We start from the raw sequence: 55,406 nt of genomic DNA, 5'->3' as shown, positions 1-55,406 counted from the left end.
ATCGAAACAAGGTGGAGCCCAGCGCAGTGGCCATTGCGGCAGGCTCCTGGATGGATCACGGAGTGTCCGCCCCTAGGTTCCTTGGGGGCGGCCGCTCACCATCCGAAAATCCGCAAGATCCACCTCCTCCGGCACTGCACCATCCGAAGACGGAGTCGGTCCCAGCGGGTGGGCTTGCGGTGACGTCCCATGGGCGCCCCCTTCCACGACGCCGCCCAGTGGCCCGGTAGGCGGCACGTCGGAATTCGGGCCGGGCCCCGAGGGCCGGGGTCCGGACCGTGTCCTTGGAAGGGGGCACCCAGAAGAACCGGGGCGCCGATCACGGACACCAGCGCCTCGAAACCGCCCCCCGCGGGGCCGAACGGCCCGAAGGCAACCGTGCGCCCCCGACGGCAACACGCGCCCCGTCAGAGCCAGTTGGACATGCGAAAGGGCCCGGCCACCCCCCAGGGTGACCAGGCCCTTCTCGGCGTCGAGACCGGCTACCGCCGGTGCTGGGAGTCCGCCACCGTCACCTCGACGCGCTGGAACTCCTTGAGCTCGCTGTAGCCGGTCGTGGACATGGCGCGGCGCAGCGCGCCGAAGAGGTTCATCGAACCGTCCGGGGTGTGCGACGGGCCGGTGAGGATCTCCTCCAGGGTGCCGACCGTGCCGAGGGCGACCTTCTTGCCGCGCGGCAGCTCCTCGTTCACGGCCTCCATGCCCCAGTGGTTGCCCTTGCCCGGGCCGTCGGTCGCACGGGCCAGCGGGGAGCCCATCATGACCGCGTCGGCGCCGCAGGCGATCGCCTTGGGCAGGTCGCCGGACCAGCCGACACCGCCGTCGGCGATCACGTGCACGTACCGGCCGCCCGACTCGTCCATGTAGTCGCGGCGGGCGGCGGCCACGTCGGCGACCGCCGTCGCCATGGGGACCTGGATGCCGAGCACATTGCGCGTGGTGTGCGCCGCGCCGCCGCCGAAGCCGACCAGCACACCGGCCGCGCCGGTGCGCATCAGGTGCAGGGCCGCCGTGTACGTGGCGCAGCCGCCGACGATCACCGGGACGTCCAGCTCGTAGATGAACTGCTTCAGGTTCAGCGGCTCGTGCGCGCCGGAGACGTGCTCCGCGGAGACCGTCGTACCGCGGATGACGAAGATGTCCACGCCCGCGTCCACGACGGCCTTGGAGAACTGGGCGGTGCGCTGCGGGGAGAGCGCGGCGGCGGTGACGACGCCGGAGTCGCGCACCTCCTTGATGCGCTGCCCGATCAGCTCCTCCTTGATGGGGGCCGCGTAGATCTCCTGCAGACGGCGGGTCGCGGTCTCCGAATCCAGCTCGGCGATCTCGTCGAGCAGCGGCTGCGGGTCCTCGTAGCGCGTCCACAGGCCTTCGAGGTTCAGCACGCCGAGGCCGCCGAGCTCGCCGATGCGGATCGCGGTGGCCGGGGAGACGACCGAGTCCATGGGGGCGGCCAGGAAGGGGAGCTCGAAGCGGTAGGCGTCGATCTGCCAGGCGATCGAGACCTCCTTCGGGTCCCGCGTACGGCGGCTGGGGACGACGGCGATGTCGTCGAAGGCGTACGCCCGGCGGCCGCGCTTGCCGCGCCCGATCTCGATCTCAGTCACGTCTGTGGCCTTTCCCTGATGCGTTGCAGCGTCTTCCAGTATCGCCGACGGGCACGGCGAGGGCGGCCCCGGATGCTCCGGAGCCGCCCTCGGAAGGCCGGGCCGCTACTTGTTGCGGCTGTAGTTCGGTGCCTCGACCGTCATCTGGATGTCGTGCGGGTGGCTCTCCTTGAGACCCGCGGAGGTGATCCTGACGAAGCGGCCCTTGGTCTCCATCTCCTCGATGGAGGCGGCGCCCACGTAGCCCATGGTCTGGCGCAGGCCGCCGACGAGCTGGTGCAGGACGTTGGCCAGGGGACCGCGGTAGGGCACCTGGCCCTCGATGCCCTCGGGCACCAGCTTGTCGTCGGAGCCGACCTCGGCCTGGAAGTAGCGGTCCTTGGAGTACGACCTGGCCTGGCCGCGGGACTGCATCGCCCCGAGCGAGCCCATGCCGCGGTATGACTTGAACTGCTTGCCGTTGATGAACTGCAGCTCGCCCGGGGACTCCTCACAGCCGGCGAGGAGGCTGCCCAGCATCACGGTGTCGGCGCCGGCGGCCAGGGCCTTGCCGATGTCGCCGGAGTACTGCAGACCGCCGTCGCCGATCAGCGGGATGCCCGCCGGACGGGCGGCGAGGGACGCCTCGTAGATGGCGGTGACCTGCGGGACGCCGATGCCGGCGACCACGCGGGTGGTGCAGATCGAGCCGGGGCCCACGCCGACCTTGATGCCGTCGACGCCGGCGTCGATCAGCGCCTGGGCGCCGTCACGCGTGGCGACGTTGCCGCCGATCACGTCGACGCCCACGCTCGACTTGATCTTCGCCATCCAGCTGAGCGCGTTGCTGTTGTGGCCGTGCGAGGTGTCGACGACCAGGAAGTCCACGCCCGCGCCGGCGAGCGCCTGGGCGCGCTCCAGGGCCTCAGGACTGGCACCTACGGCCGCGCCGACGAGCAGCCGGCCCTCGGCGTCCTTCGCCGCGTTGGGGTACTGCTCGGCCTTGACGAAGTCCTTGACCGTGATCAGGCCCTTGAGGACACCCGCGTCGTCGACCAGCGGCAGCTTCTCGATCTTGTGGCGGCGCAGCAGCTCCATGGCGTCGGCACCGGAGATGCCGACCTTGCCGGTGACCAGCGGCATCGGCGTCATGACCTCGCGCACCTGACGCGTGCGGTCGGTCTCGAAGGCCATGTCGCGGTTGGTGACGATGCCGAGCAGCTTCTTGTTGCCGTCGGTCACGGGGACGCCGCTGATGCGGAACTTGGCGCACAGGGCGTCGGCCTCGCCCAGCGTGGCGTCCGGGTGCACCGTGATCGGGTCGGTGACCATGCCGGACTCGGAGCGCTTGACGAGGTCGACCTGGTTGACCTGGTCCTCGATGGAGAGGTTGCGGTGCAGCACGCCGACGCCGCCCTGGCGGGCCATCGCGATCGCCATGCGGGACTCGGTCACCTTGTCCATCGCCGCGGAGAGCAGCGGGATGTTCACCCGGACGTTGCGGGAGATACGGGACGAGGTGTCGACCGCGTTGGGGAGCACCTCGGATGCACCCGGCAGCAGCAGCACGTCGTCGTAGGTCAGCCCGAGTGTCGCGAATTTACCGGGCACTCCGTCGACGTTGGCAGTCATGACACCTTCCCCAAATGGCCTTGATCGGTGCGGATGTCCATGCTAACGGCCAGCGCGGCTGTCTCATTCCACGGTTCCGCCCGGCTGCGGGCTTCGTATATTCGTACGGAAGCGGCGCACCGCCTGTTCAACAGAGGGGTGGTTGAAGCAGGGCTACTGCTCGGCCAGTGCCCGCAGCCGGCTCAGCGCCCTGTGCTGGGCCACCCGGACCGCGCCGGGTGACATTCCCAACATCTGGCCGGTCTCCTCGGCCGTCAGCCCTACCGCGATCCGCAGCAGCAGCAGCTCCCGCTGGTTCTCGGGCAGGTTGGCCAGGAGTTTCTTGGCCCATTCCGCGTCACTGCTGAGCAGGGCGCGCTCCTCCGGGCCGAGGGAGTCGTCGGGGCGCTCGGGCATCTCGTCCGAGGGGACGGCCGTCGAGCCCGGGTGACGCATCGCCGCGCGCTGGAGGTCGGCGACCTTGTGGGCGGCGATGGCGAAGACGAACGCCTCGAAGGGGCGCCCGGTGTCCCGGTAGCGGGGCAGTGCGAGGAGCACGGCCACGCAGACCTCCTGGGCGAGGTCCTCCACGAAGTGCCGGGCGTCGCCCGGGAGACGGGACAGACGGGTGCGGCAGTAGCGCAGGGCCAGCGGGTGGACATGGGCGAGCAGGTCGTGCGTCGCCTGCTCGTCCCCGTCGACGGCGCGGTGGACGAGCGCACCGATCGCGCCCTGGGCATGGGCCGCCTCGTCGTCGCGCATCGGTCCATGGTGCCTTGCGGCCGCCCGGTCCGTGGCACCGCGCCCGTTGTTGTGCACCGAAGCGTTATGAGCAGGTGCGCCGGCACTCATCCCCTGCGCCCTCCCCTTCCGCTCGACCGACTCGTCCCCGAGGAACTCCACACCCTCAAGGATGCGGCATCCGCGGCGAAACGAGCATCGGGCCTCCGGCGGACCCCCGGTCCACCCGCGCCCACCTGGCGTTCTGTGCCCTCACCCCGACCGCTGGGGCCTGCCGTTCGGATCATCCCGGGGACGTGGGCCCTCGCCTGCGCCCTCCCGCGCTCTCGACCTCGCTCGGGCAGGGTCGGAACCCTGCCGACGCTGCCGTCGGCCGCCGGCTCCGGTCCGTGCGTGTGCGGCTCACGCGGGGGCATCCGTGGGCCCCCGCCCCCCGGTCCCGGCCGGAGGCCGCGCGGCGTCGAAGCCGGTCCGATCCAAAGGACAGGCCCTAGCGCACCAGACCCCACCGGAAGCCGAGCGCCACCGCGTGGGCCCGGTCCGAGGCGCCGAGCTTCTTGAACAGGCGTCGGGCGTGGGTCTTGACGGTGTCCTCGGAGAGGAACAGCTCGCGGCCGATCTCCGCGTTGGAGCGGCCGTGGCTCATGCCTTCGAGGACCTGGATCTCACGCGCCGTGAGCGTGGGGGCGGCGCCCATCTCGGCCGAGCGCAGCCGGCGCGGGGCGAGCCGCCAGGTCGGGTCGGCCAGGGCCTGGGTCACCGTCGCGCGCAGTTCCGCGCGGGAGGCGTCCTTGTGCAGATAGCCGCGGGCACCGGCGGCGACCGCGAGGGCCACACCGTCCAGGTCCTCGGCGACGGTGAGCATGATGATGCGCGCACCGGGGTCGGCGGACAGCAGCCGACGGACCGTCTCGACGCCGCCCAGTCCGGGCATGCGCACGTCCATCAGAATCAGGTCCGAGCGGTCGGCCCCCCAGCGGCGGAGGACTTCCTCGCCGTTGGCCGCCGTCGTCACGCGCTCGACGCCGGGCACGGTCGCGACCGCACGACGGAGCGCCTCTCGGGCAAGCGGGGAGTCGTCGCAGACGAGGACGGATGTCATGACCGCCCTCCGCAGCTGATGCACGTCACCTTGAGCCTCCAGGCTGGTACGAAATCGTCACCTGTGCGGTCGACCGTCTCGGACGCCCGCCCGAGCGCTTGTTCCTTCAACCGCCTCGCACTCTCAACGACGGTCACTCGAAAGAGTTACGGGGGTGGCTGCCATCTTCGGCACTCTACGTGAGGGGCCGGACACGGTGCCGATATGCGCGACGGACCCTCGAACTTTCCTCACAACCCATGCCCCATTTAGACCTATTTCTTCCGCTTTGCCAGTGTCTGGAGCTAGATTCGCAATGAGTCATATTTTCATCTCCTTAGATCGTAGTTGTACGGTCGTAGACACCGGATCCGCCCAGAACGGCTACAAGGGGTCACGTAATGGCAGATTTCTCCCGCCTTCCCGGACCGAACGCGGACCTGTGGGACTGGCAGCTGCTGGCTGCCTGTCGCGGGGTGGACAGCTCGCTCTTCTTCCATCCGGAGGGCGAGCGCGGTGCGGCGAGGAGCGCTCGTGAGAACTCGGCCAAAGAGGTCTGCATGAGGTGCCCGGTACGTGCCGAGTGCGCCGCCCACGCCCTGGCGGTGCGCGAGCCGTACGGCGTGTGGGGCGGGCTGACCGAGGACGAGCGCGAAGAGCTCATGGGGCGGGCGCGCAACCGGCTGGTGTCGGCGTCGGCATCGGGCGGGCATTCCGCCTCGAACGACTGAAGGAACGTTTCTGCGAACAGGCACGCGCACACGTGCCGTTGGTTTTTGACGCCCGTGGGCGGGCGTCAGCGACGGGCGGCCCGGGCCAGCTGGTCGAGTGTCGCGGCCACCGCCGGGACCTGCGCGAGGTCGGGCAGCGTGAGCGCGACGATCTCCCGCCGCACCGCCGGTTCGAGCCGCACGGTGCGCACCCCCCGGGGCCGTACCGACTCGACGGCCAGCTGGGGCAGCACGGCCACGCCCAGGCCGGCGCCGACGAGGCCGACGACGGCCGGGTAGTCGTCGGTCGCGAAGTCGATGCGCGGGGTGAAGCCGGCCGCCGCGCACACCTCGATCAGTTGTCCGCGGCAGCGGGGGCAGCCCGCGATCCACGGCTCCCCGGTGAGCTCGCCGATGGCGACGGACTCCGCGCCGGCCAGCCGGTGCCGCTCCGGCACCAGCGCGACGAGCCGGTCCGACAGCAGCGGCCGTACGACGAGGTCGTCCCACTCCTCCGCGCCCGCCGCCCCCTGGTAGCGGAAGGCGAGTGCCACGTCACAGTCGCCCTCGCGCAGCAGGCTGACGGAGGCGGGCGGTTCGGCCTCCTCCAGGGAGACGCGGGTGCCGGGGTGCGCCTCGCGCAGCGCGGCGAGGGCCGTGGGGACCAGGGTGGAGCTGCCGCTGGGGAAGGAGACGAGCCGGACCCGGCCCGCTCGCAGCCCGGCGATGGCGGCCACCTCCTCCTCCGCGGCCGTGAGCCCGGCGAGGATCCCGGAGGCGTGCCGCACCAGGGCCTCGCCGGCCTGGGTCAAGCGCATCTCCCGACCGGTACGGATCAGCAGCGGCGTGCCGACGGAGGTCTCCAGGGCCTTCATCTGCTGGCTGACGGCGGGCTGGGTACAGCCCAGCTCGCGGCCCGCGGCGGAGAAGGAGCCGGTGGTCGCGACGGCGCGCAGGACACGGAGATGACGAGCTTCGATCACCCTTCGAGGATAAGCGACCCTTTGGTTGCGATGCGAATAATGCGTCGACGCTTTGGGGCACGGTCGCCTACCGTGCGGTGCATGAGGCTTCTGTCTGTGAATCTGGGCCGTGCCGAGGCCGCTCCCTACGCGGACGCCCCGGGGGGCGTGACCGGGATCGACAAGCGGCCGGTGGACGGGCCGGTGCGGGTGTCGGCGCCCGGCCCCAAGGGCATCGGCGGCAGCGGGCTGGCCGGCGACGCGGTGTGCAAGCTGGAGCACCACGGCGGCGACGACCAGGCGGTGTACGCCATGGCCCGCGAGGACCTGGACGCATGGGAGCGCGAGCTGGGCCGGACGCTGGCCGACGGCGCGTTCGGCGAGAACCTCACCACCCAGGGCCTGGACGTGTCCGGGGCCCTGATCGGGGAGCGCTGGCGCGTGGGGCCCGACGTGGTGCTGGAGATCACCTCCGGGCGGATTCCGTGCCGCACGTTCCAGGGCCATATGGGCGAGAAGGGCTGGGTGAAGCGGTTCACGCGGCGGGGGGCTCCGGGAGCGTATCTGCGGGTGATCGTGCCCGGGGAGATCCGGGCGGGCGATGCCGTCGAGATCGTGCACCGGCCCGACCACGAGGTGACCGTGGCCCTGCAGTTCCGGGCGGTGACGACCGAGCGGACGCTGCTGCCGCGCCTGTCGGCGGCGGGTGAGGCGCTGCACCCCGAGCTGCTGAGGATCGTGCGGGAGTACGAGGAGAAGTACGGGGCCTGACAACCGCTCACCACGCCCGTCTCCACCGACCCTTCACCACGGACGGTCCTACTTGGAAGCGGATGCACACGATCCAGGTCACTAACCTTCTGGCATGACAACGGCTCTGATTACGGGATCGACGGCAGGCATCGGGGCCGCGTTCGCGCGGCGACTGGCGGCGGACGGGCACAACCTGGTGCTGGTGGCCCGCGACACCAAGCGGCTCCGGGAACAGGCGACCGAGCTGCACGACCGGCACGGCATCGAGGCGGAGGTACTGACGGCCGACCTGGCCGAGGACGAGGGCATCGAGGCGGTGGCCGCACGCCTGGGCGACCGCAAGAGCCCCGTCGACCTGCTGGTCAACAACGCCGGGTTCGGCAACAAGGGCCGCTATCTCGACGTCTCGATGGCCGACGAGCTGCGGATGCTGAAGGTGCACTGCGAGGCGGTGCTGCGGCTGACGTCGGCGGCGACCGAGGCCATGCGCGAGCGCGGCCGCGGCGGCGTCGTCAACGTCGCGTCGGTGGCCGCGTTCGTCCCCCGGGGCACCTACGGCGCGTCCAAGGCCTGGGTCGTGCAGTTCACCCAGGGCGCCGCGCGCGACCTGGCGGGCAGCGGCGTACGGCTGATGGCGCTGTGCCCGGGGTTCGTGCGCACCGAGTTCCACGACCGGGCCGGGATGGGCACGGACAACATCCCGGGCTGGATGTGGCTCGACGCGGACAAGCTGGTGGCGGCTGCGCTGCAGGATCTGGCGCGCGGCAAGACGCTGTCCGTTCCGGACCCGCGCTACAAGGCGCTGATGGGGGCGGTGAAGCTGGTGCCGCGGGGAATGCTCGGGGCGGTGTCGTCCAGGACGGGCCGGAAGTACGGGCCGCAGTAGGGGCGTGCGGCCGGTCGGCCGCGTGCGGCCCCGGCCGGCTCCTCTTCCCCCTCTGTGCCGGGAGGCATCCGCTCCTTCCCCTTGGGACAATGAGGTTGTTCCAGCCGGACCCAGGGGGGCCGGAGGCGAGGCCATGACCTTCGTACAGCTCATTGAATGCAGGACCAGTCAGCTCGACGAGATGAACCGGCTGATGGACCGGTGGGTCGAGCAGACCAAGGGGAAGCGGACGGCGTCGCACAGTGTGGTGGCGAAGGACCGGGCCGACGCCTCGCACATCGTGGAGATCGTGGAGTTCCCGTCCTACGAGGAGGCGATGCGCAACTCCGGGCTGCCGGAGACCGACCGGATCTTCCAGGACATGGTGGCGCTCTGCGAGGAGACGCCGACCTTCACGGACCTGGACGTGGTGCGGGACGAGCAGCTGTACGCGGCCACCGCGCGCAGGTTCTTCGAGCTCGCGCCGGGCCAGGGGGACGCGCCGCCGTTCAACGACGTGTTCGTCGAGGACTACCACGACCACGATCCCGCCAATGTGCAGGACACCATCGGGCTGGACGCGGTGCGGCGCGAGGTGGAGGTGTGGCGGGGCGGGTTCGACTTCTCGTTCACCATCGAGGACCAGATGGCGCAGGGCGACCGGGTGTGCACCCGGTGGACCTTCCGGGGCCGTCACACGGGTGACTTCCTCGGGATCCCGCCGACCGGGCAGGACGTCACCATGACCGGCACGACCATCCACCGCTGCACAGCCGACGGGAAGATCGCCGAGGGCTGGTGGCAGTACGACCGGCTGGGTCTGATGCAGCAGCTCGGGGCGCTGGAGCCTACGGAGCTCTGACGCCGTGAGCCTCGTCCTTGGGGCGTGAGTGAGGGGCGGTGGGAGCGCAGACGGCTTCCACCGCCCCTCGTTCGTCTCAGACGCCTGCGGCACCCCGGCCCGGAGGCGGGCGGAGTGTGGCCGCCGGACCGACCCTAGTCGCCTCCGCCGCCGCCTCCCCCGTCCCCACCGCCGCCGTCACCGCCGCCTCCGCCCCCGTCGCCGCCGTCCCCGCCGTCACTGCCCCAGCCGTCGCCGCCGCCGGGTTCGTTGTCGTCACGGTCCCTGCCGAGGTTGCTGAACCAGGGACGCTCCCAGATGTCGTCGCCGGTGTCCCGGCGGGAGTTCACGGCGCGGAACCTGGCCAGGCCCGTGGTGTCGCCGAGGCCGAAGGACACCGCGACCGTGTGGGCCACCACGGCGTCCAGGGGGTCGGGGCTCTCGTGGCGCACGTCGGCCAGCGGCAGCAGCACCGAGCCGGGCGGGGGGCCGGGCCACCGTGCGGGGCGGGTCAGCAGGGCGACGTGCCGGTCGTCGCGCAGCAGCCACGAGCTCTCGTCGTTCTCGCGGCGCAGTGTCCACCGCCGGTCGGGCAGGCGGATCTCGACGCTGCTCTTGGACTTGCGCATCCTCTTGCGGAGTTCGAGCCGTGCGGTGATGTCCCCCACGGTCATGACCAGGCCGCCCGCCCGGTCGGCGGTGTCGGGGCGGTAGCCGTACGGTGCCCTGAGCCGGACGGCGGGAGCGTGCGGGCCCCAGACGTCCACGCGGACCAGGCGCCGGTCCACGGCGACGGCGACCGGCCCGGCGGGACCCGGCGCGTACCGCCGTGCGATCCACAGGGGCACGCCCTCCGCCTGGGCCCGCGCGGCGAGTGCGGCCACCTGGTCCGCCCCGCCGCACCTGCGCACGGCCAGTTCGCCGAGCGCGTGGGCGAAGTCGGCGGTCCGGCGCACCTTCAGGGGCGTGGTGGTGCCGGTGACGCGGGTGACCGGGACGACGCCCGGGCCCTGCGCCAGCGACTCCAGGGGGCGTTCGGTACCGCCGCCGCCGAGCCAGCGTCCCCGCAGATACGCCTCGGCCATGGCGGCGAGGTTCAGCTCGTCCAGCGGTGTGGTCCGGCCTCCTCTGCGCAGCCGGTCCTCGGTGAGTTCCGCGGTGCGCGCCAGTGGGTTTCTGGACCGTTCCTCGTAGAGCGCCCGGCTCATCGCCACCCCCTTCTGCTCCGGTGTGTAGGAGGTCGCTGACCGGTGCGCCGGTTCCCTGACCGGCGGACGGCACGGCGAAGGCCCGGCGGCCCCGTCAGGGGTGCCGGGCCTTCGTTCGGGCTCGGGCGGGCTGACGTCGTCAGCCCTCAGCCATCATGCCTCAGCCGTCATGCCTCAGTGGGAGTGGCCGTGGCTGTGGCCCGCGGCGGCCGACTCCTCCTCTTCCTTCTTCTCGACGACCAGGGTCTCGGTCGTGAGGAGGAGGGAGGCGATGGAGGCGGCGTTCTCCAGGGCGGAGCGGGTGACCTTGACCGGGTCGATGACGCCGGCCTTGACCAGGTCGCCGTACTCGCCGGTGGCGGCGTTGAAGCCCTGGCCCTTGTCGAGCTCGGCGACCTTGGAGGTGATGACGTAGCCCTCCAGGCCGGCGTTCTCGGCGATCCAGCGCAGCGGCTCGACGGCGGCCTTGCGGACGACCGCGACACCCGTGGCCTCGTCGCCGGTCTTGCCGAGGTTGCCCTCGAGGACCTTGACGGCGTGGACCAGCGCGGAGCCACCACCGGAGACGATGCCCTCCTCGACCGCGGCGCGGGTCGCGGAGATGGCGTCCTCCAGACGGTGCTTGCGCTCCTTGAGCTCGACCTCGGTGGCGGCACCCACGCGGATGACGCACACTCCGCCGGCCAGCTTCGCGAGGCGCTCCTGGAGCTTCTCGCGGTCCCAGTCGGAGTCGGTGGACTCGATCTCGGCCTTGATCTGGGCGACGCGGCCCTGCACGTCGGCCTTGTTGCCGGCGCCGTCGACGACCGTGGTGTCGTCCTTGGTGACGGTGACGCGGCGGGCGGAGCCGAGCACGTCCAGGCCGACCTGGTCGAGCTTGAGGCCGACCTCCTCGGAGACGACCGTGGCGCCGGTGAGGACGGCCAGGTCCTGCAGCATCGCCTTGCGGCGGTCGCCGAAGCCGGGGGCCTTCACGGCGACGGCGTTGAAGGTGCCGCGGATCTTGTTCACGACGAGGGTCGACAGGGCCTCGCCCTCGACGTCCTCGGCGATGATCAGCAGCGGCTTGGAGGCGTTGGACTGGATGACCTTCTCCAGCAGCGGCAGGAGGTCCGCGATGGCGGAGATCTTGCCCTGCGTGATGAGGATGTACGGGTCGTCCAGGACGGCTTCCATGCGCTCCTGGTCCGTCACGAAGTACGGCGACAGGTAGCCCTTGTCGAAGGCCATGCCCTCGGTGAAGTCCAGCTCCAGACCGAAGGTGTTGGACTCCTCGACGGTGATGACACCGTCCTTGCCGACCTTGTCCATCGCCTCGGCGATGAGCTCGCCGACCTGGCTGTCCTGGGCGGACAGGGCGGCGACGGCGGCGATGTCGGACTTCTCGTCGATCGGGCGGGCCGACGCGAGCAGTTCCTCGGAAACAGCGGCGACGGCGGCGTCGATGCCCTTCTTCAGGGCGGCCGGGGAGGCACCGGCGGCGACGTTCTTCAGGCCCTCGCGTACGAGCGCCTGGGCGAGCACGGTCGCGGTGGTCGTACCGTCACCCGCGATGTCGTTGGTCTTGGTCGCCACCTCCTTGACCAGCTGGGCACCGAGGTTCTCGTACGGGTCCTCGATCTCGACCTCGCGGGCGATCGTGACACCGTCGTTGGTGATGGTGGGAGCGCCGAACTTCTTGTCGATGACGACGTTGCGGCCCTTGGGGCCGATCGTCACCTTGACCGTGTCGGCAAGCTTGTTGACGCCGCGCTCGAGGGCGCGACGGGCGTCCTCGTCGAACTTCAGGATCTTCGCCATGGGAGCGTGAGCCCTCTTCCGGAATCTGGGGTAACGGCACTGCGCCCCGGGCGCCCGGCTTGTTGTCGCTCGCGGGGGCCAGGGGCGCAGTTCAAAGCAATGTGCTTGGGGTGAATTACTTCTCGACGATCGCGAGCACGTCGCGGGCCGAGAGGACGAGGTACTCCTCGCCGTTGTACTTCACCTCGGTGCCGCCGTACTTGCTGTAGAGCACGACGTCACCGACGGAGACGTCGAGCGGAAGACGGTTGCCGTCCTCGAAGCGGCCCGGGCCCACGGCCAGGACGACGCCCTCCTGGGGCTTCTCCTTAGCGGTGTCCGGGATGACCAGGCCAGAGGCGGTGGTCTGCTCGGCGTCGAGCGGCTGGACCACAATGCGGTCCTCGAGCGGCTTGATGGCAACCTTGGAGCTGGTGGTCGTCACGATCCGACCTCCCCCTTCGGAGATCTCACGGGGTTAACTGTCTGAGGTGGCGACCAGGTGGATCCGTCGTCGCGGGTGCCGGACCTGCCCGTCGCTGTGTTGGCACTCTCCTGTGTCGAGTGCCAGAGCTGAGACTATGACCGCGATTAGCACTCGGTCAAGCGGACTGCTAATTCGCTGCGGCGCGTCGGCCAGGTGTTCCCTCCAGGTAGTCCTCCAGCCGCCCCACCCGAAGCCCCCTCCGCTCGATCTCCCGCAACAGCCGCTCGGTCCGTTCCGTCAGGGTCAGGGAGGCCGTCTCGACCGACGGCACCGAGACGATGTCGCCGGGCCGCAGCCCGGAGCGGCCGCGGGTGTACGTCAGCTCGCCCTCGGCGTTCGCGGACGCCCGCCACAGGACGACCGCCGTGATGCCGCAGTCGGCCGCGGCGCGCAGGGTCGTCGTGTCGTAGGTGCCGTAGGGCGGGCGGAACAGGCGGGGGCTGATGCCGAAGCGGGAGCGCAGTTTGTGCTGCTGGCCGCAGATCTCGGCGCGCTGGCCGGCGTAGGGCAGGCCGCGCAGGGCGGGGTGGTCGAGCGTGTGGTTCTGGATGGACGCGCCGACCGCGCGCAGCCGGGCGAAGTGGCCGTAGCCGGGCCCCACGACGCTGTCCGTGAGGAACATGCTGACCGGGAGCCGCCGTTCGCGCACGAGGCCGACGAAGCGGGGGTCGCGTTCGGCGCCGTCGTCGTAGGTGAGGAAGACGACCGGGTCGCGGGTGGCGACGTGGTCCACGACGGGCGGCAGTCGGCGGGTGCCGCTCACCGCACCCGGGTCCCGGGCCCGCCCGTCGGCGGTGCCCGGCCGCTGCCCCGCCCCGGCGCAGCCGGCCAGCACGACGGCGCACAGCAGCGCGGCGGCCGGCCGCCTCACAGGTAGTCCTCCAGCCGCCCGACCGCATAGCCCTGGGTCGTGACCTTGTCGAGGAAACGGCGGACCATGTCGGTCATCGTGCCCTTCCACTGGTCGCGGCCCCGGAAATGAGTGAGGACGATGTCGCCCGGGCGCAGCTTCCGGTCCGCCTCGCGGTACTCCCAGTGGTCGGCGAAGACCTCCTCGTTCCACAGGGGCGCGTAGGCGATGCCGCAGGTCTTGGCGGCGCGCAGGGTCGTCCGGTCGTAGCTGCCGAAGGGCGGGCGGAAGAGGGCGGGCCGTTTGCCGAACCGCCGCTCCAGGTAGCGCTGCATGCCGCAGATCTCGCGCTTCTGCGCGCGGTACGACATGCCCCGCAGGTCGGGGTGGTGCAGCGTGTGGTTGTTCAGGACCACGCCCCGCGACTGCATCCTCCGGAAGTAGCGGGGGTCGTCCTTGATGAGGTAGCCGCTGAGGAAGGCCGTGTACGGGACGTCCAGGTCGCTCATCATCCGCAGGAACGCCGGGTCCTTCTCGGCACCGTCGTCGATGGTGAGGAAGACGACCTTGTCCCGGGTGGGGATCGTGGTGAAGACGGGCGGGAGGTCCAGCTCCCGGTGGCCGTCCACCTCGAAGCCCTTGCGGGTCCTGATCCCGGGCTTCGTCGCGGGAGGCGGCGGGGCGGCCAGGGGGACCTTGCGCAGGTTCCAGCGGTGTGCGGCGGCGACCCGGGCGGCGTGCGCGGCGCGCAGCCTGGTGGCGTAGGAGTCGAGCGCGCGGGCCGGGGGCGCGTCGAGGGGCTGCTGCCCGCCGGCCGGGGTGACCCGGTCGCTGCCGCCGCCCTGCGCGCAGCCGGAGGCGATGGCGGCGAGGACGAGCACGGCCAGGACGATCCGTGCGCCGGCGGACGCCCGCCCCGATGCCCGGCTTTTGTCATTTTGTACGACTGCTCGCATGGTGCCGGATCCTCGCAGCCCTCTCCGGCCGATCCCGCCCCGACACCGCGGCCGGTGGCCCACCATCCACCGACTGGCCCACACGCCCCGCGGCCGCCGCCGTGGCCGACAATGATCCGGTGAACGACCTCGCTCCCCTCCTCAGCCCCGAAGGCCGCGCCCTCCTCGACGAGGTGCGGGACACCGACCCGGCGCGGGAGCTGGCCGTCGCGACCCGGCTGCGCCGCGAGCATCCCGCCGAGCTGGTGTCGGCGGCGCTGGGCCAGGCGCGGCTGCGGCAGCGGGCGGCGGTGAAGTTCGGGGCGGAGGACGCGGGCCGGATGTTCTTCACCCCGAACGGGGTCGAGCAGTCGACCCGGGCGAGCGTGGCGGCCTACCGGGCCCGGCGCATGGCCGAGCTGGGCGTCACCTCGGTCGCCGACCTGTGCTGCGGCATCGGCGGCGACGCGATCGCGCTGGCCCGCGCCGGGATCCGGGTGCTGGCGGTGGACCGGGACCCGCAGACGGCCGCTGCGGCCCGGGCCAACGCCGACGCGCTGGGCCTGGCCGGTCTCATCGAGGTGCGCGAGGCGGACGTCACGGACGTGGACACGGCCGGTTTCGACGCCGTGTTCGTCGACCCCGCCCGGCGCGGCGGAAGGGGCCGGATCTTCGACCCCGAGGCCTACTCACCGCCCCTGTCCTGGGCGGTCTCCGCCGCCCGCCGGGCCCCCCGGGCCGCCGCGCTGAAGATCGCCCCCGGCATCCCGCACGAGGCGATTCCGGAGGACGCGGAGGCCGAGTGGATCTCCGACGGCGGGGACGTCAAGGAGGCGGTGCTGTGGTTCGGCACCGAGCCGGCGGCGGTCCGGGCCACCCTCCTGCCGGGCCCCCGCACCCTGCTCTCCCGCGGCCTGCCCGACCCGGAGGTCCGCCCGCCCGGCCGCTACCTGTACGAGCCCGACGGCGCCGTCATCCGCGCCCACCTGGTCGCCGAGGTGGCCGAACAGGTGGGCGGAGGGCTGCTCGACGCGACCATCGCGTACGTCACGGCCGACGCCCTGCATCCCACCCCGTACGCCACGGCCTACGAGATCACCGACCATCTGCCCTTCAACCTCAAGAAGCTGAAGGCGCTGCTGCGGGAGCGGCGGGTGGGCACGCTGACCGTCAAGAAGCGGGGCTCGGCGGTGGAGCCGGAGGAGCTCCGCAGGAAGGTCAAGCCGCAGGGCCCGCACGCGGCCACGGTGTTCCTGACCCGGGTCGCGGGGGCACCGGCGATGCTCATCGGGCACCCCGCCTGACCGTCACGGCTGTTCGGCGGCCCGGCGCAGCAGCAGCTCCCGCTCCCGCGCGTTCCGGGCGAGGGACGCCGCCCGTTCGAACTCGGCCCGGGCTTCCCGCGGACGGCCCAGGCGGGCGAGGAGATCGCCTCGGACACTGGGCAGCAGGTGGTAGTCCCGCAGGGCGGGTTCACCGGCCAGGGCGTCGACGAGGGTGAGGGCCGGCGCCGGGCCCTCGGACATCGAGACGGCCACCGCGCGGTTCAGCTCCACGACCGGGGACGGGGAGCGGGCGGCCAGGAGGCCGTAGAGGGTGGCGATGCGGGACCAGTCGGTCTCCTCGTAGCTGTACGCGTGCGCGTGGCAGGCGGCGATGGCCGCCTGGAGGGTGTACGGGCCGGGGGCGCCGGAGGAGGTGGCCTCGGCCCGGCCCAGTGCGTCGGTGCCCCGGGCGATGAGCAAGCGGTTCCAGCGGGAGCGGTTCTGGTCCTTCAGGAGGACCGGGTCGCCCGAGGGGCCGGTGCGGGCCGCCGTACGGGAGGCCTGGAGCTCCAGAAGCGCGGTGAGGCCGTGCACCTCGGGTTCCTTCGGCATGAGCGCCGAGAGCACCCGGGCCAGGCGCAGGGCGTCCTCGCACAGGGACGGGCGGAGCCAGTCGTCGCCGGCCGTCGCGGCGTACCCCTCGTTGAAGATCAGGTAGATGACGTCGAGGACCGAGCCGAGGCGGGCCTCGCGGTCGGGGCCGTGGGGTACCTCGAAGGCGACGTTTCTGGTCGCGAGGGTGCGTTTGGCGCGGACGACGCGCTGGGCGATCGTCGGCTCGGGCACCAGGAAGGCACGGGCGATCTCGGCGGTGGTCAGGCCGCCGAGCAGGCGCAGAGTGAGGGCGGTGCGAGCCTCGGTGGACAGCACCGGGTGGCAGGCGGTGAAGACCAGGCGGAGCAGGTCGTCGTCGATGCCGTCCGGGTCGGCGGGTTCCTCCGGGGCAGTCGCGGCCGGCAGGTCCCGGCCGATCTCCGCCAGCTTGCGGGCGTAGTTCTCGCGGCGCCGGACCAGGTCGACGGCGCGGTGGCGGGCGGTGGTCATGAGCCAGGCGCCCGGGTTGTCGGGCACTCCGTCCCGCGGCCACTGCTCCAGGGCCGCGACCAGCGCGTCCTGGGCGAGTTCCTCGGCGATGCCGACGTCCCGGACGACCCGGGTGACACCGGCGATGATCCGGGGCGACTCCATGCGGAAGACGGTCTCGATGGCTTCGGCGGTCGGGTCGGGCCGGGGGGCCGGGGTGGGCTGCGGGGCCGGGGTGGGCTGCGGGGCCGGGGTGGGCTGCGGGGTCACAGCCCACCATCAGACACCCGTGGTGCCGCCCGGCCAAGCCGGACCGGTCAGTCCTTGGCGATCTGCCGGACCTCGGCGGTGATCGTCCAGTAGTCCTCGTGCGTGGACAGGAACCGCTTGGTCCACTCGATCGCCTCGGCCTTGTCCTTGCACTGGCTGATCGAGTAGCCGCCGATGACCTCCTTGGACTCGGTGAACGGCCCGTCGGTGACGGACAGCTTCCCGCCCTCCCAGGTCACCCGGCTGCCGTCCGAGGTGGGCGTGAGCCCAGCCGTGTCGAGCATGACCCCGGCCTTGGTGATCTCCTCCAGCAGCTTGCCCATCCGCTCCATGAGTTCAGGGCTCGGACCCTCGGCGGGGACGTTCTTCTCGTCGACGCGGATCAGGGTGAGAAAGCGCGGCATGGTGACTCCTCGGCTTGCGCGGAGCGGGGCTTCTCCCCGCTCTCACCCCTGCGTCGATCGGGAGAGCGCCGGATCGACATGCCCGCCGGATTTCTTCGAAGATTTTTTCCGGGTCGCGTCGGCGCAGGTCACCGCAGTGATTCCCACAGCTCGCCCGCCTCGGGTTCCTCGGCCACCACCCGGTTGGGGTCCGACGGCGCCCGCACCACGGGCATCATCACCGTTCGCACCCCGCTCGCCGAGAGGCCCCGCAGGCTCCGGCCGAGCCGGGTCAGTTCGGCGAGGGAGTCCAGGCCCGTGTCGGTGGTGAGGCCGGCGGTCACCGCGTCCGCGACGCGGTACAGCTTGGCCGGGTCGGTCAGCAGGTCCTCGGAGGCGGTCTGCTCCAGCAGCGCCTTCACCAGCTTCTGCTGGAGGCCTATGCGGCCGAGGTCGCTGCCGTCGCCTATGCCGTGCCGGGTGCGGGCCAGGGCGAGGGCCCGGGTGCCGTCCAGGTGGTGGGTGCCCGCCTTCAGCCGCAGGTGGCTGTCCTCGTCGGCGATGTCCTCGTCCGTGGTGACGGTGACGCCGCCGAGCGCGTCCACGAGCTCGGTGAATCCGGAGAAGTCGATCTCCAGGTAGTGGTCCATGCGGATGCCGGTGAGCGATTCGACCGTCTTCACCGCGCAGACCGGGCCGCCCACCTCGTACGCGCTGTTGAACATGGAGCGGTGGGCGATCGCCGTGGAGCCGCCGGACGGGCGTGGGCAGGACGGGCGCGTGACCAGGGTGTCGCGCGGGATGCTCACCACCGTCGCGCTCGTCCGCCCGGCGTCGAGATGGACGACCATCGCCGTATCGGAGCGGGCGCCGGAGCTGTCGCCGCCGCCGAGCCTGCGGTTCTCCTCGCCACTGCGCGAGTCCGAGCCGAGCACCAGGATGTTGAGAGGTTCGCTCGGCAGAGCCGGGGCCGAGGGCGACGGTGTGGTCAGCGGCTTCGGTGGCCGGTCGTCGCCCAGCGCGTTGTCGATGTCGACGCCGGTGATGTTGTCGCTGAGGTGCCAGTAGGCCCAGACCGCCGCTCCCGCGCCCAGCACCAGTGCGCCTGCCAGGGTGAGGCCGACGATCTTCAGCGCTCTCGACCGCCGGCCCGTTGCCGTGCCCTCGTCCCCGTGGTGTCCCGTCACAAGCAGGAACATAAGTCCGAATTATGACGGGCAGGGACTTCAGGGCGCCCTTTCTTCGGAAATTCTCAGATTTCAGGGCCCGGACTCACCCTCAGTGTCACCACCGGCACCGGATTGCTCCCGCTCCACCAGCCGTTGAGGCCGAACGTCACCGAACCGCCGTCCGGTACCGGTCCGTTGCCGGGGGCGTTCGCGCAACCGGCCGTCGTGCCGGTCCGTGCGCGGTTCGCGTTCCGGGACCGGGTGATCCGCGGCACGGCACCCGACCTACGGTTCGCCCTCCACGACGACGGCGCGGGCGCCCGAGCGGGCGATCCGCACCCGGCCCGCGCGGCCGTCGCTCCACTGGCCGGTGACGCCGTCCACCGCCGTACGGGCGCCCGTCGGTGGCGGGGTCGCCGCGCCCCGTCCCGCACCTCCCCGGCGAGGCGTCACCGACTCCGAGCGGGGGCGCGTGGGCGGCGCGCGTCGCGGCGGTCGCGAGCGGCGGGGAGCCGGCCGGGACCCTGCCGGACGGGCGGGGTCGGCTGAGGGTCTTGAGCGACGCCGGGTGGTACGGGGCGAGGTCCTCGAAGCGGCCGTCGAGGACCTTGCGGACCCACTCGGGGTCCTGGAGCAAGGCGGCCGACGGCGACCAGGTCGAACTCGCCGGCGGCGGCGGCCACTCCGGCGGGCAGGGGATGCCGGTGAGCCCGATCTCCGGGAAGCTCACCGCGAGGACCTACGAAAGTTTCGGTGAGGTAACCGATAGGCTTCGGTGCGGTGTGGGAGCGCGCGTCAGACCCGTCGACGCAGCGCCTACGCCTCCGCGGGCGGCCCCGCCGTGCTGCTGCGCACCACCAGGCTCGTCGCCAGCTCGACCCGGGTCGCCGGGGTCCCCTCGTCCCGCCCGAGGTCGAGGACCAGCTTGGCCGCGGCCTCGGCCATCTCCGTCAGCGGCTGCCGCACGGTCGTCAGCGGCGGCCCGACCCAGGGCGCCACCGGCAGATCGTCGAACCCGACCACGCTCACGTCCTCGGGGATGCGCAGGCCCAGCTCGCGCGCGGCCTCGTACAGCCCGAGCGCCTGCAGGTCGTTCCCGGCGAAGACGGCGGTCGGCCGGTCCGGGCGGCGCAGCAGCTCCAGGCCCCGCCGGTAGCCGGTCTCGTGGTGGAAGTCGCCGGTCGCGATCAGCTCGGGATCCACCGGCAGCCCGGCCGTCTCCAGCGCGGCCCGGTAGCCGTCGATCCTGGCCCGGCTGCACATCATCTGCGAGGGCCCGCTGATCGCGCCGATCCTTCGGTGCCCCAGCTCGACCAGATGCCGGGTGGCCGCGAGACCGCCCTGCCAGTTGGTCGCGCCGATCGACGGCACGTCGGCGCCGGGGTCGCCGGCCGGGTCCATCACCACGAACGGGATGGAGCGGCTGGTCAGCAGGGCCCGCTGCGACTCGTCGAGGCCGGACAGGACCAGGATCACTCCGTGCGGCCGGCGTGCGGCGACCTGGTCGGCCCAGGTCCGGCCGGGGGTGAGCCGCCCCGCGCTCTCGGACAGCACGACACTGAGCCCGGCGTCCCGCGCCACGTTCTCCACGCCCCGGATGACCTCCATCGCCCAGGCGCTCTCCAGCTCGTGGAAGACCAGGTCGATCAGGGGAGAGCGGGTCGCCTCGGCGCGGCGGCGCCGGTAGCCGTGGGCGCGCAGCAGGTCCTCGACGCGGGACCGGGTGGCCGGGGCGACGTCGGCCCGGCCGTTGAGGACCTTCGAAACAGTCGGCGCCGACACGCCCGCCTCACGGGCGATCTCGGCGAGCGTCGCGGTCTGCGCGGTGCGCCCCTGCGTCCGGATCTGCGTCCGGCTTTCAACGGGCTCCGGGGATGTCATGGCGGCGATCGTAACCCTGCGGACCCCCTTGACGAAGTCCCCAGGGCGCCATAGGTTCCCGGAACATTCGGCATACACATCGAAACATTCGTAGAAGCGGGCGCGGGAAACGATCGTCAGGAGCCTCCACGCGCTCGTGAGAGGGCCGTCCCGTCCACCCGACAGGAGCTTCATGACCACCGCCCCCTGGCGTGATCCCGCGCTGCCCGCCGCCGCCCGCGTCGACGACCTGCTCGCGCGGATGACCCTGGAGGAGAAGACCGCCCAGTTGTACGGCGTGTGGGTGGGCGCCGCGACGGACGGCGGCGGGGTCGCTCCGCACCAGCACGACATGACCGTCGAACGCTCCGACGAGGAATGGGACGAGCTGATCACCCACGGTCTGGGCCAGCTCACCCGCTCCTTCGGCACCGCGCCCGTGGACCCGGCGCTGGGCGCGCAGGCACTGGCCCGCGCCCAGCGCCGTATCACCGCGGCCGGCCGATTCGGCATCCCGGCGATCGCGCACGAGGAGTGCCTGGCCGGCTTCACCGCCTGGCAGGCCACGGCCTACCCGGTCCCGCTCGCCTGGGGAGCGACCTGGGATCCGCCGCTGGTCGAGGAGATGGCCCGGCGCATCGGCGCCGACCTGCGCTCGGCCGGTGTCCACCAGGGCCTCGCACCCGTACTGGACGTCGTCCGCGATCCGCGCTGGGGCCGGGTGGAGGAGACGATCGGCGAGGACCCCTACCTGGTCGGCACGGTCGGCACCGCGTATGTGCGGGGCCTGGAGTCGGCCGGAGTCATCGCCACGCTCAAGCACTTCGCCGGGTACGCCTCCTCGGCCGGTGCCCGCAACCTCGCTCCGGTCCGGGCCGGCGTCCGCGAGTTCGCCGACGTCACCCTCCCGCCCTTCGAGATGGCCCTGCGCGAGGGCGGCGCCCGCTCGGTGATGGCCGCCTACACCGAGACGGACGGCGTCCCGGCCTCCGCGGACCCCGGACTGCTGACCCGTCTCCTGCGCGAGGAGTGGGGCTTCACCGGCACGGTCGTGGCCGACTACTTCGGCATCGGCTTCCTGCAGACCCTCCACCGGGTCGCGGGCACCCCCGCCGAGGCGGCCCACGCGGCCCTCACCGCCGGCATCGACGTCGAACTCCCCACCGTCAGCTGCTACGGCCCGCCGCTGCTGGAGGCGGTCCGCGCGGGCGGGGTCCCCGAGGAACTCGTCGACCGGGCGGCCCGCCACGTCCTGCTCCAGAAGTGCGAACTGGGCCTGCTGGACGAGGGCTGGACCCCCGAGCCGGCCACCGAGATCAACCTCGACTCCACCGGCAACCGCATCCTGGCCCGCCGCCTGGCCGAGGAGTCGGTGGTCCTGCTCGACAACCCCGACGGCCTGCTGCCGCTGGCCCCCGACACCCGGATCGCGGTCGTCGGGCCCCGGGCGGCCGACGCCCTGGCCATGCTGGGCTGCTACTCCTTCCCGTCCCATGTCCTCACCCACCACCCCGAGGTGCCGGCCGGCATCGAGATCCCGACGGTCCTGGACGCCCTGCGCGGCGAACTGCCCGACGCCAAGGTGACGTTCGCGCAGGGCTGTGACGTGACGGACCCGGACACCGCGGGCTTCGACGAGGCGATCGCCCGCACCGCCGAGGCGGATGTGTGCGTGGCGGTCCTCGGCGACCGGGCGGGCCTGTTCGGCCGCGGCACCTCGGGCGAGGGCTGCGACGCGACGGACCTCGGTCTGCCGGGCGCCCAGGGCGACCTGCTGGACGCGCTGGTCGCCACGGGCGTCCCCGTGGTGCTGGTGCTGCTGACCGGCCGCCCCTACGCCCTGGGCCGCTGGCACCACCGCCTCGGCGCGGTCGTCCAGGCGTTCTTCCCCGGCGAGGAGGGCGGCCCGGCCGTCGCGGGTGTCCTGTCGGGCCGCGTCAACCCCTCGGGCCGCCTTCCCGTGAGCGTCCCCCAGGTCCCGGGCGGCCAGCCCTGGACCTACCTCCAGCCGCCCCTGGGCCTCGCGGGCGAGGTCAGCAACCTCGACCCGACCCCCCTGTACGCCTTCGGGCACGGCCGTTCGTACACGGCGTTCACCTGGGAGGACTGCTCCGCGACCGAACCGGCCGAACTCGGCACGGACGGCTCCCACGACGTCTCGGTGACCGTCCGGAACACGGGCGGACGCGAGGGTGCGGAGGTCGTGCAGCTGTACCTGCACGACCCGGTGGCCTCGGTGACCCGCCCCGACGTCCGGCTGATCGGCTACCAGCGGGTGGAGCTGGCCCCGGGCGAGGCCGCCCGGGTCACGTTCCGTTTCCACACGGACTTTTCGGCGTTCACCGACCGTTCGGGCCGAAGGGTGGTCGAACCGGGCGCCCTGGAACTACGGTTGGCGGCGTCCAGCGCGGACGTACGCCACACGGCGCACCTCACGCTCACGGGTCCGGTCCGCGAGGCGGGAGCCGACCGGCGGCTGCGGTGCGAGACGGAGGTGTCGGGGGTGGGCTGACCCTCCGTGCGGGGCATGACGGGGGGCGCGATGGACCGGCTGGTGCACCACGAACTGCGGGCCGCGGTATCGGTCCTGGCCGCCACGGCCGTCGCCCTGACGACCGTCGGCCTGGTCGAGGGCTTCTCCGCGCCGTCCGAACCCGGCCGGCTCGGCCTGTACATCGGCGGTGTGCTCGCCTTCCTGCTGCTGTGGACGCTCGTCAAGGCGACCGGGCTCAAGTGGATCGGCGCGGTACGGGACTTCGAGAAGGCGGTCCGGCTCGAGGGCACCGGCCCGGCCCTGCCGACCGCGCGCTTCCTGCGCGACAAGCCCTTCAGCCCGCGGCTCTTCGTGCTGTATCTGCTGTTCACGGTGCTCTTGTCCCTGTGGGAACCGTGGGCGGCCGTGCTGCCCCTGTGGTCGGCCGTCGACTGGCTGGGCCAGGCCGCGGTCGCCGCCCACTGGGAGCGCGGGCACGGCATGCTGGTGTGGCGGGGGCGGGTCGAGAGCAGGCCGTGGGAGCTCTCGGTCAGCCGGCGTCCGCCGACTCGAACCGCCACCGGTGCACAGCCCGTGTGACCAGTCCCCCCTCCGGGTCCGGCAGTTCGGGCAGGTCGGCGTCGTACGGGGCGTCCCACCAGGTGATGACGAGGACCCGGTCCTGGGGCGCCCGGAAGGTCTCCCGGCGCAGCGGCCTGCCGGGGAGTTCCTGGGCGCGTGCCCAGGCCAGCAGCTCCTCGCCCCGCCCCTCGGACGCCCGGGCCTCCCACATCAACGCGACCGTCACGAGTAGAGGTTCTCCTCGCCGACCTCGTGCACGTGGTCGTGGTCGTGCCCGGGCACGTGCGGTTCGGTGACCGGCAGGGACGAGTCCGCCGACAGGTCCCAGGACGACGCCGCCCGGCCCCGGGCGACCATCTCCGCGCCGAGGGCGGCGACCATCGCGCCGTTGTCCGTGCACAGCTTGGGCCGCGGCACCCGCAGCCGGATCCCCGCGGCCTCGCAGCGCTCCTGGGCGAGGACGCGCAGACGGGAGTTGGCGGCCACGCCGCCGCCGATCATCAGGTGGTCGACGCCCTCGTCCTTGCAGGCCCGGACGGCCTTGCGGGTCAGCACGTCCACGACCGCCTCCTGGAAGGAGGCCGCCACGTCCCGCACCGGCACGTCCTCCCCCGCCGCCCGCTTGGCCTCGATCCAGCGCGCCACGGCGGTCTTCAGCCCGGAGAAGGAGAAGTCGTAGACCGGGTCGCGCGGGCCGGTCAGACCGCGGGGGAAGGAGATCGCGTTCGGGTCGCCCTCCTTGGCGTACCGGTCGATGACCGGGCCGCCCGGGAAGCCGAGGTTCAGCACGCGGGCGATCTTGTCGAAGGCCTCTCCGGCCGCGTCGTCGATGGTGGCGCCCATCGGGCGGACGTCGGAGGTGATGTCCGAGGACAGCAGCAGCGAGGAGTGGCCGCCGGAGACCAGCAGGGCCATGGTCGGCTCGGGCAGCGCGCCGTGCTCCAGCTGGTCCACGCAGATGTGCGAGGCGAGGTGGTTGACGCCGTAGAGGGGCTTGCCGAGCGCGTACGCGTAGGCCTTCGCCGCGGAGACGCCGACCAGCAGGGCACCGGCGAGACCGGGACCGGCGGTGACGGCGATGCCGTCGAGGTCGCGGGCGCTGACGCCCGCCTCCTTCAGGGCGCGGTCGATGGTGGGGACCATCGCCTCCAGGTGGGCGCGGCTCGCCACCTCCGGTACGACACCGCCGAAGCGGGCGTGCTCGTCGACGCTGGAGGCGACGGCGTCGGCCAGCAGGGTGGTGCCCCGCACGATGCCGACGCCGGTCTCGTCGCAGGAGGTCTCGATTCCCAGTACGAGGGGTTCGTCAGCCATTGATCTCAGTTCCTTGTACGGAGTTCTCGGGGGCGGTCAGGCGCATCACCAGGGCGTCCACGTTGCCCGGCTGGTAGTAGCCGCGCCGGAAACCGATGGGCTCGAAGCCGAAGCGCTCGTACAGCTTCTGTGCGCGGACGTTGTCGACCCGGCACTCCAGCATCACCTCGGCGCACTCGAAGGTGGTGGCCGCCCGCAGCAGTTCGGCCAGCAGCCGTCCGCCGAGACCGGTGCCCCACAGCTCGCGGGACACGGCGATGGTCTGGACGTCGGCCTGCTCACCGGTGGCGACCAGACCGGCGTAGCCGACGATCCGCGAACCGGCCTCGGCGACCACGTACCGCCGGTTGGCCCCAGGCCCCCGCGCATGGGCGAGTTCGGACCAGAACATGCCCCGGGACCAGGCGTCCTCGGGGAACAGGTCCCGCTCCAGTTCCAGCACGGAGTCGATGTCCCACCAGCGCATCTCGCGCAGCGTGCACGTCACGGGATCGGTCACTTGGGCGTGACCACCTTGTAGTTCTTGGGGACCTGGGCGTCGGGGCGGCGCAGGTACAGCGGCCGGGGCGCGGGGAGTTCCTCGCCGGCGGCCAGCTTCTCCGCGGCCAGCCGGGCCAGGGCGGCGGCGGACACGTGCTCCGGCTCGTGCGCCTTGGGGAAGGTGTCGGGGTACAGCAGCGCCCCCGCGCCGATCGCGGGCAGCCCCTCGACCTGCTCGGCGATGTCGGCGGGCCGGTCGACGGCCGGGTCGGTGACCCGGGTGCGGGAGTCGGCGTAGCGGGCCCAGTACACCTCCTTGCGGCGGGCGTCGGTCGCGACGACGAACGGACTGTCCAGGTCGGCGGCGTAGGCGAGGCCGTCCAGCGTGCACACGCCGTGCACGGGGACACCGAGCGCGAGCCCGAAGGTGTCCGCGGTCATCAGTCCGACGCGCAACCCGGTGTACGGTCCCGGACCGGTCCCGGCGACGACCCCGGTGACGGCGTCGAGCCGCACACCGGCCTCGGCGAGCACCCGGTCGATCGCCGGCAGCAGCAGTTCCCCGTGCCGCCGCGCGTCCACCTGACTGGACGAGGCGATGACATCGCGTCCGTCGTGCAGCGCGACGGTGACGGCGGGCGTGGCGGTATCCAGAGCGAGCAAGAGCACGCAAACAGCCTACGGCTCCCCGGGGCCCGGCACGGTCGCGGCGGTCGGGTCGTCACGTGCTGCTACCGTCACCTACCGTCACGACAGGGATGTGCGACGTGAGGTGGACCCAGTGGCAGCCAGCAGTACGGGAATCGTGGCCGGGCTCACCGCCGCGGCCCTCGCCACGATCGGCTACCTCGCCCACCAGGCGGCCGAGACCGTCCCGGCCGGGCTGGGACGGGCGGCGCAGGCGAGCGCCACGCCGGCGGCCGGCGCGTCGAAGGCGCCCCGGGCCGGCGAGGACCCCGCCGCGCTGCCCGGCGGCTCCGGCAAGGGCGCCCGGGTCGTGTACTCGCTGCGCGGTGACCGGGTGTGGCTGGTCGCCGGGGACGAGGCGGTCAGCCGCACGTTCAAGGTCGTGCCGAGCGCGGTGGACCCGGCGCCGGGCAGTTACTCGGTGACGTCCCGCTCGAAGGCGGTCACCGGCTCCGACGGCGTCCCCGTCGAGCACGTGGTGCGCTTCGCCTCCGTGAACGGTGTGGTCATCGGCTTCAGCGCGGCCGTGGGCGGCCCCACCCCTCCCGCTTCCGACCCGAAGGTCCGTACGGGTGGCATCCGCGAGTCCCGCGCGGACGGGGACGCGATGTGGACGTTCGCGACGATCGGCCGCAAGGTCGTGGTCGTCCGCTAGTGCCGCAGCAGGCACTAGGCCGCTTCTGATGGATCTCCGCGGGAGAAGGAGCGGCGTTCGGTGCGTGCTCTGGGGGTCCCCCCTGCTCGAAGAGCTTGGGGGAGTGCCGCGTTGAAGCCCTCGTAGCGGAGCTACTTGGGCTTTCGCGCGGTGCGGCGGTGGGGGCCCCTCCCGTTCGAGCGAAGCCGAGAACGGGGGAGCGTGCCGGGCGTCGCGACGCCGCGGAGATCCGTCAGAAACGGCCTAGGAGGGTGCTAAGCCGCTTCCCGGTGCACGGGGGCCCGCTCGGACAGCTCCGGCTCGGGAGCGCGCGGCGGCGTGGAGACCAGGGCCGCCGCCTCGCCGGCCGCCAGCAGGTCACGCATGGACACCCCGGCGACCGCGAACCGCTGCGGCTGCCCCTTGCTCTCTGTAGCCGACATGGACGCCTCCCGAAGGACCGGGGCAACATAGTTAGGTAGACCTAACTATGGACTGGATACCATGTGACCACGCACAAGACGCCGAGCGCAACATCTTGCCGACGTCTTGTCGGAACGTTCACCGGATGACCGCGGCGGGCGCGGTGAGCACTCAGGCGGCGAGCACGCTCAGATCCGCCGCGGCCCAGCGTTCGCCCACACCGGTGACCGTCATGTGCCGGACCTCGTCGGTCGTGTCGCCCACCGCCCGGTGGATCACGACCTGGAGCCGGTCCTCGGTCAGCTCCTCGACCTTGCCCTCGCCCCACTCCACGACGACCACGGAGTCGGGCAACGAGACATCGAGGTCCAGGTCCTCCATCTCGTCGAGACCGCCGGAGAGCCGGTAGGCGTCGACATGGACGAGCGGCGGCCCGTCACCCAGGGAGGGATGCACCCGGGCGATCACGAAGGTCGGCGAGGTGACGGCTCCGCGCACGCCGAGCCCCTCGCCCAGGCCGCGGGTCAGCGTCGTCTTGCCCGCGCCGAGCTCTCCGCTGAGCATCACCAGGTCACCCGCGCGGAGCAGTTTCGCGAGCCGACGGCCCAGCTCCCGCATCTGCTCGGGGGACGTGACGACGATCTGGACGGATCCGGGCTCAGCCGGGCTGTGCGGTGCTGCTGCTTCCATAGCCCTTCACGGTAGCCCCTGCGGGCACGGCACCCGTGCGGGTGAGCAGGTCGGCGAGGCGGTCGGTGACCACTTCCGGGTGTTCCAGCATCACCAGGTGCCCCGCGTCCGGCACCAGCACCAGTTCGGCGTCGGGGAGCACATCGGCGATGGCCTCGCTGTGCTCACTCGGCGTGACGAGGTCCTGCACCCCCGCCAGGACGAGCACCGGCAGGTCCACGAGGTGGACGAGCGCCTCGGTCTTGTCGTGGTCGTTGAACGCCGGGTAGTACTCGGCGACCACGTCGATCGGCGTGCTCTCGATCATCCGCTCGGCGAACCGGGCGACGGCCGGGTCGACGTCCCGGGACGCGAACGAGTACCGCTTGATGATCCCGGCGAACAGGTCGGCCGTCGCCCGGCGCCCCTTCTCCACCAGCTCGGCCCGCTGTCCCAGCACCTTCAGCACCCCGGGCAGCACCCGCCGCACCACGTTGACCCCGGCGACGGGCAGGCCGTAGTTGACCTCGCCGAGCCGCCCCGACGACGTCCCCACGAAGGCGACCCCGACGACCCGCTCGCGGATCAGCTCGGGGTACTGGTCGGCCAGCGCCATCACCGTCATGCCGCCCATGGAGTGCCCGACCAGCACCAGCGGGCCCTCGGGTGCCGCCGCGTCTATGACGGCCTTCAGGTCCCGGCCCAGCTGCTCGATGGTGATCGGCTCGTCGTCCCGCGTCTGCGCCACGCCCCGCCCGGACCGGCCGTGGCTGCGCTGGTCCCAGTGCACGGTCCGTACGACACCCCGCAGCGCCGCCCGCTGGAAGTGCCAGGAGTCCTGGTTCAGGCAGTAGCCGTGGCTGAAGACGACCGTGACCGGCGCGGGGAACTTGCGGCCGAAGAGCCTGCGGCGGCGGGGCCCGATGGCCGCCTGGGCGGCCTCCTGGTCGACGTCGTCGACCTCGTAGTACAGCTCGGTGCCGTCGTCCGCGAACGCCTTGCCGGGCATGCCGCGCAGCGAGCCGTACGGTCCCGCCGAGTCCAGGGCGAGCAGGGCCTTCTGGCGCATGCCCCGGCCGACCGTCATCCGCTCCAGGGCGACACCGGCGGCCGCGCCCGCGGCCACCACGCCTATCGCCACGCCGGCGAGACCGGTCGCCCGGCGCCAGCCTCCCGCCGCCCCCGCGGCGGAGGCCGCGACGGCCGCGGAGGCGACGTCGACGACGACCTCCGCACTGCTCTCGCTCACGTACCGCTCCTCTTCGCCGGGCTGCCGATCGGGTGACTCGTCGGGTCGGGTGATGCCGGTGTCGCCTGAGTGACTGCCGTTTCTCGCGTGACAGGCTCTCTGTGCGAGTTACCCGTCCTGTTCCTCATTCACATAGACGCGAGGAACACGCGTACCGATCCGGGTCACGATCTCGTAGGCGATGGTTCCGGCCGCCTGGGCCCAGTCCTCGGCGGTGGGCTCGCCGCGGTCCCCGGGGCCGAAGAGGACCGCCTCGGTCCCCGCGGCGGGCTCGTCGCCGCCCAGATCCACCACGAACTGGTCCATGGCGACCCGCCCGGCGACGGTGCGCCACTTGCCCTCGACCAGGACCGGCCCGGCCGAGGAGGCGTGCCGCGGGATGCCGTCCGCGTAGCCCAGCGGAACCAGGCCGACCGTGGTGTCGCCGGGGGTCACGTACCGATGTCCGTAGCTGACGCCGTGCCCGCCCGGTACGCGCTTGACCAGGGCCAGCGAGGCGGACAGCGTCATGACGGGGCGCAGCCCGAAGTCGGCCGGGGCGCCGAGCTCGGGGCTGGGCGAGATGCCGTAGGTGGCGATGCCGGTGCGGACCAGGTCGAAGTGGCTCTCGGGGAGCGTGAGGGTGGCCGGCGAGTTGGCGATGTGCCGGACCTCGGGCCGCACGCCCCGCTCCTCGGCGTACGCGACCATCTCGCGGAAGACGGCGAGCTGGGCGGCGATGGAGGGATGCCCCGGCTCGTCCGCGCAGGCGAAGTGCGACCACAGGCCCGTGACCCGCAGCAGCCCCTCCGCCTCGGCCCGCCGCGCCCGACGGACCAGCGCCGCCCAGTCGTCCCCCGGCCGGCACCCGTTGCGCCCCAACCCCGTGTCCGCCTTCAGCTGCACCCTGGCCGGCCGGTCGGCCCCCCTGGCCGCCTCGACGACCTCCTCCAGGGCCCACATGCCGCTGACGGACACGTCCAGCTCGGCCTCGATCGCCTCGCGCCACGGCCCGCCGGGCGTCCACAGCCAGCACATGATGCGGCCCGGCAGCCCGGCGGCCCGCAGGGCCAGGGCCTCCTCGGGCGTGGCCGTGCCCAGCCAGGTCGCCCCCGCGGCGACGGCCGCCCGGGCACACGGCACGGCCCCGTGCCCGTACGCCTCGGACTTCACCACGGCCATCACGGCCGCGCCCGGCGCATGGGCACGCAGGGCCCGCACGTTGGCCCGCAGGGCGGCCAGGTCGATCTCGGCACGGGCCCTCAGGAACGCGGTCCGCGGGGCTGTTCTCTCGCTCATCGCGCCCAGTGTCTCAGAGGGCTCCGCCGACGGTTCTGCTACGTCCCGGGCCGCCGCCCCCACGAGAACACCCGGTCACCCTTCCTGAGCACGCCCACAGCCTCCGCGCGACCGCCTCGCCCGACGGCACGTACTCGACGAGCGCGTACGTCCCCGCCGGAGCGCTGCGCGGCCCGACGCCCTCTTCCTCCGCGGACGGCGGGTACACCACACGGGCGGCAGGGCCTGGTCGGGTGTGTCGAGCACCCAGGGCTGAGCGGGCCCGACCACGCTGCTCAGCCACTGCCGGCCCGTCCGGCGCTTGAGGACGAGGCCGTTCAGGCCGAAGCGGGGGGGCCGGGGCGGCAGCCCCCGGAGGCGGGACGGGAAAGGGCGGAGGGGGCGCCCCACCCCGGCAACCCCCACCGGCCCGCATCCCCGCCCACCCCCTCAGCCCTCCATCCGTCCCATCCCTCAGCCCAGGACATTCCGCCAGGCCTCCGGAACCGCACCCGCCACATCGTGCGCCCCCACCGGCGCCCCCTCCGCCGCCAGCCGTCCGGCCAGCCCGTGCACATACGCGCCCACACTCCCGGCGTCCCTCGCGGACAGCCCCGCCGCCAGCAACGACCCGGCCAGCCCCGACAGCACGTCCCCGCTCCCGGCCGTGGCCAGCCACCCCGTGCCCGTCGGGTTCACCCGCACCGCCCCACCCCCCGCGTCGGCCACCAGCGTCGTCGACCCCTTCAGCAACACGGTCGCCCCGTACCGTCGCGCCAGTTCGCGAACCGACGCCAGCCGGCCACCCTCGACCTCCCCCCGCTCCACTCCCAGCAGGGCCGCCGCCTCGCCCGCGTGCGGCGTCATGAGCGTCGGCGCCCGCCGCCCCCGCACGACCTCCGCGTCCGCCAGCCGCAGCCCGTCCGCGTCGATCAGCACCGGCACCTCTGCCGCCAGTACCTCCGCCACCGTCGCCGCGTCGTCCCCGGCCCCCGGTCCGACGACCCACGCCTGCACCCGCCCGGCGTGCTTCGGCCCCTGATCCGACACGAGCGTCTCGGGATACCGCGCGATGACCGCGTCCCCGGCCGGTCCGACGTACCGCACCGCCCCGGCCCCACCCCGCAGCGCGCCCGCGACGGCCAGCACGGCGGCCCCCGGGTAGCGCGCCGACCCGGCGGCGATGCCGACCACGCCCCGCCGGTACTTGTCGCTCTCCGCCCCCGGCACCGGCAGCAACCGGGCCACGTCCCGGTGCTGCAACGCCTCCAGGTCCGCCTCGGCCGGCAGCTCCAGCCCGATGTCGACCAGGCGCACCGACCCCGCGTGCTCGCGTGCGGGGTCGATCAGGAGCCCGGGCTTGTGCGTCCCGAAGGTGACGGTCAGGTCGGCCCGCACGGCGATGCCGTGGACCTCCCCGGTGTCGGCGTCGACGCCGCTCGGAAGATCGACGGCGACCACGGCTCCCCGTGACCGCCCGGCGGCAGCGGCCAACGGCACGGCGTCCGGCCGCAGCCCGCCCTTCCCGCCGATCCCGACGATCCCGTCGACGACGAGGTCCGCGCCCTCGGCCAGCGGCTCGCCCTCACCGGCCCCGACGGTCCGCCCCCCGGCCCGCCGCAGCGCCGCGAGCCCCGCCGCGTGCGCCCGGTCCGGCGCGAGCAGCACCGCCGTGACCCCGGCCCCCCGACGGGCCAGCCGGGCCCCGGCGTACAGGGCGTCACCCCCGTTGTCGCCACTGCCGACCAGCAGCACGACCCTGCTCCCGTACACCCGCCCCAGCAGGTCGGCGCAGGCCGCGGCGAGTCCGGCGGCGGCGCGTTGCATCAGCGCCCCCTCCGGCAGCCGCGCCATCAGCTCCCGTTCGGCGTTCCGGACCGTCTCCACGCTGTACGCAGTACGCATGCGGTCGAGTTTCCCGTACGACCTCCGGGCCACTCCCCCTCACACGCACCTCCGGCGTCTCCCCCGCTGCGAACCGTGTCGGATCCGTTGACGCTCTGCCGCCCCTTTGCCAGACTCCCGGCCGTGCAGAAAGCGCTTGCACACTCCCCCACACCCGACGAAACCGAGGCCCCCATGGGACGCAGAGCCGCATTACTGGCCGCCGCCGGTGCCACCGCCCTCCTCACCGCGGCCGGCACCCTGACCGCCCCCGCCACGGCCGCCCCCACGCGCGCCCTGGCCTGCGGAGACGGCTCCTACCAGGCCGAGGCCGTGCAGAGCGGCGGCAACTGGACCGCCCGGCGCGGCGGCAGCACCGTCTACACCGGAACCGACATGCGCGCGGCCGTCCAGGCGGCCGTCAACAGCCTCACCGCCGGGCGCACCTCGAAGGAACGGGTCGTGGTCCGCGGCTCGGGTTCCGTCTCGGCGGGCTCGCGCATCTCCCTGCCGAGCTACACGGTCCTCGACGTCTGCGGCACGATCAACGTCACCGGCAGCGGCTCGGGCGACCAGGCGCCGGTCTACTCGCGCGGCACCCGCGACGTGGAGGTCCAGAACCTCAAGCTCACCGGCACCCCGCTGTACGGCATCTTCCTGCGCAACGTCCAGAACGTGGTGCTGGGTCAGATCGACATGCGCCTCTCGCGCGGTCTGGGCGTCCGCATCGACAACCGGGGCGACACCAGTCAGTGGACGCGCAACATCCGCATCAACGACGTCTACGTCTCCGGCGCGTCCAGCCACGCGGTGGAGACCTACGGCGTCGACGGCCTCACCATCGGCACGGTGACGGCCCGCAACGTCGGCGAGTCCGGCCTGCTGCTCAACCAGACCGTCAACGCCACCGTGACCAAGGTCGACGCGGAGAACGCGGGCACCGGCACCGGCTACGCCGCCTTCCGCATGGCCAACCGCAACGGCCGGGTCGGCGGCGGCTACCCCACCAACATCCGCGTCGGCGAGGTCATCGCGCGTGGCGGCGGGCGCGGGGTGTTCTGCGTCTCGGAGAGCGGCGGGGCCGTCATCGACAGGGTGACGCTCTCGAACACGGGCAACAACTCGGTCCTGATCGAGAACTGCTACAACGTCAGCCTCGCGGCCCGAAGCGGCACGATCACCGGCGGCGGCGAGCTACGACTGGCCGCGCGCTCACAGTTCCCCAACAACAAGGACATCACCATCCAGAACCTGACGGTCACCAACTCGGCCATCAGGGAGAGCCCGTGCGGCGAGAACACGACGTTCCGCAACATCACGCGGGTGAACAGCAGTCAGTCGATCTGCTGACCCGACCGGGCCGCCGAAGCCCCCGCCACCACACCCACGCCCGGCGGGGGCCTTCGCGGGTCCTGTTCCCCCGATGACGCCCCGGGCGTATGATCGAGTCGGATTTTGAACTCGTTCAAAATGGGGGGCGAGGCATGACACATTCGACAGCACCCGAGGACACGGACAGCCCCGCCACCGCCCTGGGCCCCACGGCCCTGGTCCTCGGCGTCTTCTCGGCCGTGGGCACCTGTGCGTTCCTGTTCCCGTGGACGGTACTGGCCGGAGCGCTCGCGGTGACCTTCGGAGCGATGGGCCTCCACTACGCGCGCAGGGGAACGGGCCGCCTGTGGCCGGCGGCAGCCGGTACGGCCCTGGGCGCGATCGGCCTCATCGGCACGATCACGCTGCTCTGGAGCCTGGTCTAGGAGGTGTGCCGGCCGCCGTGACACCGTGCGCGGACAGCCGTGGAGATCCATCAGAAGCCCCATGGGGGGTGCGGACACCCTCCGGGGATGTGGCTCACGCCTCGGCGATGACCACGGCCGAGGCGACGCCCGCGTCGTGACTCAGCGACACATGCCAGGTCTGCACGCCGAGCTCGGCGGCCCGCGCGGCCACGGTCCCGGTCACCCGCAGCCGGGGCCGCCCACTGTCCTCGACGCACACCTCGGCGTCGGTCCAGAGCAGCCCGGGCGGAGCACCGAGCGCCTTGGCCAGTGCCTCCTTGGCCGCGAACCGCGCGGCGAGCGAGGCGACCCCCCGCCGCTCGCCGCTGGGCAGCAGCAACTCCCGCTCCACGAACAGCCGCTCGGCCAACGCGGGCGTCCGCTTCAGCGACGCCGCGAACCGATCGATCTCGGCGACGTCGATCCCGACCCCGATGATGCTCATGCGCAGCACCCTACGGGCCGTCCGGTGCCTGCGGGCTCGGCTCCCCGGCGACCACGTCGGCTTCGTGAGTCGCGGTGACGGCACGGTCGAGAAAGCGGGTGAGCCTGTCCGCGTCGGAACACAGGTGGAGACCGCGGTGGAGGTGCTTCGAGAACTCGACACCGCGCGCCTCCAGGACACGCAGGACCGCTGCGGCCCAGGCCGAGAGGTACCCGGCGGTGAAACCCGCCGCCCACCGCTCGGGGTGTTCGTCCTCCCCCGCCGCGCGTGCGTGCACGAGGGCCAGGTCCTCCAAGGGGACGACTCCGCGCTCTCTGAGGCCTTCCAGCCCGAACCGGAAATCCCCCGCCACCTTGTGCGGGGGAATGCCCAGCGCAAGGCACACAGCCGTGAACCTGTACAGGTCGAGCAGCTCTGACGGCCCGTCCTGCTGACTGTCCTGCTCGTCGGCCAACGCTCAGGCCCGTCCGGGTCCGGTCCCCGGGGCCTCCGGGTCCTCGACGAACAGGTCCTCCGCGCGCGCGACGGTGCGGGAACGCTCCAGCCACGCGTCGAGACGCTCCAGGTCCGTGCAGGTCGTGATGCGCTCGCGCACGGAGTCCGGTACGGGGATACCGCGCACCTCCAGTACGTACAGGATGCCCTTGGCCTCCCCCTCGGCCTTGCCTTCTGCCTTGCCTTCTGCCTTGCCTTCAAGGTAGGCCGTCTCACGGACCGTCCCCCGGCCGGGGAAGTAGTTGACGAACGACATGATTTCCTTCAGTTTCTTTCCGGCTGGGCTGTTGCCCAGGCTGATTTCCAGGAAGTCGTAGAAGTAGTCGGCGGTTTCAGGGTCCGTTGTGCGCGTCTCATGAAGGGCGGTCGTCAGCGCCTTCAGTATGGCGTCGGAATCGGCACTACGGGCGTGCGCCAGGGCGGAGAGTACGGCCAGCGCGAGGTTCTTCGCCGCGGTCCGGGCGTCGGTGATCACCGGCAGGTTCTCCGGCCCGACGACCAGCGGGTGGGTCCGCTGCGCCGTCCAGCCCCGCGTGCCGCAGTCGAAGGGACCGGCCGCCCACTTGGCTGTGACTCTGTCCTGGCAGACCACGAGAAGCAGGACGGGCAGGCCGTACTTCGCCTGGAGAAAGGCGACGTAGTACGCCCAGCTCCGCTCCTTGCCCGCGACCTTGCCCGACTGCGACTCGATGGCGAGCAGGAAGTCCTCGCCATCGGACGGGCCGACGCGCAGCACCGTGTCCACACGCCGCTCCAGCGGCCGGGCCTCCGTCACGTCGGTCGTGACCGCGTCCACGGTCGCCTTCGCGGATAACGGGACACCCAGCACCCCGAACACGGGAGCCAGGATCTCGGGCCGCTCCTGAAAGATGCGGTGCATGCCCTCGTGAGCTGATGTGACCATGTGTGCAACCTAGTTGGACCAAGGGATGATTTTTCCGGGCGAAGGCGGTACGTTCACCCTTTCGAGGGGCGCCAAAACGTTCACGCCGCCGAGGTCAGCTCGCACCACACGTACTTGCCCCGGTTGCCGTCCCTCGTCAGCGGCTGCCAGCCCCACAGGTCGGAACACGCCCGGACCAGCGCGAGCCCCCGCCCCTCCTCCGAGTCGCCGGCCTGCTCGAACGACCCTGGCGGCCCAGGCGGCTCCGGGTCGGCGTCCCACGCTCCGATCCGCAGCACCCCGGCCGACCATCGCACGCGCAGGGCTGCGGGCCCCTTGGTGTGACGTACGGCGTTGGAGACCAGCTCGGCCGCCAGCAGCTCGGCCACGTCGCCCAGGCGGATCAGCCCGTGCATCGTGAGGATCAGGCGGAGAGTACGGCGACTGATCGTGACGGCACGCAGGTCGTTCGGGATGTACAGGGTGTACTCCCAGGGCTCGTCGGACTCGCATTCAGGCATGCGCGAACTCCCGTTCCATAGTCGCAGGTTGAGGTCATGGGGGGGCGGTGTCATTGCCGCAGCCGTCACGGCAGGACGGGGCGGTGCGCTTCCGGAGCCCCCGGCAATCCGCAGCGTGTGCGGCGCATCACCGACGGTAGGTATTACTGTTTAAGTTATGCAACCCGATCGCATACCCTGGCACCCGAACGAGTCGCGCTGACGGGCGCATTGGGAGGCAAGCGATGGCACTGAGGAGCGAGCCGACCGCGCGACAGATGCGCCTGGCTCTCGAACTGCGAAGACTCCGCGACGCAGCGGGCCTCACAGCCCGCGAGGCGGCGGCCCTACTCGGGGTCAGCGCCCCGCAGATCAGCCAGATCGAGACTGGCCTCGCCGGAGTGAGCGCGAAGCGCCTGCGCCGCCTGGCGGCCCACTACGTGTGCACGGACGAGGTGTTCATCGACGCCCTGGTTGCCGTGGCAACCGATCGGACACGCGGTTGGTGGGAGGACTACCGGGGGCTTCTGCCCACACCCTTCCTCGCCCTCGCCGAGTTGGAGCACCACGCCACGTTCCTGCGGGAGGCGCAGTTCCTGTACATCCCAGGTCCACTCCAGACTGAGGCCTACGCTCGCGCCGTCTACGCCTACAGGGTTCCCGAACTTCCGCAGGAGGACCTCGAGTTGCGCGTCCGGCACCGGATGCAGCGCAAGGTGATCCTCAAAGGCCCTGCGCCCAAGCCCTACGAAGCCGTCATCCACGAGGCGGCCTTGCGCATCATGGTCAGTGACCGCGCCACCTCACGAGCCCAACTCGTTCACTTGCTCGAACTCTCCGAAGCGGACGACGTCACCGTGCGCGTCATCCCCTTCGACCTGGAGGACTTTGCCGGAGCCGCGAGCGCCATGACGTACGCAGGCGGCGCCGTTCCCAAGCTCGACACAGTCGTACGTGACGGACCGCAGGGTGCCGCCTTCATCGACTCCGAAGCCCAGCTCGCCGCCTTTCGAACGCTCTTCCGTAAAGTGGAGGCGGTGTCGCTCGACGCCGAGCGGTCCCGCGAATTCATCCACAGGTTGGCGAAGGAGCTGTGAGGCGCCCTATGGACACCACCGGCAACTGGCGAAAGTCATCCTATTCAGGGCCTGGCGACGGCGACTCCTGCGTGGAGATCGCCCCGACCCCCACCCACATAGCCATCCGGGACTCAAAAGCCCCGGCCGCGACTGTCACCGTCCCGGCCGGAGCCTTCACCGCCTTCGTCGACGCCCTCAAGGGCGACTACTCCACCGTCACCGACTTCGCCAGGTTCCGAGGCTGATCCACCTCGTTGCCCCGGGCCGTGGCCAGCTCGCAGGCGAACACCTGCAACGGCACGGTCGCCACCATCGGCTGAAGCAGCGTCGGCGTGACCGGGATCCGGATCAGGTGGTCGGCGTAGGGCACGACCGCCTCGTCGCCCTCCTCCGCGATCACGATCGTCCGCGCGCCCCGGGCCCGGATCTCCTGGATGTTGGACACGATCTTGTCGTGCAGCACCGACCGCCCGCGCGGCGACGGCACCATCACGACGACCGGCAGGTCCTCCTCGATCAGGGCGATCGGCCCGTGCTTCAGCTCCCCGGCCGCGAACCCCTCGGCGTGCATGTACGCCAGTTCCTTCAGCTTCAGCGCGCCCTCCAGCGCGACGGGGTAACCGACATGCCGTCCCAGGAACAGCACGGTGTCCTTCGAGGCGAGCGAGCGCGCCAGCTCCCGTACGGGCTCCATGGTCCCGAGCACCCGTTCCACCGCACCGGCGATCGACGACAGGTCGCGGACCACCGCCCGGATCTCGTCGCCCCACTTGGTGCCGCGCACCTGGCCCAGATACAGGGCGACCAGGTAACACGCCACGAGCTGCGTCAGGAACGCCTTCGTCGAGGCGACGGCCACTTCCGGCCCGGCGTGCGTGTACAGCACCGCGTCCGACTCGCGGGGGATCGTCGAACCGTTGGTGTTGCAGATCGCCAGCACTCTGGAGCCCTGCTCGCGGGCGTGCCGCAGCGCCATCAGCGTGTCCATGGTCTCGCCGGACTGGGAGATGGCGATGACGAGCGTCTGCGCGTCCAGGATCGGGTCCCGGTAACGGAATTCGCTCGCCAGTTCCACCTCGCAGGGCAGCCGCGTCCAGTGCTCGATCGCGTACTTGGCGATCATCCCGGCGTGGAAGGCCGTACCGCAGGCGACGATGACGACCTTGTCGATCTCCCGCAGCACCCCCGCCGGAATCCGCACCTCGTCCAGGGTCAGCGAGCCGGACCCGTCGATGCGGCCCAGGAGCGTGTCGGCGACCGCCTTGGGCTGCTCGGCGATCTCCTTGAGCATGAAGTAGTCGTAGCCGCCCTTCTCGGCGGCCGACGCGTCCCAGTCGACGTGGTACGAGCGCACGTCGGCGGGGCGGCCGTCGAAGCCCGTCACCGTCACGCCGTCCCGGCGCAGCTCCACCACCTGGTCCTGGCCGAGCTCGACCGCCGAGCGCGTGTGGGCGATGAACGCGGCGACATCCGAGGCGAGGAAGGCCTCGCCCTCCCCGACGCCCACCACCAGCGGCGAGTTCCGCCGCGCGCCCACCACCACGTCCGGCTCGTCGGCGTGCACGGCGACCAGCGTGAACGCGCCCTCCAGACGCCGGCACACCAGCCGCATCGACTCGGCGAGGTCCGCGCAGGAGGAGAACTCCTCGGCGAGCAGGTGGGCGACGACCTCGGTGTCCGTCTCGGAGGCCAGGTCGTGGCCGCGCTCGGCGAGCTCGTCCCGCAGCAGGGCGAAGTTCTCGATGATGCCGTTGTGCACCACCGCGACCCGTCCCGCGTTGTCGATGTGCGGATGGGCGTTGGAGTCCGTCGGCCCGCCGTGCGTGGCCCAGCGGGTGTGCCCGATGCCCGTCGCGCCGGTCGGCAGCGGCCTGCCGTCCAGTTCCTTCTCCAGGTTGAGGAGCTTGCCGGCCTTCTTGGCCGTCGCCAGCCCGCCGTCGGCCAGGACGGCGACGCCCGCCGAGTCGTACCCCCGGTACTCCAGCCGCTTCAGCCCGGCCATCACGACCTCGAGCGCGGACTGCGGCCCCACGTATCCCACGATTCCACACATGGGCGGCAGCTTAGAGTCGATTCCCGCGCCGAACCGGCCGAAGCGTGCCCGAAATCGGAAATTCCCACCGGGGTACGAACCCCGCGGCCCACGAGCCGCCCGGCCGGTTTCCACCGCCGTCGGACGAGGAAGAGCCCGCGTGACGGATCCCACCTCACCATCCGTTCGTACGCCCGTCACAATGGACTGTGATCTCTCCGGTCTCCTCGATGCCCCGGAGCGCCCACCGGCCCCGCCCGGAGGCGACTCCCTACCTCGACCTCACCCGAGCCGAGTGGAGCGCGTTGCGTGACAAGACGCCGCTGCCACTGACGGCCGAGGAGGTCGAGAAGCTGCGCGGTCTCGGCGACGTGATCGACCTCGACGAGGTGCGGGACATCTACCTCCCGCTGTCCCGGCTTCTCAACCTCTACGTCGGCGCCACCGACGGCCTCAGAGGCGCGCTGAACACCTTCCTGGGCGAAAAGGGCTCCCAGTCGGGCACCCCGTTCGTCATAGGCGTGGCCGGCTCGGTCGCCGTGGGCAAGTCGACGGTCGCCCGCCTCCTCCAGGCCCTGCTCTCGCGCTGGCCGGAGCACCCGCGCGTCGAGCTGGTCACCACCGACGGCTTCCTGCTGCCCACCCGGGAGCTCCAGGCCCGCGGCCTGATGTCCCGCAAGGGCTTCCCGGAGTCCTTCGACCGCCGCGCCCTGACCCGTTTCGTCGCCGACATCAAGGCCGGCAAGGACGAGGTCACCGCGCCCGTCTACTCCCACCTGATCTACGACATCGTCCCGGACAAGAGGCTCACGGTCCGCCGCCCCGACATCCTGATCGTCGAGGGCCTGAACGTCCTCCAGCCGGCCCTGCCCGGCAAGGACGGCCGCACCCGCGTCGGTCTCGCCGACTACTTCGACTTCAGCGTGTACGTCGACGCCCGCGCCGAGGACATCGAGACCTGGTACCTCAACCGCTTCCGCAAGCTGCGCGCGACCGCCTTCCAGAACCCGTCCTCGTACTTCCGCAAGTACACCCAGGTCTCCGAGGAGGAGGCCCTGGACTACGCCCGGACGATGTGGCGCACCGTCAACCGCCCCAATCTGGTGGAGAACATCGCCCCCACCCGGGGCCGCGCCACCCTCGTCGTGCGCAAGGGCCCGGACCACAAGGTGCAGCGGCTCAGCCTGCGCAAGCTGTGACGCCGGGAGGGAAGACGGGTTAGATGACCGCCATGCTCCATCTGCGTCTGCTCACGCCGTCCGACCGGACCGACGACGTGGTCCTGCTGATCGGGAAGACGGTCGGCACCACCCACCTCGTCGTGCTGCCGGGCGCCGCCCGCGACCCCGCCGGGGACGTGGTGATGTGTGACGTGGCCCGGGAGGCGGGCGACGCACTGCTCGCCGCCCTGCGGGAACTGGGCATCGACACCACCGGCTCCATCGCCGTCGAGTCCATCGACCTGTCCCTGTCCGAGCGGGCCGACAAGGCGGAGGCCGACGCACCGGGTGAGGGCGCGGACGCGGTCCTGTGGGAGCAACTGACCGAGGCGACACACGAGGAGTCGACCCTCTCCGTCACCTACCTCGCCTTCATCACGCTCGCCACCATGATCGCCGCCTGCGGTGTGGTCCTGGACAACGCGATCCTGATCGTGGGCGCCATGGCGGTGGGGCCGGAGTTCGGCCCCCTCACCGGCATCTGCACAGCGATCGTCCGACGCCGACCCCGGCTGGCCCTTCGCTCGCTGATTGCGCTGCTGGTGGGCTTCGCGGTGGCGATGGCGGTGACGGTCGGCTTCAGCCTCTTCATGGACGCGGTCGGCCAGTTCACCGAGGCACAACTGGATGGCGACCGGCCCAACACCGGCTTCATCTACGCCCCCGACTGGTTCTCCTTCGTCGTGGCGGTCCTGGCCGGCATCGCCGGCACCCTCTCCCTGACCTCGGCCAAGTCGGGCGCTCTGGTCGGCGTGGCCATCTCCGTCACCACGGTCCCGGCCGCGGCGAACGCGGCGGTGGCCCTCAGCTACGGCGACACGAAACAGACCTGGGGCTCCACGGAGCAGCTCCTGCTGAACCTGGTGGGCATCATCGTCGCCGGGACGCTGACCCTGCTGGCGCAGAAGTGGTTCTGGCGGAAAGAGCGCCGGCGGCTCTGAAGGGGGCCGGGGGCAGCGCCCTCAGGGGCGTGGGGCACCGCGCGACAAGCCACGAGGGCGCCGCGGTCCGCGAACCGTAGCGCCCCTACCCGCGAGGCCGACTACCCGAGCGCGGACTTCACCGCGTCGGCGAGCCGCCCCGCGACGGACCGGGCCTGCTCGATATCGGCCGCCTCGACCATCACGCGCACCAACGGCTCGGTCCCGGAGGGCCGCAGCAGCACGCGCCCGGTCGCCCCCAGCTCCCGCTCCGCGTCCGCGACGGCCGTCGCGAGCTCCGCGGACGTCCCCACCCGGGACCTGTCGACGTCCGGCACATTGATCAGCACCTGCGGCAACCGCTCCATGACGGCGGCGAGTTCGCGCAGCGTACGTCCGCTCTCGGCGACCCGGGCCGCCAGCAGCAGCCCGGTCAGCGTCCCGTCCCCGGTCGTCGCGTGGTCGAGGATGATGACGTGCCCGGACTGCTCGCCCCCGAGGGCGAACCCGTGCTCCTTCATCTCCTCCAGCACGTACCGGTCGCCGACGGCGGTCTGCACCAGCCGGATGCCCTCGCGCTCCATGGCCAGCTTGAACCCGAGGTTGGACATCACGGTGGCCACGACCGTCTCGGACCGCAGCGCGGAGTGCTCCCGCATCGCCAGCGCGAGCACGGCGAGGATCTGGTCCCCGTCGACCTCCTCGCCGGTGTGGTCGACGGCGAGGCACCGGTCGGCGTCCCCGTCGTGCGCGATGCCCAGATCGGCTCCGTGCTCGACGACGGCGGCCTTGATCTTGTCCAGGTGCGTCGAACCGCACCCGTCGTTGATGTTGAGCCCGTCCGGCTCGGCCCCGATGGTGACGACCTCGGCACCGGCCCGCTGGAACGCCTCGGGCGAGACCCGGGAGGCGGCGCCGTGCGCCTCGTCGAGGACGATCTTCAGCCCGTCGAGCCGGTTCGGCAGGGCACCCAGCAGATGCGCGACGTACCGGTCGAAGCCCTCGTCGTAGTCGCGTACGCGGCCCACGCCGGAGCCGGTCGGGCGGTCCCACGGGGCGCCGGTGCGGTGCTCCGCGTAGACGGACTCGATCCGGTCCTCCAGCTCGTCGGCGAGCTTGTGCCCACCGCGGGCGAAGAACTTGATGCCGTTGTCGGGCATGGCGTTGTGGCTCGCGGAGAGCATCACACCGAGGTCGGCGCCGAGCTCTCCGGTGAGGTACGCCACGGCGGGCGTCGGCAGCACGCCGACCCGCAGCACGTCCAGGCCCGCGCTGGCGAGTCCCGCGACGACGGCGGCTTCCAGGAACTCCCCGGACGCACGGGGGTCACGCCCGACCACGGCCCTCGGCCGGTGTCCTTCGAACGTGCCCGCCTCGGCCAGTACGTGTGCCGCGGCCACGGAGAGGCCGAGGGCCATCTCCGCCGTCAGATCCGCGTTGGCGACACCGCGCACGCCGTCCGTGCCGAAGAGTCGTCCCACTGTGGTGTCCTCCGAATTGCTGAAGAGAATGCGGCTCACATCCCCAGTACACCCCCCTGAGACTGTCCGGGAGCTGTAGGGGTTGTGTAAACGAACCGCCCCGGCAGCACGTCCGTGCCGCCGGGGCGATCGTTGCGAAGCCAGTCGCAAGGACAGGCGACGCGATTAGCGCTTGCTGTACTGCGGAGCCTTGCGGGCCTTCTTCAGACCGGCCTTCTTGCGCTCGACCGCACGGTCGTCGCGCTTGAGGAAGCCGGCCTTCTTCAGCGGACCGCGGTTGTTGTCGACGTCCGCCTCGTTCAGCGCACGGGCGACACCGAGACGGAGCGCACCGGCCTGACCGGAGACACCGCCACCGGAGATGCGGGCGACGACGTCGTAGCGGCCCTCGAGCTCGAGAACCTTGAACGGCTCGTTGACTTCCTGCTGGTGCACCTTGTTCGGGAAGTAGTCCTCGAGGGTGCGACCGTTGATCTTCCACTTGCCGGTGCCCGGGACGATCCGGACGCGGGCGATGGCGTTCTTGCGACGGCCCAGGCCGGCGGCCGGCTGGGGCTCGCCGAAGCGGGAGGCCATGGACTCCGAGGTGTACTCGCCCTCGACGGGCACCTCGGACTCGGTGGTGTAGCTGTCGATGTCAAGCTCTTCGAGCGGCTGCTCGGCAGTGGTCTCGGCCACGATTCTCCTCAGATTCTGTTCAGTCTTAGGGGGTGGCCGGACTTACTGCGCGACCTGGGTGATCTCGTACGGCTGCGGCTGCTGCGCGCCGTGCGGGTGCTGGTCACCCTTGTAGACCTTCAGCTTCGAGAGCATCTGACGGCCCAGCGTGTTCTTGGGGAGCATGCCCTTGACGGCCTTCTCGATGGCCTTCTCGGGGTTCTTGTCGAGCAGCTCGTCGTAACGGACGGAGCGCAGACCACCCGGGTAGCCGGAGTGGCGGTACGCCATCTTCTGGGTCCGCTTGTTGCCGGAGAGGTGCACCTTGTCGGCGTTGATGATGATGACGAAGTCACCAGCGTCGACGTGCGGCGCGTAGATCGGCTTGTGCTTGCCCCGGAGGAGCGTCGCGGCAGTGGTGGCGAGACGACCCAGGACAACGTCCTGAGCGTCGATGACGTGCCACTGGCGCGTCACATCGCCGGGCTTGGGGCTGTACGTACGCACGGTTCGTAGCCTTCGCTTCGAGTGAATGGTCCATAACTGGTCACCGAAACGATCACGACAGCCTGGACCGCACTGCGGCGACGCATACCGCGTACGTGGGGTCGCTGGTCATCGGCCCGGTGGACCGGTGTAAGGGCCCGTCCCGTGAGAATGAGCAAGCCAATACACAACGAACAAGCAGAATACCGGGGTACACCACAAGGGTCAAAACGCGGTATCACCGCAGCCACCCGGTCACCGAAACATACAGGACGCCACAGAAGGTGACGGCCCTCCGCAGCGTCCCGCGCCGCACCGGCCGGACCCGGGGGACGACCGGGCAGAGCAGCACGTCGACAGCGACCGCGGCGCACCACCGCAGCGCGGAACGGCCACCGCGCGGACGACCGAACCCTCCCAGCGCCCCCACCACGACCGACGGCCACACCCCGGCCGCGAAGCCCTGCCACGACAGCGCCCACACCAGCAGCACCACGGCCGGCAGCAGTCGCCCCAACCACCCGGAGATGTCGCCTTTGCCCGTGCGCATGGGAGGAACGCTAGGGGCTGGAGAGCCGATCCGGGCGGACCAGCACACCCCTTGTCCCGTCTAAGATGCGGCCCATGAGCTTTGGGCAGCAGGGGGGACCTCAGTCTCAGTGGGATCCCTGGAAACCACCGTCACAGCAGCCCTGGAACAGCGGGGGCGGCCACGCTCCGGACTGGGCGGCGCTCGCCGAGGCCTCCGAGGCCCGCAACAGGCGACGCCGGCTGCTGCTGATCGGCGGCGGCGCGTTCGCCACCGTCGCGATCGGCACCGCCGTCGCGGTGGCCGTCGTCTCGGCGGGCGGCGACAGCAAGGGCACCCCGACCTCCCTGCCGTCGGCCGACATCCCGAGTCAGTCCGCCTCGGCCCCGTCGTTCGCCCCGACCAGCGCCCCTCCCCCGCTGGACCCGAAGGACTTCATCGCCAGCGCGAAGAAGGACAAGGCCCCGCTCAGCCCGGCCACCCTCTTCCCGGGCACCCAGCTCACCATGGGCGAGACGGTCTACGAGAAGGGCCCCACGGCGGACACGAGGAACTGCGCCTCGGCGGCCGGCGGCACGCTCCCCAAGGCCCTCACCGCGAACGACTGCACACGCCTGATACGTGCCACCTACGTCAAGGACGGCATCGCGGTGACGGTCGGCGTGGCCGTCTTCGACACCGAGGCCCAGGCCCTCAAGGCCAAGGGCCAGTCCGACAAGAGGAGCTTCGTCAAGTCGCTCTCCGGCGGCGGCGTCAAGCCCTTCTGCGAGTCGGGCGTCTGCCGCACGACCAGCAACTCCTACGGCCGCTACGCCTACTTCACCAACGCCGGCTTCACCGACGGCAAGGGCGTGACGCCCAAGGACACCGCGGTCTTCAAGACCGGGAACGACCTGGGCCAGTTCACGTTCAACCAGATCCGCCGCCGCGGCGAAGCCCAGGCCTCGGCCGCGGCCAACGGGTGACCTGCCGCCGCCGGGCGCCCGGTCACAGCCTCTTCGCGCTGCGCAGCGTCTTGGCGTAATAGCCGTTGCCGTCCAGCCGGGACACTCCGCCGACATCGCCGATGGTCGGTCCGTTGACCTCCTCGCGGCTGGAGACGAAGAGCAGGTGGCCCTCGGTGTCGTAGCCGAGCACCATGCCCACGTGGTCCAGGCGCTGCTCGGTGCGGGCGTCGAGCTTGAAGAAGACGAGGTCCCCGGGCTGGAGCTGGTCGATGCCGGAGGGCCGGTCCTCGGACGAGACGCCGGTGAGCGGCAGGATGTCGGCACCCTCCTCGGAGCGGGCCATGCCGTTGGCGGTGCGCGGCAGGCCGTCACCCGACTTGTCCGAGGACATGAGCGGGTAGCGGGCGCGGTAGCCGAACACCATCCGCATGTAGCCCGAGCAGTCGATCGACCGGGCGCGCGCGGTCTCCGGCTGCCCGATCACGCCGTCGCGGAAGGGGTACGGGAGGCCGAGGTAGTCGTAGAAGTCGGACTGCTCCAGGCGCAGGTCTCCGCCCTCGGCCCCGCTCGTGTTGAGGGGCCCGAAGTTGGCGTCACCGGCGTAGACGGTGCCCTGCTCGTCCTTCTTCTGCTTGGCGCCCGCGACGTACTGGAAGGCGATGGCCAGCAGGTCGTCCTCCTTGCCGGTCTCGTACTCCGCGTACCAGTCCTTGAACCACTTCTGCTTCTCCGCGCCCTTCTTCCAGGGCTCGGGCATGAGGCGGACCCAGTCGGTCGTGGAGACCTTGGAGCTCGTCGACGAGGGCTCGGCGAAGGTGCGGGCCGGTCCGGTCAGGGTCGCGGTGCGCGCCCCGTCGGTGAACACCGCCCTGACCTGGCCGTCGGACCGGCGCAGCACGGAGCGGGCGGGGTTCTCCAGCCGGGACCAGCTCTCGGCGCCCTTGTCCCTGGCCTTCGTCGCGCCGCCGGCCCGGTCCGAGCCGTCCAGCACGCCGACGTTCGTGATCTCCGGGACGCCCTTGTCCTCCTGCTTGCGGAGCTCGACGGTGAGGTAGCCGGAGGTCGCGACGAGCGCCAGCACCACGAGGCCGGAGAGGACCGGCCGCGATTTCTTCTTCCCTGCCATGTGTTGTCTCCTGGGTTCTCGGTCGCCGGGACACCGGTGCTCAGACGGTGGGCATGATGCCGAGCAGCAGTCCGGCGGCGACGACGATGTAGGCCATGAGCGAGACGGTGCCGGTCGCCAGCAGCGTCGGCCCCTTGGGCTGGCGGACCATCTGGTACGCGATCAGGCCGGGCACGATGAAGCCGAGGGTCTGGTTGCCGTACAGCAGCGGGAACTCGATCGAGAGCACGATCATCACGGTGGCCTGGAGCAGCACGCCCAGCAGGACCACCGCGGCGAACAGCCGCTTGCCGTAGAGGATCACCAGTCGCTGCATGACCTTGGTGCCCGCGTAGGTGAGGGCGGTGACGCCGACCACCATGGCCGCCCGCTGGAGGTCCTCGATGAGAGTCAGGGCCAACCAGCCCGGCGTGATCATGCCGCCGGGCGACAGGTTGGTGGTCAGGTAGCACAGCAACGAGAAGAACAGGCCGATGGCGATGCCGAGGGCGGCCATCTCGGGGGTCAGGGCTGCGGTGGTCAACGAGGTCTCCGGGCACGGGATACGGGTGCGGGTTCGGTGCGGGGCGATCGGCGGTCCTGCGGGCGGCGCCCGCCCCGCCCGTGGTCGTCAGGAACGGGGAGGCCGTCCCCCGTCGTCGGCCGGGGCGTACCCGTAGGGCTCGTCGGCGTACTGCCACGTCTGCTGGGCCTCAGCGGCGTACGGTCCCTGCTGGTGGGGAGCCGGGCCGGGGTGTCCGGCGCCGGTGTACGGCCCCGACGGCTGGGCGGGGATGCGGACCACGGGGATCTCCTGGGTCTGGGAGGCCTGGTAGCGCTCCTCATAGGCCATCGGGTACGAGGCGTAGGGGTCCAGGCGCGCCGGCTGGGCCGGTGCGGCCGTGGCCGAGGGCCGCGCGGCGTCGGCGGGGGCGGACTCGTCCGCCGGGAGTTCGGCCAGGTACTCCAGCAGTTCCTCGCCCTGGCCGTGGATGTTGCCGATGGCGACCAGGGAGGAGTCGGCGGCCAGGCGATCCAGCAGGGCGGGCATGAACTCCTCGGCCGACCGCCGTTCGCCCCCGAGGTCGATCGCGCGGTCGCGCCACTCGGCGGGGATGGCGTCGATCGCGCTCTTGGACGGGTGCCCGATGACGAAGACGTGGTCCGGCTGGAGGTCGGGGATGATCTCGCCCATCTGCCCGTTGCGCTCCACGCGGTCGGGCCGGCAGTTGATCACGACGTTCAGCGGCCGGTGGATGGCTCCGAGGTCGAGCAGCTGGTTGATGTTCATCAGCGTCGACTCGGGGTCGTTGGCCGCGAAGACGTTGGCGAAGGCGAGCCGCTTGCCCTCGGGCGTCGCGTAGCGCTCGACGGACAGCACGCCCGGGTCCGGCGGGGCGTCGTACATGCCCTGCAGGGCGACCCGCCGCTCCACGCCGAGCAGTTCGGCGACGACGAGGGCGATCGCGACGTTCTCCTTGAAGGTGAACCAGCTGAAACCGCGCAGTTCCTCGTCGGTGACGGTCTCCGGGTCGGCGTAGACCAACTGGCAGTTACGGGCGTCGGCCTCCTCCTGGAGGATGTGGAAGCGCTCCTTCTCGGCGGTGACGCAGATGCCGTCCTCCGGCATGGAACGGCACAGCGAGCGGGCCACGTCGTCGAGGGTGGGTCCCATCTCGGCGAGGTGGTCCTCGCGGACGTTGCACAGCACGCCGATCGTGGAGCGGATCAGCTTGCTCTGGTTCACCTCCTGCAGGGCCGGCATGACGGCCATGCACTCGATGACGAGGGCGTCGGGCCGGTAGGTGGCGGCCCGGCGCACGATGCCGATCTGCTCCACCACGTTGGCGATGCCGAACTTGCGGTAGACCGGTTCCTCGGTGGCGTCCGGGTGGATGAACCGGGCCGCCGTACCCGTGGTCTTCGCCACGGTGACCAGGTCGCCGCCGCGCAGCGCGCCGGCGCACAGCCGGGTGATGGAGGACTTGCCGCGGATGCCGTTCACGAGCACGCGCGACGGGATGCTGTGCAGGCCGGCGTAGTGCCGGCGCTGTTCCACGATGCCCGCCACCAGCAGCAGCACACTGCCGGTGAGCAGGACGAAGTACAGATAGAGCACGGCTGGGTCACCTTCCCCGAACGCCGGCCTCCGGCTCCGTGAGCCGGCGTGCCTGAGTCTGCTTACGGGCCTGGAGTTGCTGGCGCAGCAGTTCGAGGCTGCGCACGACCGCGCCGACCTCGTCCTGGTAGCGGGGGTACAGCACGGACTTGAGGTCGCCGTCGGCCAGCTTCTCCGCGCTGGCCGCGAGGGCCCGCATCGGCCGGACCACGACCAGGTACACCCAGCCGAGGCAGACGACGATCAGGGCCAGACCGAGCAGTCCGGCCAGGACGCTGCGGTCCTCGCGCTGGTAGGCGGTGATCTGGAAGTCCTTGGCGTTCTGCCAGCTGACCACGGTCCAGCCGAGGTCGGCCGCCACGCCGCCGCCGGAGAACGGGGCGGCCGCGGCGACCGTGGTCCTGCGGCCTTCGCGGATCAGCAGCCCGTTCTCGACGGGACCGGCGCCGACGTGGACGCTCCCGGCCCGGACGAGGTCGGCGAGCGCGTCGCGCGGCAGTTCCTCGAAGGCCAGGAAGCCGTCGCTGGCGGCGAGGGTCTCCGCCTTGGCGTCCACCACACGGACCTCACCGAGTCCGGGCCGCTTCAGCAGCGAGTTGAGGAACTCGACCCGGACCTCGCCGATCAGGGTCATGCCCTTGTGGTCCGGCAGGGGCGCCCCGGCCTGGACGACCGGCTTCTTGCCGCCCTTGCCGCCCACCCGGACCAGCGGCTGCTCGTCCGCGTCGGCGAACCCGGCGCGCGGCTCCTCGCCGGCGCGGGCGACGACCTCGCCGTCCGCGTCGAGGAGGTACAGCGCCTGGTAGCGGGTGTGCTCGCGCAGGGTCTTCTCGAGCAGCGCCCGGCCGGCGCCGGCGTCGTCCGGGTCGATCAGCCGGGACGTGGAGACCAGGTCCGCCTGCGCCTCGTTGAGCGCCCGGCGTACCCGGTCGGCGACCAGGTCGGTGCGGTCACGCTGGTCGGCGACCATGCTGGCCGGGATGCTGACGGAGTCGTCGGTCCGGTTCAGCAGGAAGCCGACGGGCACGCACCACAGCAGCAGCAGTACGGCGGTCAGCGCGAGCGGCCCGCGCACCCCGAACCGGCCCTTGACGCGCTGGCGCCCGCCGGGTTCGTCGGCCGGGCCGCCCAGCTGCGCGCGCAGCCTCTCCAGTGCGGAGCCGATGCGCGCCGCCTCACCCCAGCGGGGCACGGCCACCGGGCGGGTCAGGTCGCCGCGGGCCAGTCGGCGGGACTCCAGGAACAGCCGCAGCAGCGGCCGCTGCACGGTCGTCCACAGCACGGCCGCGGCGAGCAGTCCGAGCACCACCAGAGCTCCGGCCGCCAGCAGCCCGTACAGCTCCCGGTCCGAAGCGGCGGCCTGTTGCTGGACCACGGGCAGCAGAGCGACGACGGTGAGCCCGAGGCCCGCGCCGACGCTCTGCTTCTCCTCCGGGTCGGCGGAGGAGAGAGAGGCGTAACCGGCCGTGGCGACCCGGCCGTTGTAGCTCCCGCCGACCAGGGACCCGCTGACGCCGGGGTAGCCGCGGGAGCCCGGTTCCCTGGCGCTGACCGGGTCCTGCTCGGTCTCCCGTGCCGCCTGCGCGGACAGCCCGCTCATCTGCTTCTGGAGGAAGTCCAGCTCCTTGCGCTCCTGGTCGGTGTTGAGCGCCTCGGACTGTTCGAAGCCGGCCGTGGCGAGGATCTCCCCGCCGGTGGCGACGACCGCCATGGAGCGGAACTGGCCCAGGTTGATGGCGGGCACGGACAGGCTGTTGGAGGCGAGCAGCAGTTGCTGCGGCCGGTCCTCGAAGTCGAGGACCGCCATGGTCATCAGGCGTACGTCGCCGGTCTCCAGCCGCACCATGCGGGGCTTGAGAGCCGTGTCCCCGGTGAGGACGTCCTTGTCCAGCCATCCGAGGGGAATCGTTTCACCCCTGGCGGCCAGCACCTTGCCGCTCTCCAGGTCCAGGACCGTGGTGCCCGTCCACTTCTGGTAGGTCTTCCCCAGGTCGGACAGGACCCGCTCGGGCTTCACCGGTGCCCCCGCGTTCAGCGCGGCGGCGGTGCGGTTCAGGTCGGTGACCCGCTCGTCGATCGAGGCACGCAGGGCGATGGCGCCGTCCTCCGCGAAGTGCTGCTGCGAGGAGCGCACCGCCTGCGGTACGGCCTGATCTCCGGTGGGGCCGAGCACCTGGGCGGTGAGGCCCGCGAGGGCCAGCACCAGCACGCACAGCAGCGCGATCGGGGGACGGACGCCGCCGAGCAGCGGCATGTCCGCGCGTCTTCGGCTGCGCCGCCGCCCTCCCTTCGCGGGGCGCGCGGCGCGGGTGGGTGTCACCGGTGGTCTCCTCCGGCCTCTCTGGGTGAAGAACGGCCGCGCAGAACACCTCTCCCGGGGGAGGGGCACGGACCGCCGTATACAAGACTGTTCAGGAGGGCCGAGGTTGTGCCGCTCGCCCCTCGGTGCGCTGTGGCGCTAGTCACGCTCCAGCGTGAGCTCCTTCAGGCCGTCGCCGCCCGGCGCCCCGCGGTTGTACAGGAAGCCACGCGTACGGTCGGCCGCCAGCCGGTAGCGGGCGAGCCGCTCCTCGGAGAGGTCGCCCGGCTCGTCCAGTGCCCGCCGTACGTCCACCACCCGGTGGTCCTCGACCGCGCCGGCGGGCGGCTTCTCACCGGCCTCCAGCTCGGGCGGGATGTCCACCAGCGTCGTGGCGTAGCGGGCGGAGACGTCCCAGCCGTCGGTCGCCTCGCGGAACTCGAACCAGCCGATCACGCCCTCCTCGGTGAGCCCGGTGGGCGAGGAGTGCCGAGCGACCTGGTTGCCCAGGCTGTAGGCGACCCAGGTGCCGTTCACCTTCTGGATCGGCTGCACCGCATGGGAGTGGTGCCCGATCACCAGGTCGATCCCGGTCTCCGCGCTGAGCCGCTCCGCCAGCCGCAGTTGGGCGACGCTCGGTTCGTTGTGGTGCTCGGCCCCCCAGTGGACCGAGAGGATGACCACCTCGGCGCCCTTCTCGCGGGCCCGGGCCTCGGCGTCCTTGATCGCGTCCGCGTCGAGCTGGTTGAACGCCCACTTCTCCTTCTCCGGCGTCGGGTGGCGGAACGACATCCAGGAGAACGAGAGGTGGGCGACCTTGACGCCGTTGACGTCACGGATCCCGACCCGCTCCGCCTCCTCGGGCGTGCGGGCGGAGCCGGTGTGCCCGAGGCCGGCCTTGTCCATGGCGTTCAGGGTGCGCCGAACCGCGCCCAGGCCGTGGTCGTAGGTGTGATTGGAGGCCGTCGAGCAGGTGTCGTAGCCCACGTCCTTGAGCGACGTCAGGATCTGCGGCGGGACGAGGAACTCCGGGTATCCCTCGAAGGGACCCTGCGGCCTTCCGACGGGCGTCTCCATGTGACAGATGGCCAGATCGGCCTTGCTGACGACCGGCTTCACCCCGGCGAGCAGCGGCCCGAAGTCCAGCCCGGCCTCTCCTTCACCGGTCTTCTTGGCATCCTTGGCAGCCTGGTCGACCAGCTCGGGGTGGATCAGCACGTCACCGGCGGCGGCGACGGTGAACGAGCGCCCGCCCGGCTTCACCTGCGGCGCCGAGGCCGCGGAGGTGCACGCGGTCGCCACGGCGACGGTGGCCACGAAAGCGGTTGCCGTCCGGGCGACCCGGAGAGGATTACTAAGTGTCACCGCATCATATTCACATGAAGCACACAAGCACCACGTCCGTTACCGTCACAAGACAGTCACACTTGACGCGCATTCTGATCCAATTCGGACTTTTTCTCGCCCTGTTCGGCTGTCAGTCGGCACCAGACCGGTCAACGGACGACCCCACCCCGCACGCCCGGGAGCTGGTGGACCTCCGCGACAGGATCCTCACGTACACGGCCGACCTGAAACCTGACGCCACGTACGCCCCACCGGACGACACCCAGCGTGAGCGCGTCGCCGAAGGCGTCGGCCACCTCCTGGACGGCGACACCGCGCAGGCCGAACGACTGCTCACCCCCCTCGGCCTCAAGCTGACCCGCCTCACCGACACCGAGTCCGGCCGCAGGTACGACGAGATCGCCGCCGCCCGCCCGGGCCGCGCCGCACGCTGGGGACGTCTCTACATGACCGCCGACTCCGACGTCCGCTGGAACGCCCAGGTACCGCACCCGGTCTCCGACCGGGACACCGAACACCTCGGCGTGCGGCTCCTGGAGGGCAACCCCGGCGGCTCGCTGGTCGTGGCCGGCGCGCACCGCAGAGCCGGCCGGGGCGACGCCGCCGACGTCGCCCACCGGGAGGACAGCCTCTTCCACGCCATCGTCGTGGAGCTCCAGAAACGCAACATCCCCGGCGTGCAACTGCACGGCTTCGGCAAGGACTCGGACCACCCCTACGAGGCCGTCCTCTCCACCGGAGCCGCGCGGAGCACCCTCACCGAGGCAGCCGCCCTGGCCGACGGCATGCAGGCCGACGGGCTGCGGGTCTGCCGGGGCTGGTCGGCCCGCTGCCCCCTGGAAGGCACCACGAACGTCCAGGGCAAGGCCGCGGAGCGCCACCACGCCACGTTCCTCCACGTGGAACTCTCCCCTGACGCACGCGGCGACGGCACCGACGCCGACGCCGCCGCCACGGCCCTCTCGGGGCTGCTGACCACCTGGAACTCGGCCCGCCGGTGAGGAACGGTGGAAGCCGGTCAGCAGCACCCCGCCGACGGCAACGACCGCTTGTTGCGCGCCTCCTTGCTGCGCGCGGCGAGCAGTGCGTCGGCCGGGTAGCCGACCTCCTCCAGCGTCAGACCGTGCGGCCGTACGACGTGCACGGCCGAGTCCCGTACACCGGCCGCCAGCACCTTCCCCGGCCAGTCGGCCGGCCGGTGGCCGTCGCCCACGAACAGCAGCGCCCCGATGAGGGAGCGCACCATGTTGTGGCAGAAGGCGTCGGCCCGCACGGTGGCCGTGATGATCCCGTCGTCGCCCCGGACCAGGCTCAGCTCCTGGAGCGTGCGGATGGTGGTGGCGCCCTCGCGCTTCTTGCAGTAGGCGGCGAAGTCGTGCTCGCCCAGCAGCCCCCGGGCGGCCTCGTTCATGGCCTCCACGTCGAGGGGCCAGTCGTGCCACAGGACATGCCCGCGCAGCAGCGGGTCGACGCCCCCGGGGTTGTCGGTGACCCGGTACGCGTAGCGCCTCCAGATCGCCGAGAAGCGGGCGTTGAAGCCACTGGGCGCCTCCCTGAGGGCCCAGACGCGCACGTCCCGGGGCAGCCGCCCGGCGAGCCGCTTGAGCAGCTTCTGGTGGTGCTCGGCCCACACCTCACGCGGCAGATCGACATGGGCGACCTGCCCCCGCGCGTGCACGCCGGCATCGGTACGCCCCGCGACGGTCAACTCGTACGTCTCCCGCGACCGCGTGACGGTCCGCAGGGCATCCTCGATCTCCCCCTGCACGGTCCGCCGCCCCCCGGCCTGCTTGGCCCACCCCGAGAACTCGCTCCCGTCGTACGACAGATCGAGCCGGACCCGGACACGACCGGCCTGTACTTCGTCACTCACCCCAGGCTCCTCTCACCAGCACAAAGGCGGGCCCGTCCCCGACAGGGAACGGACCCGCCAACGCCCTCAGGGCGCGGGGAACCGCGCGACAGGCCACCACGAACCCGCGGCCGCGAGCGCACAGACCCCGGCAGACGCTTACGCGTCCTTGGACTCCTCGGCGTCCTCGGCCTTGGTCGTGTCGACCTTGGCCTCGGAAGCCTCGGCAGCCTCGGTGTCCTTGGCGGCACGCTTGGTCGCGGCCTCGGCCTCGCCCGTCGCCTCCTGCGCCACCGTCAGCGCCTCGACCAGCTCGATGACAGCCATGGGCGCGTTGTCGCCACGACGGTTACCGATCTTGGTGATACGGGTGTAGCCACCCGGGCGGTTCTCGTAGCGCGGGCCGATCTCGGTGAAGAGCGTGTGCACGATGCTCTTGTCCGTGATGACCTGGAGCACCTGACGGCGGTTGTGAAGGTCGCCCTTCTTCGCCTTGGTGACCAGACGCTCGGCGTACGGCCGCAGCTTGCGGGCCTTGGCCTCGGTGGTGGTGATACGACCGTGCTCGAAGAGCGACTTCGCGAGGTTCGCGAGGAGGAGCTTCTCGTGCGCGGCGCTGCCGCCCATACGGGCACCCTTGGTGGGCTTCGGCATGGTGTTTCTCCTAGGTGTCTGCCCCGGCCGTATCAGGTACCGGGGTCAGTATCCGAGCGAGCGGTTGCCCGTCGGAGATCCAGCCGCCCCCGAAGGGGCAGCTGGAAGGGGCGCGGGACGGTATCAATGTGCGACTCCGTCGCGTGGGCGCGACCGGCCACAGCCGGCCCGCAGACGCAGTACGGCCTCCCCGCGGAGCGCTCAGTACTGCTCGGTCTCCACGAAACCGGCGTCCGCGTCGTCGTCCGCGCCGAACGCGTCCGCGGCGGCGGTCGGGTCGAATCCGGGAGGCGAGTCCTTCAGCGCAAGCCCCATGCCCGCGAGCTTGGCCTTGACCTCGTCGATCGACTTGGCACCGAAGTTGCGGATGTCGAGCAGGTCCGCCTCGGAACGGGCGACGAGTTCACCCACGGAGTGGATGCCCTCGCGCTTGAGGCAGTTGTACGACCGAACGGTGAGCTCCAGCTCCTCGATCGGCAGGGCCAGA

The 55,406-nt window shown here is 71.7% G+C and carries 57 protein-coding genes; 16 read left to right on the top strand and 41 right to left on the bottom strand.

The genetic code is table 11. From position 1 onward, the window contains the following. Positions 1 to 482: 482 nt before the first annotated feature. From QNO09_RS07335 to QNO09_RS07320, 4 genes are all read right to left on the bottom strand, one after another. The gene (locus QNO09_RS07335; RefSeq protein WP_283969242.1) at positions 483 to 1,607 is read right to left on the bottom strand and encodes a GuaB3 family IMP dehydrogenase-related protein; all 1,125 of its coding nucleotides are present in this window, start codon (positions 1,605 to 1,607) and stop codon (positions 483 to 485) included. Positions 1,608 to 1,712: 105 nt separating this feature from the next. Further along, on the bottom strand, positions 1,713 to 3,218 hold the full coding sequence (gene guaB / locus QNO09_RS07330; protein WP_283969241.1) for an IMP dehydrogenase: 1,506 nt from the start codon (positions 3,216 to 3,218) through the stop codon (positions 1,713 to 1,715). A gap of 153 nt (positions 3,219 to 3,371) precedes the next feature. Beyond that, positions 3,372 to 3,959, bottom strand: coding sequence for a sigma-70 family RNA polymerase sigma factor (locus tag QNO09_RS07325; RefSeq protein ID WP_033311556.1), 588 nt, complete (start codon positions 3,957 to 3,959; stop codon positions 3,372 to 3,374). Positions 3,960 to 4,428: 469 nt separating this feature from the next. Continuing rightward, on the bottom strand, positions 4,429 to 5,040 hold the full coding sequence (locus QNO09_RS07320; protein ID WP_003948568.1) for a response regulator transcription factor: 612 nt from the start codon (positions 5,038 to 5,040) through the stop codon (positions 4,429 to 4,431). A 380-nt stretch (positions 5,041 to 5,420) separates the two neighbouring features. Here QNO09_RS07320 and QNO09_RS07315 point away from each other — a divergent pair, with 380 nt between their 5' ends. After that, positions 5,421 to 5,750, top strand: a complete 330-nt coding sequence (locus QNO09_RS07315; RefSeq protein ID WP_283969240.1) for a WhiB family transcriptional regulator — start codon at positions 5,421 to 5,423, stop codon at positions 5,748 to 5,750. Between the two features lie 65 nt (positions 5,751 to 5,815). Here the strand turns inward: QNO09_RS07315 and QNO09_RS07310 are convergent, their stop codons facing one another. Further along, a complete protein-coding gene (locus QNO09_RS07310; RefSeq protein WP_283969239.1) occupies positions 5,816 to 6,712 on the bottom strand; it encodes a LysR family transcriptional regulator in 897 nt (298 codons plus the stop codon). 81 nt (positions 6,713 to 6,793) lie between these two features. Here QNO09_RS07310 and QNO09_RS07305 point away from each other — a divergent pair, with 81 nt between their 5' ends. The 3 genes from QNO09_RS07305 (at position 6,794) to QNO09_RS07295 (ending at position 9,171) form a co-directional block, all read left to right on the top strand. Further along, positions 6,794 to 7,462, top strand: a complete 669-nt coding sequence (locus QNO09_RS07305) for an MOSC domain-containing protein (RefSeq protein ID WP_283969238.1) — start codon at positions 6,794 to 6,796, stop codon at positions 7,460 to 7,462. A 94-nt stretch (positions 7,463 to 7,556) separates the two neighbouring features. Then, a complete protein-coding gene (locus tag QNO09_RS07300; RefSeq protein ID WP_283969237.1) occupies positions 7,557 to 8,330 on the top strand; it encodes an SDR family NAD(P)-dependent oxidoreductase in 774 nt (257 codons plus the stop codon). A 133-nt stretch (positions 8,331 to 8,463) separates the two neighbouring features. Further along, positions 8,464 to 9,171, top strand: coding sequence for an ester cyclase (locus QNO09_RS07295; RefSeq protein WP_283969236.1), 708 nt, complete (start codon positions 8,464 to 8,466; stop codon positions 9,169 to 9,171). A gap of 134 nt (positions 9,172 to 9,305) precedes the next feature. On the opposite strand, the gene QNO09_RS07290 is transcribed toward QNO09_RS07295, so the two are convergent. The 5 genes from QNO09_RS07290 to QNO09_RS07270 all read right to left on the bottom strand — a co-directional run bounded on the left by QNO09_RS07290 (position 9,306) and on the right by QNO09_RS07270 (position 14,430). Continuing rightward, a complete protein-coding gene (locus QNO09_RS07290; RefSeq protein ID WP_283969235.1) occupies positions 9,306 to 10,358 on the bottom strand; it encodes a hypothetical protein in 1,053 nt (350 codons plus the stop codon). 174 nt (positions 10,359 to 10,532) lie between these two features. Then, a complete protein-coding gene (gene groL / locus QNO09_RS07285; RefSeq protein ID WP_283969234.1) occupies positions 10,533 to 12,158 on the bottom strand; it encodes a chaperonin GroEL in 1,626 nt (541 codons plus the stop codon). A 115-nt stretch (positions 12,159 to 12,273) separates the two neighbouring features. Further along, entirely contained in the window at positions 12,274 to 12,582 is a 309-nt protein-coding gene (gene groES / locus QNO09_RS07280; protein ID WP_003974211.1) for a co-chaperone GroES, read from the bottom strand. Between the two features lie 169 nt (positions 12,583 to 12,751). Next, positions 12,752 to 13,495, bottom strand: a complete 744-nt coding sequence (locus QNO09_RS07275) for a polysaccharide deacetylase family protein (protein ID WP_283969233.1) — start codon at positions 13,493 to 13,495, stop codon at positions 12,752 to 12,754. Next, positions 13,492 to 14,430, bottom strand: coding sequence for a polysaccharide deacetylase family protein (locus QNO09_RS07270; protein ID WP_283969232.1), 939 nt, complete (start codon positions 14,428 to 14,430; stop codon positions 13,492 to 13,494). Before QNO09_RS07270 ends, QNO09_RS07275 begins: the two co-directional genes overlap by 4 nt. A 119-nt stretch (positions 14,431 to 14,549) precedes the next feature. Between QNO09_RS07270 and QNO09_RS07265 the strand changes: the two genes are divergently transcribed. Continuing rightward, complete coding sequence (locus QNO09_RS07265) at positions 14,550 to 15,713, top strand: THUMP-like domain-containing protein (RefSeq protein ID WP_283969231.1); 1,164 nt, start codon at positions 14,550 to 14,552, stop codon at positions 15,711 to 15,713. 3 nt (positions 15,714 to 15,716) lie between these two features. Here QNO09_RS07265 and QNO09_RS07260 read toward each other — a convergent pair whose 3' ends face one another. The 5 genes from QNO09_RS07260 to QNO09_RS07240 form a co-directional block, all read right to left on the bottom strand. Then, on the bottom strand, positions 15,717 to 16,940 hold the full coding sequence (locus QNO09_RS07260) for an RNA polymerase sigma factor (RefSeq protein WP_283969500.1): 1,224 nt from the start codon (positions 16,938 to 16,940) through the stop codon (positions 15,717 to 15,719). A gap of 134 nt (positions 16,941 to 17,074) precedes the next feature. Continuing rightward, positions 17,075 to 17,431 carry a YciI family protein gene (locus QNO09_RS07255; protein ID WP_283969230.1) on the bottom strand — a complete coding sequence of 119 codons (357 nt, stop codon included), beginning with the start codon at positions 17,429 to 17,431 and terminating at the stop codon, positions 17,075 to 17,077. Positions 17,432 to 17,559: 128 nt separating this feature from the next. After that, the gene (locus tag QNO09_RS07250; protein ID WP_283969229.1) at positions 17,560 to 18,609 is read right to left on the bottom strand and encodes an LCP family protein; all 1,050 of its coding nucleotides are present in this window, start codon (positions 18,607 to 18,609) and stop codon (positions 17,560 to 17,562) included. A gap of 53 nt (positions 18,610 to 18,662) precedes the next feature. Continuing rightward, positions 18,663 to 18,854 carry a cellulose binding domain-containing protein gene (locus tag QNO09_RS39870; RefSeq protein ID WP_502962256.1) on the bottom strand — a complete coding sequence of 64 codons (192 nt, stop codon included), beginning with the start codon at positions 18,852 to 18,854 and terminating at the stop codon, positions 18,663 to 18,665. 541 nt (positions 18,855 to 19,395) lie between these two features. After that, a complete protein-coding gene (locus QNO09_RS07240; RefSeq protein ID WP_283969228.1) occupies positions 19,396 to 20,460 on the bottom strand; it encodes a LacI family DNA-binding transcriptional regulator in 1,065 nt (354 codons plus the stop codon). Positions 20,461 to 20,632: 172 nt separating this feature from the next. Here QNO09_RS07240 and QNO09_RS07235 point away from each other — a divergent pair, with 172 nt between their 5' ends. Together QNO09_RS07235 and QNO09_RS07230 are read left to right on the top strand one after the other, a co-directional pair. Continuing rightward, positions 20,633 to 22,951: a beta-xylosidase/alpha-l-arabinosidase gene (locus tag QNO09_RS07235; RefSeq protein ID WP_283969227.1), complete on the top strand. Its 2,319-nt coding sequence runs from the start codon at positions 20,633 to 20,635 to the stop codon at positions 22,949 to 22,951. Positions 22,952 to 22,966: 15 nt separating this feature from the next. Then, positions 22,967 to 23,512, top strand: a complete 546-nt coding sequence (locus QNO09_RS07230) for a hypothetical protein (RefSeq protein ID WP_283969226.1) — start codon at positions 22,967 to 22,969, stop codon at positions 23,510 to 23,512. Here the strand turns inward: QNO09_RS07230 and QNO09_RS07225 are convergent. Genes QNO09_RS07225 through tsaB form a run of 4 tightly spaced genes read right to left on the bottom strand, consistent with a single transcriptional unit; the run spans position 23,463 to position 25,957 of the window. After that, positions 23,463 to 23,720, bottom strand: coding sequence for a hypothetical protein (locus QNO09_RS07225; RefSeq protein ID WP_283969225.1), 258 nt, complete (start codon positions 23,718 to 23,720; stop codon positions 23,463 to 23,465). The genes QNO09_RS07230 and QNO09_RS07225 overlap by 50 nt on opposite strands. After that, positions 23,717 to 24,808 carry a tRNA (adenosine(37)-N6)-threonylcarbamoyltransferase complex transferase subunit TsaD gene (tsaD, locus tag QNO09_RS07220; RefSeq protein WP_283969224.1) on the bottom strand — a complete coding sequence of 364 codons (1,092 nt, stop codon included), beginning with the start codon at positions 24,806 to 24,808 and terminating at the stop codon, positions 23,717 to 23,719. Before tsaD ends, QNO09_RS07225 begins: the two co-directional genes overlap by 4 nt. Next, positions 24,801 to 25,307 carry a ribosomal protein S18-alanine N-acetyltransferase gene (gene rimI / locus QNO09_RS07215; protein WP_283969223.1) on the bottom strand — a complete coding sequence of 169 codons (507 nt, stop codon included), beginning with the start codon at positions 25,305 to 25,307 and terminating at the stop codon, positions 24,801 to 24,803. The genes tsaD and rimI overlap by 8 nt, the downstream gene beginning before the upstream one ends. Further along, a complete protein-coding gene (tsaB, locus tag QNO09_RS07210; RefSeq protein WP_283969222.1) occupies positions 25,304 to 25,957 on the bottom strand; it encodes a tRNA (adenosine(37)-N6)-threonylcarbamoyltransferase complex dimerization subunit type 1 TsaB in 654 nt (217 codons plus the stop codon). Before tsaB ends, rimI begins: the two co-directional genes overlap by 4 nt. A gap of 112 nt (positions 25,958 to 26,069) precedes the next feature. Between tsaB and QNO09_RS07205 the strand changes: the two genes are divergently transcribed. After that, positions 26,070 to 26,630: a hypothetical protein gene (locus QNO09_RS07205; protein ID WP_283969221.1), complete on the top strand. Its 561-nt coding sequence runs from the start codon at positions 26,070 to 26,072 to the stop codon at positions 26,628 to 26,630. Positions 26,631 to 26,884: 254 nt separating this feature from the next. Here QNO09_RS07205 and QNO09_RS07200 read toward each other — a convergent pair whose 3' ends face one another. From QNO09_RS07200 to QNO09_RS07180, 5 genes are all read right to left on the bottom strand, one after another. Next, the gene (locus tag QNO09_RS07200; RefSeq protein ID WP_283969220.1) at positions 26,885 to 27,052 is read right to left on the bottom strand and encodes a hypothetical protein; all 168 of its coding nucleotides are present in this window, start codon (positions 27,050 to 27,052) and stop codon (positions 26,885 to 26,887) included. Between the two features lie 151 nt (positions 27,053 to 27,203). Then, entirely contained in the window at positions 27,204 to 27,722 is a 519-nt protein-coding gene (gene tsaE, locus QNO09_RS07195) for a tRNA (adenosine(37)-N6)-threonylcarbamoyltransferase complex ATPase subunit type 1 TsaE (protein ID WP_283969219.1), read from the bottom strand. Next, complete coding sequence (locus QNO09_RS07190) at positions 27,691 to 28,950, bottom strand: alpha/beta fold hydrolase (RefSeq protein ID WP_283969218.1); 1,260 nt, start codon at positions 28,948 to 28,950, stop codon at positions 27,691 to 27,693. Before QNO09_RS07190 ends, tsaE begins: the two co-directional genes overlap by 32 nt. 108 nt (positions 28,951 to 29,058) lie before the next feature. Further along, positions 29,059 to 30,228, bottom strand: coding sequence for an alanine racemase (gene alr, locus QNO09_RS07185; RefSeq protein ID WP_283969217.1), 1,170 nt, complete (start codon positions 30,226 to 30,228; stop codon positions 29,059 to 29,061). 453 nt (positions 30,229 to 30,681) lie between these two features. Continuing rightward, positions 30,682 to 32,112 (bottom strand): NAD(P)H-hydrate dehydratase, encoded by a 1,431-nt coding sequence (locus QNO09_RS07180; protein WP_283969216.1) that lies wholly within the window; start codon positions 32,110 to 32,112, stop codon positions 30,682 to 30,684. Between the two features lie 174 nt (positions 32,113 to 32,286). Between QNO09_RS07180 and QNO09_RS07175 the strand changes: the two genes are divergently transcribed. Together QNO09_RS07175 and QNO09_RS07170 are read left to right on the top strand one after the other, a co-directional pair. Beyond that, positions 32,287 to 33,441, top strand: coding sequence for a hypothetical protein (locus QNO09_RS07175; protein WP_283969215.1), 1,155 nt, complete (start codon positions 32,287 to 32,289; stop codon positions 33,439 to 33,441). A gap of 134 nt (positions 33,442 to 33,575) precedes the next feature. Further along, positions 33,576 to 33,848, top strand: a complete 273-nt coding sequence (locus QNO09_RS07170; RefSeq protein WP_283969214.1) for a hypothetical protein — start codon at positions 33,576 to 33,578, stop codon at positions 33,846 to 33,848. 94 nt (positions 33,849 to 33,942) lie between these two features. Here QNO09_RS07170 and QNO09_RS07165 read toward each other — a convergent pair whose 3' ends face one another. From QNO09_RS07165 to QNO09_RS07150, 4 genes are all read right to left on the bottom strand, one after another. Then, a complete protein-coding gene (locus QNO09_RS07165; RefSeq protein ID WP_283969213.1) occupies positions 33,943 to 34,314 on the bottom strand; it encodes a holo-ACP synthase in 372 nt (123 codons plus the stop codon). 10 nt (positions 34,315 to 34,324) lie between these two features. After that, a complete protein-coding gene (locus tag QNO09_RS07160) occupies positions 34,325 to 34,768 on the bottom strand; it encodes a hypothetical protein (RefSeq protein ID WP_283969212.1) in 444 nt (147 codons plus the stop codon). A 3-nt stretch (positions 34,769 to 34,771) separates the two neighbouring features. After that, on the bottom strand, positions 34,772 to 35,713 hold the full coding sequence (locus QNO09_RS07155; RefSeq protein ID WP_283969211.1) for a hypothetical protein: 942 nt from the start codon (positions 35,711 to 35,713) through the stop codon (positions 34,772 to 34,774). Between the two features lie 80 nt (positions 35,714 to 35,793). After that, complete coding sequence (locus QNO09_RS07150) at positions 35,794 to 36,213, bottom strand: ATP-binding protein (protein WP_283969210.1); 420 nt, start codon at positions 36,211 to 36,213, stop codon at positions 35,794 to 35,796. A 224-nt stretch (positions 36,214 to 36,437) separates the two neighbouring features. Here QNO09_RS07150 and QNO09_RS07145 point away from each other — a divergent pair, with 224 nt between their 5' ends. Beyond that, the gene (locus tag QNO09_RS07145) at positions 36,438 to 37,289 is read left to right on the top strand and encodes a helix-turn-helix domain-containing protein (protein ID WP_283969209.1); all 852 of its coding nucleotides are present in this window, start codon (positions 36,438 to 36,440) and stop codon (positions 37,287 to 37,289) included. A gap of 8 nt (positions 37,290 to 37,297) precedes the next feature. Continuing rightward, positions 37,298 to 37,516 carry a DUF397 domain-containing protein gene (locus tag QNO09_RS07140; RefSeq protein WP_283969208.1) on the top strand — a complete coding sequence of 73 codons (219 nt, stop codon included), beginning with the start codon at positions 37,298 to 37,300 and terminating at the stop codon, positions 37,514 to 37,516. Here the strand turns inward: QNO09_RS07140 and glmS are convergent. Further along, a complete protein-coding gene (gene glmS, locus QNO09_RS07135; RefSeq protein WP_283969207.1) occupies positions 37,477 to 39,324 on the bottom strand; it encodes a glutamine--fructose-6-phosphate transaminase (isomerizing) in 1,848 nt (615 codons plus the stop codon). The two genes, QNO09_RS07140 and glmS, sit on opposite strands and share 40 nt — an antisense overlap. 209 nt (positions 39,325 to 39,533) lie before the next feature. Between glmS and coaA the strand changes: the two genes are divergently transcribed. Both coaA and QNO09_RS07125 read left to right on the top strand, forming a co-directional pair. Next, positions 39,534 to 40,502, top strand: a complete 969-nt coding sequence (coaA, locus tag QNO09_RS07130; protein ID WP_283969499.1) for a type I pantothenate kinase — start codon at positions 39,534 to 39,536, stop codon at positions 40,500 to 40,502. Between the two features lie 32 nt (positions 40,503 to 40,534). Further along, the gene (locus QNO09_RS07125) at positions 40,535 to 41,464 is read left to right on the top strand and encodes a DUF389 domain-containing protein (protein WP_283969498.1); all 930 of its coding nucleotides are present in this window, start codon (positions 40,535 to 40,537) and stop codon (positions 41,462 to 41,464) included. Between the two features lie 101 nt (positions 41,465 to 41,565). On the opposite strand, the gene glmM is transcribed toward QNO09_RS07125, so the two are convergent. From glmM to QNO09_RS07105, 4 genes are all read right to left on the bottom strand, one after another. After that, positions 41,566 to 42,924 (bottom strand): phosphoglucosamine mutase, encoded by a 1,359-nt coding sequence (gene glmM, locus QNO09_RS07120; protein WP_283969497.1) that lies wholly within the window; start codon positions 42,922 to 42,924, stop codon positions 41,566 to 41,568. Positions 42,925 to 43,089: 165 nt separating this feature from the next. Continuing rightward, the gene (gene rpsI, locus QNO09_RS07115; protein ID WP_018564827.1) at positions 43,090 to 43,602 is read right to left on the bottom strand and encodes a 30S ribosomal protein S9; all 513 of its coding nucleotides are present in this window, start codon (positions 43,600 to 43,602) and stop codon (positions 43,090 to 43,092) included. A 42-nt stretch (positions 43,603 to 43,644) separates the two neighbouring features. Next, on the bottom strand, positions 43,645 to 44,088 hold the full coding sequence (rplM, locus tag QNO09_RS07110) for a 50S ribosomal protein L13 (protein WP_010036634.1): 444 nt from the start codon (positions 44,086 to 44,088) through the stop codon (positions 43,645 to 43,647). Positions 44,089 to 44,305: 217 nt separating this feature from the next. Then, positions 44,306 to 44,617, bottom strand: a complete 312-nt coding sequence (locus QNO09_RS07105) for a hypothetical protein (protein WP_283969206.1) — start codon at positions 44,615 to 44,617, stop codon at positions 44,306 to 44,308. A 74-nt stretch (positions 44,618 to 44,691) separates the two neighbouring features. Here QNO09_RS07105 and QNO09_RS07100 point away from each other — a divergent pair, with 74 nt between their 5' ends. Next, positions 44,692 to 45,561 carry a hypothetical protein gene (locus QNO09_RS07100; RefSeq protein ID WP_283969205.1) on the top strand — a complete coding sequence of 290 codons (870 nt, stop codon included), beginning with the start codon at positions 44,692 to 44,694 and terminating at the stop codon, positions 45,559 to 45,561. Between the two features lie 22 nt (positions 45,562 to 45,583). Here QNO09_RS07100 and QNO09_RS07095 read toward each other — a convergent pair whose 3' ends face one another. From QNO09_RS07095 to QNO09_RS07075, 5 genes are all read right to left on the bottom strand, one after another. Next, on the bottom strand, positions 45,584 to 46,669 hold the full coding sequence (locus QNO09_RS07095; RefSeq protein ID WP_283969204.1) for an NlpC/P60 family protein: 1,086 nt from the start codon (positions 46,667 to 46,669) through the stop codon (positions 45,584 to 45,586). A 40-nt stretch (positions 46,670 to 46,709) separates the two neighbouring features. After that, entirely contained in the window at positions 46,710 to 47,192 is a 483-nt protein-coding gene (locus QNO09_RS07090) for a poly-gamma-glutamate biosynthesis protein PgsC/CapC (RefSeq protein ID WP_150482528.1), read from the bottom strand. 87 nt (positions 47,193 to 47,279) lie between these two features. Further along, the gene (gene pgsB / locus QNO09_RS07085; protein WP_283969203.1) at positions 47,280 to 48,767 is read right to left on the bottom strand and encodes a poly-gamma-glutamate synthase PgsB; all 1,488 of its coding nucleotides are present in this window, start codon (positions 48,765 to 48,767) and stop codon (positions 47,280 to 47,282) included. 7 nt (positions 48,768 to 48,774) lie between these two features. After that, positions 48,775 to 51,021, bottom strand: coding sequence for a HAMP domain-containing protein (locus tag QNO09_RS07080; RefSeq protein WP_283969496.1), 2,247 nt, complete (start codon positions 51,019 to 51,021; stop codon positions 48,775 to 48,777). A gap of 204 nt (positions 51,022 to 51,225) precedes the next feature. Further along, entirely contained in the window at positions 51,226 to 52,383 is a 1,158-nt protein-coding gene (locus QNO09_RS07075; RefSeq protein WP_451521868.1) for a CapA family protein, read from the bottom strand. A 41-nt stretch (positions 52,384 to 52,424) separates the two neighbouring features. On the opposite strand from QNO09_RS07075, the gene QNO09_RS07070 reads away from it, so the two are divergent. Further along, positions 52,425 to 53,414, top strand: a complete 990-nt coding sequence (locus QNO09_RS07070) for a hypothetical protein (RefSeq protein ID WP_502962255.1) — start codon at positions 52,425 to 52,427, stop codon at positions 53,412 to 53,414. Between the two features lie 17 nt (positions 53,415 to 53,431). Here QNO09_RS07070 and truA read toward each other — a convergent pair whose 3' ends face one another. From truA to QNO09_RS07055, 3 genes are all read right to left on the bottom strand, one after another. After that, on the bottom strand, positions 53,432 to 54,286 hold the full coding sequence (truA, locus tag QNO09_RS07065; protein ID WP_283969201.1) for a tRNA pseudouridine(38-40) synthase TruA: 855 nt from the start codon (positions 54,284 to 54,286) through the stop codon (positions 53,432 to 53,434). A 138-nt stretch (positions 54,287 to 54,424) separates the two neighbouring features. Beyond that, positions 54,425 to 54,919, bottom strand: coding sequence for a 50S ribosomal protein L17 (gene rplQ, locus QNO09_RS07060; RefSeq protein ID WP_283969200.1), 495 nt, complete (start codon positions 54,917 to 54,919; stop codon positions 54,425 to 54,427). Positions 54,920 to 55,120: 201 nt separating this feature from the next. After that, the coding region (locus QNO09_RS07055; RefSeq protein WP_283969199.1) for a DNA-directed RNA polymerase subunit alpha C-terminal domain-containing protein at positions 55,121 to 55,406 on the bottom strand (286 nt) is incomplete at its 5' end.

The organism is Streptomyces sp. 378 (assembly GCF_030124145.1).
Taxonomy (GTDB): domain Bacteria; phylum Actinomycetota; class Actinomycetes; order Streptomycetales; family Streptomycetaceae; genus Streptomyces.
Note: the sequence above shows the minus strand (reverse complement) of the source record. Positions and strands in the feature narration are given on the sequence as shown.

Bases quoted from the DNA above. Each gene is read 5' to 3' on its own strand.
- QNO09_RS07255 (WP_283969230.1), bottom strand. From the start codon at position 17,431: ATGCCGCGCTTTCTCACCCTGATCCGCGTCGACGAGAAGAACGTCCCC.
- QNO09_RS07140 (WP_283969208.1), top strand. From the start codon at position 37,298: ATGGACACCACCGGCAACTGGCGAAAGTCATCCTATTCAGGGCCTGGC.
- QNO09_RS07295 (WP_283969236.1), top strand. From the start codon at position 8,464: ATGACCTTCGTACAGCTCATTGAATGCAGGACCAGTCAGCTCGACGAG.
- QNO09_RS07155 (WP_283969211.1), bottom strand. From the start codon at position 35,713: ATGGTCACATCAGCTCACGAGGGCATGCACCGCATCTTTCAGGAGCGG.
- glmS (WP_283969207.1), bottom strand. From the start codon at position 39,324: ATGTGTGGAATCGTGGGATACGTGGGGCCGCAGTCCGCGCTCGAGGTC.
- QNO09_RS07170 (WP_283969214.1), top strand. From the start codon at position 33,576: ATGACACATTCGACAGCACCCGAGGACACGGACAGCCCCGCCACCGCC.
- QNO09_RS07270 (WP_283969232.1), bottom strand. From the start codon at position 14,430: ATGCGAGCAGTCGTACAAAATGACAAAAGCCGGGCATCGGGGCGGGCG.
- guaB (WP_283969241.1), bottom strand. From the start codon at position 3,218: ATGACTGCCAACGTCGACGGAGTGCCCGGTAAATTCGCGACACTCGGG.
- QNO09_RS07200 (WP_283969220.1), bottom strand. From the start codon at position 27,052: ATGTCGGCTACAGAGAGCAAGGGGCAGCCGCAGCGGTTCGCGGTCGCC.
- QNO09_RS07165 (WP_283969213.1), bottom strand. From the start codon at position 34,314: ATGAGCATCATCGGGGTCGGGATCGACGTCGCCGAGATCGATCGGTTC.
- tsaD (WP_283969224.1), bottom strand. From the start codon at position 24,808: ATGGCTGACGAACCCCTCGTACTGGGAATCGAGACCTCCTGCGACGAG.
- QNO09_RS07315 (WP_283969240.1), top strand. From the start codon at position 5,421: ATGGCAGATTTCTCCCGCCTTCCCGGACCGAACGCGGACCTGTGGGAC.
- QNO09_RS07145 (WP_283969209.1), top strand. From the start codon at position 36,438: ATGGCACTGAGGAGCGAGCCGACCGCGCGACAGATGCGCCTGGCTCTC.
- rplQ (WP_283969200.1), bottom strand. From the start codon at position 54,919: ATGCCGAAGCCCACCAAGGGTGCCCGTATGGGCGGCAGCGCCGCGCAC.
- QNO09_RS07230 (WP_283969226.1), top strand. From the start codon at position 22,967: ATGACGGGGGGCGCGATGGACCGGCTGGTGCACCACGAACTGCGGGCC.
- QNO09_RS07175 (WP_283969215.1), top strand. From the start codon at position 32,287: ATGGGACGCAGAGCCGCATTACTGGCCGCCGCCGGTGCCACCGCCCTC.
- QNO09_RS07320 (WP_003948568.1), bottom strand. From the start codon at position 5,040: ATGACATCCGTCCTCGTCTGCGACGACTCCCCGCTTGCCCGAGAGGCG.
- QNO09_RS07325 (WP_033311556.1), bottom strand. From the start codon at position 3,959: ATGCGCGACGACGAGGCGGCCCATGCCCAGGGCGCGATCGGTGCGCTC.
- QNO09_RS07150 (WP_283969210.1), bottom strand. From the start codon at position 36,213: ATGCCTGAATGCGAGTCCGACGAGCCCTGGGAGTACACCCTGTACATC.
- QNO09_RS07095 (WP_283969204.1), bottom strand. From the start codon at position 46,669: ATGGCAGGGAAGAAGAAATCGCGGCCGGTCCTCTCCGGCCTCGTGGTG.
- QNO09_RS07300 (WP_283969237.1), top strand. From the start codon at position 7,557: ATGACAACGGCTCTGATTACGGGATCGACGGCAGGCATCGGGGCCGCG.
- QNO09_RS07305 (WP_283969238.1), top strand. From the start codon at position 6,794: ATGAGGCTTCTGTCTGTGAATCTGGGCCGTGCCGAGGCCGCTCCCTAC.
- QNO09_RS07290 (WP_283969235.1), bottom strand. From the start codon at position 10,358: ATGAGCCGGGCGCTCTACGAGGAACGGTCCAGAAACCCACTGGCGCGC.
- QNO09_RS07100 (WP_283969205.1), top strand. From the start codon at position 44,692: ATGAGCTTTGGGCAGCAGGGGGGACCTCAGTCTCAGTGGGATCCCTGG.
- QNO09_RS07240 (WP_283969228.1), bottom strand. From the start codon at position 20,460: ATGACATCCCCGGAGCCCGTTGAAAGCCGGACGCAGATCCGGACGCAG.
- QNO09_RS07250 (WP_283969229.1), bottom strand. From the start codon at position 18,609: ATGTTCCTGCTTGTGACGGGACACCACGGGGACGAGGGCACGGCAACG.
- tsaE (WP_283969219.1), bottom strand. From the start codon at position 27,722: ATGGAAGCAGCAGCACCGCACAGCCCGGCTGAGCCCGGATCCGTCCAG.
- coaA (WP_283969499.1), top strand. From the start codon at position 39,534: ATGCCCCGGAGCGCCCACCGGCCCCGCCCGGAGGCGACTCCCTACCTC.
- QNO09_RS07105 (WP_283969206.1), bottom strand. From the start codon at position 44,617: ATGCGCACGGGCAAAGGCGACATCTCCGGGTGGTTGGGGCGACTGCTG.
- QNO09_RS07080 (WP_283969496.1), bottom strand. From the start codon at position 51,021: ATGCCGCTGCTCGGCGGCGTCCGTCCCCCGATCGCGCTGCTGTGCGTG.
- alr (WP_283969217.1), bottom strand. From the start codon at position 30,228: ATGAGCGAGAGAACAGCCCCGCGGACCGCGTTCCTGAGGGCCCGTGCC.
- QNO09_RS07125 (WP_283969498.1), top strand. From the start codon at position 40,535: ATGCTCCATCTGCGTCTGCTCACGCCGTCCGACCGGACCGACGACGTG.
- QNO09_RS07180 (WP_283969216.1), bottom strand. From the start codon at position 32,112: ATGCGTACTGCGTACAGCGTGGAGACGGTCCGGAACGCCGAACGGGAG.
- QNO09_RS07235 (WP_283969227.1), top strand. From the start codon at position 20,633: ATGACCACCGCCCCCTGGCGTGATCCCGCGCTGCCCGCCGCCGCCCGC.
- groL (WP_283969234.1), bottom strand. From the start codon at position 12,158: ATGGCGAAGATCCTGAAGTTCGACGAGGACGCCCGTCGCGCCCTCGAG.